The organism is Streptomyces sp. NBC_00631, assembly GCF_045206895.1.
In the GTDB taxonomy this organism is placed as follows: Bacteria; Actinomycetota; Actinomycetes; order Streptomycetales; family Streptomycetaceae; genus Streptomyces.
Genome location: NZ_CP107734.1, coordinates 1832064 through 1889734, shown reverse-complemented (window position 1 = coordinate 1889734; position 57671 = coordinate 1832064). Strand labels below are relative to the sequence as shown.

At 72.3% G+C, this 57671-nt stretch carries 49 protein-coding genes, 2 pseudogenes and 1 riboswitch (2 of these 52 cut by a window edge); of the genes and pseudogenes, 31 read left to right on the top strand and 20 right to left on the bottom strand.

Features of this window, described 5'->3' with window-relative positions; genetic code table 11:
* From OHB00_RS08760 to OHB00_RS08750, 3 genes are all read right to left on the bottom strand, one after another.
* Window positions 1–523, bottom strand: the 5' portion of a protein-coding gene (locus tag OHB00_RS08760; RefSeq protein WP_406432949.1) for an ABC transporter substrate-binding protein. The gene continues 347 nt to the left of window position 1, outside the view; the window shows 523 of its 870 coding nt (coding positions 1–523); its start codon is at window positions 521–523; its stop codon lies off the left edge, out of view.
* A gap of 162 nt (window positions 524–685) precedes the next feature.
* A complete protein-coding gene (locus tag OHB00_RS08755) occupies window positions 686–1441 on the bottom strand; it encodes an SDR family NAD(P)-dependent oxidoreductase (protein WP_406432947.1) in 756 nt (251 codons plus the stop codon).
* Window positions 1438–2121: a TetR/AcrR family transcriptional regulator gene (locus tag OHB00_RS08750; protein ID WP_406432945.1), complete on the bottom strand. Its 684-nt coding sequence runs from the start codon at window positions 2119–2121 to the stop codon at window positions 1438–1440. Before OHB00_RS08750 ends, OHB00_RS08755 begins: the two co-directional genes overlap by 4 nt.
* Before the next feature lie 516 nt (window positions 2122–2637).
* On the opposite strand from OHB00_RS08750, the gene OHB00_RS08745 reads away from it, so the two are divergent.
* The 4 genes from OHB00_RS08745 to OHB00_RS08730 all read left to right on the top strand — a co-directional run bounded on the left by OHB00_RS08745 (window position 2638) and on the right by OHB00_RS08730 (window position 7571).
* Complete coding sequence (locus OHB00_RS08745; protein ID WP_406432943.1) at window positions 2638–3693, top strand: maleylacetate reductase; 1056 nt, start codon at window positions 2638–2640, stop codon at window positions 3691–3693.
* Between the two features lie 78 nt (window positions 3694–3771).
* Window positions 3772–4641, top strand: coding sequence for a dioxygenase (locus OHB00_RS08740; protein ID WP_406432941.1), 870 nt, complete (start codon window positions 3772–3774; stop codon window positions 4639–4641).
* A gap of 101 nt (window positions 4642–4742) precedes the next feature.
* Window positions 4743–5231 carry a flavin reductase family protein gene (locus tag OHB00_RS08735; RefSeq protein WP_406432939.1) on the top strand — a complete coding sequence of 163 codons (489 nt, stop codon included), beginning with the start codon at window positions 4743–4745 and terminating at the stop codon, window positions 5229–5231.
* A gap of 120 nt (window positions 5232–5351) precedes the next feature.
* Window positions 5352–7571, top strand: a complete 2220-nt coding sequence (locus tag OHB00_RS08730; RefSeq protein ID WP_406432937.1) for an AAA family ATPase — start codon at window positions 5352–5354, stop codon at window positions 7569–7571.
* 63 nt (window positions 7572–7634) lie between these two features.
* Here the strand turns inward: OHB00_RS08730 and OHB00_RS08725 are convergent, their stop codons facing one another.
* Entirely contained in the window at window positions 7635–9161 is a 1527-nt protein-coding gene (locus tag OHB00_RS08725; RefSeq protein ID WP_406432935.1) for a 4-hydroxyphenylacetate 3-hydroxylase family protein, read from the bottom strand.
* A gap of 158 nt (window positions 9162–9319) precedes the next feature.
* Here OHB00_RS08725 and OHB00_RS08720 point away from each other — a divergent pair, with 158 nt between their 5' ends.
* The 4 genes from OHB00_RS08720 to OHB00_RS08705 all read left to right on the top strand — a co-directional run bounded on the left by OHB00_RS08720 (window position 9320) and on the right by OHB00_RS08705 (window position 13796).
* Entirely contained in the window at window positions 9320–12163 is a 2844-nt protein-coding gene (locus tag OHB00_RS08720; protein WP_406432933.1) for an AAA family ATPase, read from the top strand.
* Between the two features lie 270 nt (window positions 12164–12433).
* Window positions 12434–12634 (top strand): hypothetical protein, encoded by a 201-nt coding sequence (locus OHB00_RS08715; protein ID WP_406432931.1) that lies wholly within the window; start codon window positions 12434–12436, stop codon window positions 12632–12634.
* Between the two features lie 348 nt (window positions 12635–12982).
* Window positions 12983–13276, top strand: a complete 294-nt coding sequence (locus OHB00_RS08710; RefSeq protein WP_406432929.1) for a hypothetical protein — start codon at window positions 12983–12985, stop codon at window positions 13274–13276.
* 181 nt (window positions 13277–13457) lie between these two features.
* Window positions 13458–13796 carry a DUF2218 domain-containing protein gene (locus OHB00_RS08705; protein WP_406432927.1) on the top strand — a complete coding sequence of 113 codons (339 nt, stop codon included), beginning with the start codon at window positions 13458–13460 and terminating at the stop codon, window positions 13794–13796.
* A gap of 1 nt (window position 13797) precedes the next feature.
* Here OHB00_RS08705 and OHB00_RS08700 read toward each other — a convergent pair whose 3' ends face one another.
* Together OHB00_RS08700 and OHB00_RS08695 are read right to left on the bottom strand one after the other, a co-directional pair.
* Window positions 13798–14607, bottom strand: a complete 810-nt coding sequence (locus tag OHB00_RS08700) for a hypothetical protein (protein WP_406432925.1) — start codon at window positions 14605–14607, stop codon at window positions 13798–13800.
* Between the two features lie 96 nt (window positions 14608–14703).
* Window positions 14704–14955 (bottom strand): hypothetical protein, encoded by a 252-nt coding sequence (locus OHB00_RS08695; RefSeq protein ID WP_406432923.1) that lies wholly within the window; start codon window positions 14953–14955, stop codon window positions 14704–14706.
* Between the two features lie 161 nt (window positions 14956–15116).
* On the opposite strand from OHB00_RS08695, the gene OHB00_RS08690 reads away from it, so the two are divergent.
* The 11 genes and pseudogenes from OHB00_RS08690 to OHB00_RS08640 form a co-directional block, all read left to right on the top strand.
* The gene (locus OHB00_RS08690; RefSeq protein ID WP_406432921.1) at window positions 15117–15248 is read left to right on the top strand and encodes a hypothetical protein; all 132 of its coding nucleotides are present in this window, start codon (window positions 15117–15119) and stop codon (window positions 15246–15248) included.
* 127 nt (window positions 15249–15375) lie between these two features.
* Complete coding sequence (locus OHB00_RS08685; protein ID WP_406432919.1) at window positions 15376–16248, top strand: glutathione S-transferase C-terminal domain-containing protein; 873 nt, start codon at window positions 15376–15378, stop codon at window positions 16246–16248.
* Between the two features lie 77 nt (window positions 16249–16325).
* A riboswitch (SAM riboswitch) is annotated at window positions 16326–16449 on the top strand.
* Between the two features lie 35 nt (window positions 16450–16484).
* Window positions 16485–16643: a hypothetical protein gene (locus OHB00_RS08680; protein ID WP_406432917.1), complete on the top strand. Its 159-nt coding sequence runs from the start codon at window positions 16485–16487 to the stop codon at window positions 16641–16643.
* A 191-nt stretch (window positions 16644–16834) separates the two neighbouring features.
* Complete coding sequence (locus OHB00_RS08675) at window positions 16835–17815, top strand: amino acid ABC transporter permease (protein ID WP_406432915.1); 981 nt, start codon at window positions 16835–16837, stop codon at window positions 17813–17815.
* Window positions 17812–18600 carry an amino acid ABC transporter ATP-binding protein gene (locus OHB00_RS08670; RefSeq protein ID WP_406432913.1) on the top strand — a complete coding sequence of 263 codons (789 nt, stop codon included), beginning with the start codon at window positions 17812–17814 and terminating at the stop codon, window positions 18598–18600. Before OHB00_RS08675 ends, OHB00_RS08670 begins: the two co-directional genes overlap by 4 nt.
* 66 nt (window positions 18601–18666) lie before the next feature.
* The gene (locus tag OHB00_RS08665) at window positions 18667–19692 is read left to right on the top strand and encodes a transporter substrate-binding domain-containing protein (protein ID WP_406432911.1); all 1026 of its coding nucleotides are present in this window, start codon (window positions 18667–18669) and stop codon (window positions 19690–19692) included.
* A complete protein-coding gene (locus OHB00_RS08660) occupies window positions 19689–19928 on the top strand; it encodes a GNAT family N-acetyltransferase (protein WP_406432909.1) in 240 nt (79 codons plus the stop codon). Before OHB00_RS08665 ends, OHB00_RS08660 begins: the two co-directional genes overlap by 4 nt.
* Window positions 19929–19972: 44 nt before the next feature.
* Window positions 19973–20068, top strand: a complete 96-nt coding sequence (locus OHB00_RS08655) for a putative leader peptide (protein ID WP_406432907.1) — start codon at window positions 19973–19975, stop codon at window positions 20066–20068.
* A 61-nt stretch (window positions 20069–20129) separates the two neighbouring features.
* Window positions 20130–21380 (top strand): LLM class flavin-dependent oxidoreductase, encoded by a 1251-nt coding sequence (locus OHB00_RS08650; RefSeq protein WP_406432905.1) that lies wholly within the window; start codon window positions 20130–20132, stop codon window positions 21378–21380.
* A 22-nt stretch (window positions 21381–21402) separates the two neighbouring features.
* Window positions 21403–22776, top strand: coding sequence for an NtaA/DmoA family FMN-dependent monooxygenase (locus OHB00_RS08645; RefSeq protein WP_406432903.1), 1374 nt, complete (start codon window positions 21403–21405; stop codon window positions 22774–22776).
* Between the two features lie 3 nt (window positions 22777–22779).
* Window positions 22780–22970: pseudogene (locus tag OHB00_RS08640) on the top strand (LLM class flavin-dependent oxidoreductase); the annotation flags it as partial.
* 281 nt (window positions 22971–23251) lie between these two features.
* On the opposite strand, the gene OHB00_RS08635 reads toward OHB00_RS08640, so the two are convergent.
* Window positions 23252–24331 (bottom strand): M12 family metallopeptidase, encoded by a 1080-nt coding sequence (locus tag OHB00_RS08635; RefSeq protein ID WP_406432901.1) that lies wholly within the window; start codon window positions 24329–24331, stop codon window positions 23252–23254.
* A 94-nt stretch (window positions 24332–24425) separates the two neighbouring features.
* Here OHB00_RS08635 and OHB00_RS08630 point away from each other — a divergent pair, with 94 nt between their 5' ends.
* The gene (locus OHB00_RS08630) at window positions 24426–26162 is read left to right on the top strand and encodes a LuxR C-terminal-related transcriptional regulator (protein WP_406432899.1); all 1737 of its coding nucleotides are present in this window, start codon (window positions 24426–24428) and stop codon (window positions 26160–26162) included.
* Between the two features lie 121 nt (window positions 26163–26283).
* Here OHB00_RS08630 and OHB00_RS08625 read toward each other — a convergent pair whose 3' ends face one another.
* Window positions 26284–28887 (bottom strand): CHAT domain-containing protein, encoded by a 2604-nt coding sequence (locus OHB00_RS08625; protein ID WP_406432897.1) that lies wholly within the window; start codon window positions 28885–28887, stop codon window positions 26284–26286.
* Window positions 28888–28997: 110 nt separating this feature from the next.
* Between OHB00_RS08625 and OHB00_RS08620 the strand changes: the two genes are divergently transcribed.
* The 3 genes from OHB00_RS08620 to OHB00_RS08610 are packed head-to-tail and all read left to right on the top strand — an operon-like array spanning window position 28998 to window position 31566.
* On the top strand, window positions 28998–30440 hold the full coding sequence (locus OHB00_RS08620; RefSeq protein WP_406432895.1) for a S8/S53 family peptidase: 1443 nt from the start codon (window positions 28998–29000) through the stop codon (window positions 30438–30440).
* A 35-nt stretch (window positions 30441–30475) separates the two neighbouring features.
* Window positions 30476–31075, top strand: a complete 600-nt coding sequence (locus OHB00_RS08615; protein ID WP_406432893.1) for an RNA polymerase sigma factor — start codon at window positions 30476–30478, stop codon at window positions 31073–31075.
* The gene (locus OHB00_RS08610; RefSeq protein WP_406432891.1) at window positions 31072–31566 is read left to right on the top strand and encodes a hypothetical protein; all 495 of its coding nucleotides are present in this window, start codon (window positions 31072–31074) and stop codon (window positions 31564–31566) included. Before OHB00_RS08615 ends, OHB00_RS08610 begins: the two co-directional genes overlap by 4 nt.
* A gap of 11 nt (window positions 31567–31577) precedes the next feature.
* Here OHB00_RS08610 and OHB00_RS08605 read toward each other — a convergent pair whose 3' ends face one another.
* Together OHB00_RS08605 and OHB00_RS08600 are read right to left on the bottom strand one after the other, a co-directional pair.
* On the bottom strand, window positions 31578–32840 hold the full coding sequence (locus OHB00_RS08605) for a cytochrome P450 (RefSeq protein WP_406445679.1): 1263 nt from the start codon (window positions 32838–32840) through the stop codon (window positions 31578–31580).
* 70 nt (window positions 32841–32910) lie between these two features.
* On the bottom strand, window positions 32911–33702 hold the full coding sequence (locus OHB00_RS08600) for an N-formylglutamate amidohydrolase (RefSeq protein ID WP_406432889.1): 792 nt from the start codon (window positions 33700–33702) through the stop codon (window positions 32911–32913).
* A 243-nt stretch (window positions 33703–33945) separates the two neighbouring features.
* On the opposite strand from OHB00_RS08600, the gene OHB00_RS08595 reads away from it, so the two are divergent.
* A complete protein-coding gene (locus OHB00_RS08595) occupies window positions 33946–34470 on the top strand; it encodes a hypothetical protein (RefSeq protein WP_406432887.1) in 525 nt (174 codons plus the stop codon).
* A 164-nt stretch (window positions 34471–34634) separates the two neighbouring features.
* Here OHB00_RS08595 and OHB00_RS08590 read toward each other — a convergent pair whose 3' ends face one another.
* Complete coding sequence (locus OHB00_RS08590; protein ID WP_406432885.1) at window positions 34635–36851, bottom strand: NADP-dependent isocitrate dehydrogenase; 2217 nt, start codon at window positions 36849–36851, stop codon at window positions 34635–34637.
* 334 nt (window positions 36852–37185) lie between these two features.
* On the bottom strand, window positions 37186–38268 hold the full coding sequence (locus OHB00_RS08585; protein ID WP_406432883.1) for a mechanosensitive ion channel family protein: 1083 nt from the start codon (window positions 38266–38268) through the stop codon (window positions 37186–37188).
* Between the two features lie 139 nt (window positions 38269–38407).
* Here OHB00_RS08585 and OHB00_RS08580 point away from each other — a divergent pair, with 139 nt between their 5' ends.
* Window positions 38408–39859: an FGGY family carbohydrate kinase gene (locus OHB00_RS08580; protein WP_406432881.1), complete on the top strand. Its 1452-nt coding sequence runs from the start codon at window positions 38408–38410 to the stop codon at window positions 39857–39859.
* A 48-nt stretch (window positions 39860–39907) separates the two neighbouring features.
* Here the strand turns inward: OHB00_RS08580 and OHB00_RS08575 are convergent.
* Both OHB00_RS08575 and OHB00_RS08570 read right to left on the bottom strand, forming a co-directional pair.
* Window positions 39908–40671 (bottom strand): annotated as a pseudogene (locus OHB00_RS08575) (crotonase/enoyl-CoA hydratase family protein).
* Window positions 40672–40702: 31 nt separating this feature from the next.
* A complete protein-coding gene (locus OHB00_RS08570) occupies window positions 40703–41686 on the bottom strand; it encodes a YbhN family protein (RefSeq protein ID WP_406432879.1) in 984 nt (327 codons plus the stop codon).
* Between the two features lie 165 nt (window positions 41687–41851).
* Here OHB00_RS08570 and OHB00_RS08565 point away from each other — a divergent pair, with 165 nt between their 5' ends.
* The 6 genes from OHB00_RS08565 to OHB00_RS08540 all read left to right on the top strand — a co-directional run bounded on the left by OHB00_RS08565 (window position 41852) and on the right by OHB00_RS08540 (window position 51290).
* Window positions 41852–43717: an ABC transporter ATP-binding protein gene (locus OHB00_RS08565; protein ID WP_406445677.1), complete on the top strand. Its 1866-nt coding sequence runs from the start codon at window positions 41852–41854 to the stop codon at window positions 43715–43717.
* A gap of 243 nt (window positions 43718–43960) precedes the next feature.
* A complete protein-coding gene (locus OHB00_RS08560; protein ID WP_406432877.1) occupies window positions 43961–45322 on the top strand; it encodes a ricin-type beta-trefoil lectin domain protein in 1362 nt (453 codons plus the stop codon).
* Between the two features lie 5 nt (window positions 45323–45327).
* Entirely contained in the window at window positions 45328–47535 is a 2208-nt protein-coding gene (locus tag OHB00_RS08555) for an RICIN domain-containing protein (protein WP_406432875.1), read from the top strand.
* 130 nt (window positions 47536–47665) lie between these two features.
* A complete protein-coding gene (locus OHB00_RS08550) occupies window positions 47666–48196 on the top strand; it encodes a (2Fe-2S)-binding protein (protein WP_406445676.1) in 531 nt (176 codons plus the stop codon).
* Window positions 48193–49188, top strand: a complete 996-nt coding sequence (locus OHB00_RS08545) for an FAD binding domain-containing protein (RefSeq protein ID WP_406432873.1) — start codon at window positions 48193–48195, stop codon at window positions 49186–49188. Before OHB00_RS08550 ends, OHB00_RS08545 begins: the two co-directional genes overlap by 4 nt.
* Window positions 49189–49202: 14 nt before the next feature.
* Window positions 49203–51290 (top strand): xanthine dehydrogenase family protein molybdopterin-binding subunit, encoded by a 2088-nt coding sequence (locus OHB00_RS08540; protein ID WP_406432871.1) that lies wholly within the window; start codon window positions 49203–49205, stop codon window positions 51288–51290.
* Here the strand turns inward: OHB00_RS08540 and OHB00_RS08535 are convergent.
* The 6 genes from OHB00_RS08535 to OHB00_RS08510 form a co-directional block, all read right to left on the bottom strand.
* A complete protein-coding gene (locus OHB00_RS08535) occupies window positions 51268–53028 on the bottom strand; it encodes an MFS transporter (protein ID WP_406432869.1) in 1761 nt (586 codons plus the stop codon). The two genes, OHB00_RS08540 and OHB00_RS08535, sit on opposite strands and share 23 nt — an antisense overlap.
* The gene (locus OHB00_RS08530; protein WP_406432867.1) at window positions 53025–53492 is read right to left on the bottom strand and encodes a MarR family winged helix-turn-helix transcriptional regulator; all 468 of its coding nucleotides are present in this window, start codon (window positions 53490–53492) and stop codon (window positions 53025–53027) included. The genes OHB00_RS08535 and OHB00_RS08530 overlap by 4 nt, the downstream gene beginning before the upstream one ends.
* Before the next feature lie 61 nt (window positions 53493–53553).
* Entirely contained in the window at window positions 53554–53727 is a 174-nt protein-coding gene (locus OHB00_RS08525; protein ID WP_406432865.1) for a hypothetical protein, read from the bottom strand.
* Window positions 53728–53753: 26 nt separating this feature from the next.
* Window positions 53754–54110, bottom strand: coding sequence for a PRC-barrel domain-containing protein (locus OHB00_RS08520; protein WP_406432863.1), 357 nt, complete (start codon window positions 54108–54110; stop codon window positions 53754–53756).
* Window positions 54111–54154: 44 nt separating this feature from the next.
* Entirely contained in the window at window positions 54155–56563 is a 2409-nt protein-coding gene (locus OHB00_RS08515) for a SpoIIE family protein phosphatase (protein ID WP_406445674.1), read from the bottom strand.
* Between the two features lie 340 nt (window positions 56564–56903).
* Window positions 56904–57671, bottom strand: the end of a protein-coding gene (locus tag OHB00_RS08510; protein WP_406432861.1) for a HAMP domain-containing protein. The gene runs 3510 nt beyond the window's last position; 768 of the gene's 4278 nt are visible here — the last part of the coding sequence; the start codon falls outside the window, past its right edge; the stop codon is at window positions 56904–56906.

The window sequence follows — 57671 nt, the reverse complement described above, 5'->3', positions numbered from 1 at the left end:
CCAGCACCCGCCAGCCGTACTCGGCGGCCACCGCCTCCGGCGCCATGGTGCTGCCGACCAGCGCGGCGTCGATCTCGCCGTCCCGCAGCCTGCGCAGGTCCATGCCGTAGTCGCCGGGCGACCGGACGACCGTCCGGATGTCACGGTCCGGGTCCAGACCGGCCCCGCGCAGGACGATCCGGGCGAAGCACCCGGGGGCGGTGTGCGGTGCGTGCACCGCGAGACGCCGGCCGGCCAGGTCGGCCAGCGAGGTCAGGCCGGGGCGGGCGAGGAACCAGAACAGGGGGCGGTGCGTGTTGACGGTGAGTCCGACCCAGGGAGTGCCGTCCGTCAGCCGGGACAGCAGGGCCCGGCCGAGCCCGATGGTGGCGCCGCGGCGCAGCCGCTCGTCGCTCCAGACGCAGCCGTCGCGCAACGCCACATGGACGCCCTCGTCGGCGTAGTAGCCCTCCTGGTCGGCGATGTAGGCGGCCAGTTCCTCGTGCAGGCCCCGCCCGACGTAGGCAAGATCGATCGTGTACATGTATACGTTTCCTTGATCGTGTCACCGGCATCCGCCCGTGACGTCACAGCCGCCGCGACGCCAGATGCTCGGACGACGGTGTGTCCATGTGTCGGTGCCGTCCCGGCAGTCGGCTGGACGCCGGTATCGGGACGGCGTGGCCCCGTGCGCGGGGGCGACGCGTCAGTACATGGCCATTCCGCCGTTGACCGCGGCAGTGGTGCCGGTCATGAACGAGTTGTCCTCGGCGGCGTAGAAGGCGACCGCCTGGGCGACGTCGGCCGGGTGTGCCAGGCGGCCCAAGGGGGTGGCGGCCACCTGACGCTGCTTCGTCGCGTCGTCGAACACGGCGTCGGCGGTCCGGGACTCCACCGGTCCGGGCGAGACGATGTTGACCGTGATGCCCTGCGGGCCCAGTTCCTGCGCGAGGTACCTGGCGAACTGCTCCAGCGCGGCCTTGGACGTGCCCAGCGCGATCATGCCCTCCCGGGGCCGGCGGCTGAGACCGGTGCCGAGATAGACGATGCGTCCCCAGCGCTGTGCGGCCATGGCGGGCAGGACGGCCTTGGTGACCGCGAACGCCGCGTGCATCTCGGCGTCGAGCTTGCCGCCCAGTTCGTCCCACGTCATGTCCTGGAACGACTTGACGGCATACGGGATGAGCGCGTTGTGCACGAGCACGTCCACGCCGCCCCACGCCGCGCGCACCTGCTCGACCATGTTCTCGACGGCCCGTACCTCGCGTACATCGGCCTGTACGGCCATGGCCTGGCCGCCGGCGGCCTCGATGTCGGCCACGACCTCTTCGGCCGCCTTGCCGCTGCTGAGGTAGTTGACCGCCACGCGCATGCCCCGCTCGGCCAGAACGCGCGCGGTGGCCGCGCCGATCCCGCTGCTGGCGCCTGTCACCAGGGCCACTCTGCCTGCCGTCCCGGTCATGGGCTCACCTCCTCGTCGTCGTCACGGGCGGCCGGAATGACCGCTCCGAGTCGTTCGTCGTCGAACCCGGTGCGGCCGCGGCGGATCGCCCCGTAGAGCACGGTGTCGACGGTGGCCCGCAGCAGATCCGCGGCGGTCCACTCCAGTTCGTGCGGCAACCGGGAGGTGAACAGTCGCTCCAGCGCGCCGCGGGTGATCTCGCAGAGCAGTTCGGGGGGAGCCAGGAGCAGCCCCTGCCGGTGTCCGTACCGGAACAGCTCGTCGATCCGCCGGTAGATCACCGCGTCGACCCGGTGTTCCACGTACTGGCGCAGCAACGCGTCGCCGCCGCGTCCGCCGGCGAGCTGAGCCGCGCCGATCCGCCCGAGTTCGGTGCCTGCGGCGATCAGGAACCGCTGGACCCGTACATCGAACGGCTGCCCTTCCGCGCCTTCGGCCGCCGCCGCCAGCGTGGCCTCCACCGCCGCGAACTGCCGGTCCAGCACCGCGGCCAGCAGGCTGCGCTTGTCCGGGAAGTGGCGGTAGATCGTCTTCTTGCTCATCCCGAGCTCACGAGCGAGTTCGTCCATGCTCACGGGCGCGAAGCCCGGTGCGAAGAACAGCCGGCCGGCCGCCTCCACGATCGCGTCGGAGCGCCGCTCGTCACCCTCGGAAACTTTTGAAACTGAATTAGTTTCCATGGTTTCCCATCCTGGGTGCGGGCCTCTGCGCTGTCAAGACGCCGCCGGCAGCAGCTGTCAGGACGCCGCCGGGAGCAGTGGCGACGCCGCATGCGTGGCAGTGCTCAACGACCGGCGCGAGCCCACGCTCGACGGCGATGCGCAGGGGGCCCGCCGGAGCCGTTCGCCGACTCGGCTTCGTGGTGCCCTGTTTTCGAGACGGCCGAGCCATTGATTTTCACGCTGCTTCTCGCCGATCCGGACGCACCGGGAGTTCGCCCAACAGGCAATGCACAAGAATTCAGGTCGGGGGCCCGCACGCGCGGTCACGGTCCAACGCCTCGATCCGGTCCGCCATACCGCGGATGGGGGATATCGCATGGCGGGCCTGGGGTGTTGGGGCCATGCCGGTCGCGCGAACACGGTATTCCCACGCCACTGCCGGTCATCTTCCACGGATTCCGTTGACGCCCGTCATTTGCGTGGCGACGCTTTCTTCCACCCATGAAAAGGCGCGGCAGGACCGAGGGAATAATCATGAAGGAATTCGTGCACCGGGGGCAGATCACCAAGGTGGTCTTCGGCAGCGGGACGCGCGGCCGTGTTCCCGAAGAGGCCGATGCCCTCGGATGCCGGCGGGTGCTCGTGCTCTGTACGCCCGACCAGACGGACCAGGCAGCGCAGATACGCGATCTGCTGGGAGCGGCAGCCGCGGGAACCTTCGCCGAGGCCGCCGCGCACACCCCCGTCGAGGTGACCGAGAAGGCGGTCGTGCAGGCCAGGTCCGTGGGAGCCGACTCGGTGCTCGCCGTCGGTGGCGGATCGACCGTCGGCCTGGGCAAGGCGATCACCGCCCGGACCGGTCTTCCCCAGCTGGCGCTGCCCACCACCTATGCAGGCTCCGAGATGACCCCGATCCTCGGGGAGACCGAGGGCCGCAGGAAGACGACCCGGCGGCTGGCGGAGGTACGGCCCAGGACGGTCGTGTACGACGTCGAGCTGACGCACACACTTCCGGCGCCGGTATCGGTGGTCAGCGGCATCAACGCCATGGCGCACGCCGTGGAGGCCCTCTACGCACGCGACCAGGACCCGATCGCCTTCCTGATGGCCGGTGAGTCGCTCGACGCCCTCGCCCGTTCCCTTCCCCTGGTCGCGCGACGCCCGGACGACGCGGAGGCCCGTGCCGACGCGCTGTACGGCGCGTGGCTGGCCGGCACCTGCCTCGGCACGGTCGGCATGGCCCTGCACCACAAGGTGTGCCATGTGCTGGGCGGCACCTTCGGGCTGCCGCACGCCGAGACCCACACGGTCGTCCTGCCCCACGTCATCGCCTACAACGCCCCGGCCGCCGGCCAAGCCATGGCCCGCCTCGCGCAGGCGCTGCCGGGGGACGACCCGGCGAACGCGCTGTTCGACCTCGCGGAGCGGCTCGGCGCACCCAGGGCCCTGCGTGACCTGGGCATGCCCGAAGCGGGGATCGAGCAGGCCGCCGCACTCGTCGTGCGGGACGGCTACTGGAATCCCCGTCCCGTGGACCGGAGCGCGGTCCGCGCCTTCCTGACCCGCGCCTGGGCCGGCGAGAGGCCGTGAACATCACCGGAGCACCCTCCGCGTCCCCTCCGCAGACCGATTCCGCCAGCGACCACTCGATCACCACAGGAGCGCGCCATGCGTGATCTGACCAGCGACACCATCACCGGGGCAGTGATCTCGACCATGCGGGACACCGAGGACCCCCGCCTCGCGGAGATCCTGAACTCCCTGGTCCGCCACCTCCACGCCTTCGTCCGAGACGTCGAACTGACAGAGGACGAGTGGGCCGCGGGGGTGGACTACCTGACGCGCACCGGACACACGTGCACGCCGACGCGCCAGGAGTTCATCCTGCTCTCCGACGTCCTGGGCGTCACCATGCTCGTCGACGCCCTGAGCAACCGGCGCTCCGTCAGAGCGACCCAGAACAGCGTCCTGGGCCCCTACTTCAGGGAGGATCGGCCGGAGCAGCCCGATGCCGCCGACATCTCCGGCGGCCTGCCCGGCACCCCGCTGTTCTTCGAGGGACAGGTGGTGGACCGCGAGGGAGCACCGGTGGCCGGCGCCGGGGTGGACGTCTGGCACAGCGACGCGGACGGCCACTACGACATGGAGGTGCCCGGCCGGGTCGACCCCGCCATGCGCGCGCTGTTCCGCACCGACGGGACCGGGCACTTCAGCTTCCGCTCCGTCCGCCCGGCCAGCTACCCGATCCCCGGTGACGGCCCGGTCGGCGAACTCATGAGCGCCACCAGCAGGTCGCTGATGCGGCCGGCCCATGTGCACGTGCTGATCGAGGCCGCCGGATTCCAGCGGGTCACCACCATGCTCTTCCCCTCCGACGACCCGTACCTGGACACGGATCCCGTCTTCGGCGTCAAGCAGTCGCTGCTGGAGTCCTACGACACCTACGAGTCCGACGCGGGTCCCTGCCGGGGTCTGACCGACGTGCCGTACACCCTGCTGCGCCGGACTTTCGTCCTCGAACCCCATTCCACGGACTGACCTCGCCGCCGCAGGCGCGCACCGCACACCCACCGGGACCCGGAGCCGTCCGGGGCCCACCCACAACCCCGACGTTGCCCCGATTTTCCCGGAGGTCCACGATGACTGAAACCCTCGACACGACCGTCGATTTCCGAGCCACGATGGCCCGGCTCGTCACGGGCGTCAGCGTGATCACCACCCGCTCCGGAAGCACACCCATCGGGATGACCGCGAGCGCCGTGTCCTCCCTGTCCCTGGCCCCCCTCCAGCTGCTCGTGTGCATCGCCAACCACCTGTACACGCGCACCGCGATCGCGCAGCACGGCCGCTTCGCGGTCAACGTGCTCGGCGAGGACAGCGAGTCCCTGGCGCGGAACTTCGCCATGTCCAAACCGGACAAGTTCGTGGGGGTGAAGACCATCGAGGAGCACGGCGTGCCGGTCCTGAAGGACGCCATCGCGGCCGTCGTCTGCGATGTCGCGGAGGCGCTTCCCGGTGGCGATCACACCATCTTCGTCGGTGACGTCCGCTACTGCGCGCACCGGCTGGACAGCCGGCCGCTGATCCACTTCGCCGGCGGCTTCGGCGCGCTCAGGGCCCTGCAGTAGGGCCGGGTGGGACCGCGGTCCTCGTGACCGGGCCCCGCCGCCCCCGATGTCCGGCTCCCGCGGGCGAGCCATGGCCGCCGGGGGCCGCCGCTCGTTCCGACCCACTTCACGGAAGGTGCCATGACCAGCTCCGTGCCGGCCTTCAAGCTGCGTCCTCCGGCCCAGCCTCCGCATCTGCTGACCCGTCCGCGCCTGCTGCACCGGCTCGACGCGGCGACGGAGCCGGTGGTGGTGGTCTCCGCGCCGGCCGGTGCGGGGAAGACGGTGCTGCTCACCGAGTGGTCGCGGCACCTGGCGGCTCGCGGCGAGTGCGCCTGGCTCAGCCTGGACGCCTACGACAACGCCCCCGACCGGCTCTGGGCGGGCGTCCTGCGTGCGTTGCACCAGGCACGACCCGACCTGCCGGCCCGCCTCGGCGACGGCGCGTGGACGGCCGGCACCTGGCTCGACGAGGCCCTGCCCGCCCTGCTGACCCGGCTGGGCGCGGCGAAACCGCTCACGCTGATCCTCGACGGACTGGAGTCCGTCACGGACGCCGCCGCACAGCGCATGCTGGCGGACCTCCTGACCCGGCTTCCGTACGGGTTCCGCATCGTCCTGTCGACCCGGCACATCCCCGGCAGCCCCCTTCCGGCCCTGCGTGCGCGGGGCCTGGCCGCCGAACTCGACCGGCACGACCTGGCCTTCACCCGTGCGGAAGCACAGGCGGTGCTCACCGGTCTGCTCGGCTCCGCTCCCACCGCGGAGACGTCGCGTGCGCTGCACGAGACCAGCGAGGGGTGGGCTGCCGGGCTGTGCATCATGGGCCGCGTCCTGGCCCGCTCCGGGACCGCGGCCGACGCCGAGGGAACCCTGGCCCGCGGCAGGCGAGCGGTCACCGAGTATCTGGCCACCGAGGTCCTCGACCGGCTCACCACCGAAGAGCGCCGGTTCCTGCTCCGTACCAGTGTGCTCGACGAGCTGAGTGCCGGCCCCTGCCAGGCCCTCGCCGGGGACCGGGCGGGTGTCCTGCTGCGCGAACTCGCGCGCACGGTGCAACTGCTGGTCCCCGCCGCCGCGCAGGGATCGGCGTACCGGCATCACCGGGCGCTCGCCGCACTGCTGTCCGACGTCCTGGAGACCGAGGGATCGGACGCCGTCGCGGCCCTGCACCGGTCGGCGGCTCGGTGGTACGCACGACAGGGGCGGACGACCGAGGCCGTACGGCACTGGATGCTGGCCGGTGACGAGGCGGCGGCCGTCGTGTCGGTCCTCGACGGATGGGAGACGGCGGTCTCGGCAGGCCAGGGTGCGCGGGTCGCGCAGTGGCTGGACATGCTGCCGCATCGCACGGTGGCCGCCGACGCGCGGCTGTGCGTCGTGGTGGCGATGACGGCCCTCGCGAAGGGTGCCCCCGAGACGGCCTGCCGCTGGCTGGACGTGGCACTGCTCAGGCAGACGGGAGCCCAGACCGTCGGCGAGGGCGGCACGGTCTGCGACGCGGCGGCCGTCGCCCAGGCCGTCGCCTGCTGCCTGAAGGGGGAGATCCTGACCGCCGGCCGGCTCGGCGCATCCGCCGTCACCGGAACCCTGCCGCTGACCTCCTGGCGTGCCCTCGCGGGTACGGCCCGCGGTGCCGCGCTGCTGTGGACCGGCCGGTACGAGGAGGCGGAGGCGCTGCTCGCCGAGGCGACCCGCGACGCGCACGCCGCAGGAAACGGCCTGGCACTCGTGCGCGCGCTGGGGCTGCGGACCCTGTGCGCACTCCTGGGCGGCCGCCGCGAACCGGCACACCTCCTGAGCGACGAGGCGCTCCAGGAGATCGCGACGGCGGGCCTGGACGGGCACTTCGTCTCGGTCCCCGCCTACGTCGGCCGGGCCGGCCTCCTCCTCCAGGAGGCACGCCTGGAGGAGGCCGAACAGATGCTGGCCGACGCGGAAGCGGCGCTGGCGGGACCTCTCCGGACGGAGAGCGAACCTCATGTGCGCGCGCTGTGGCACTTCACGCGGTCGCGGCTGGAGAGCGCGCGCCGTGACACGAACGCGGCGCGCAGGGCCCGGGCGGCGGCCGAACGGGCGGCTGCCCGATGCGAGTCGCCCGGGATCCTGACGGTTCTGCTCGGCCGGGCGGACGGGGACACCGCGTTCGCGCCCGCCGCCGCCCGCCCCGAGGACCTGTCGACGGGGGAGCGCCGGGTGCTGCGTGCACTGTGCGGCTCGCTGACACTGCGTGAGATCGCCTCCGAGCTGTACGTGTCCCACAACACCGTCAAGACACAGGTACGCGCGATCTTCCGCAAGCTCGACGCCCACGACAGGAGCGAGGCGGTCGCCAGGGCCCGGGAGTGCGGAGTGCTGTGATCCGGGCCCTGGCACGCTGTGGGCGTCCTAGGCGTCCTAGGCGTCCTAGGCGTCCTAGGCGTCCTAGACGTCCTGGCGTGAGGCGTCCTGGCGCCGGGCGTAGTTCGCCTGGGCCTGGTAGACCGTCTTTTCCTCGTCGCTCACGTTCTCGATGCCACAGACCCTGCGTGCGAGGTCCGCCATGGCGCCGTTCGGGGACATCTCCGCGCGCTTCATGGTGAGCGTGCGGATGGCCAGCAGGGGCGTGCCGTTGAAGTTCTCGAAGACGCCGATGCGGTCGCCCCAGTCGGACAGGAACATGTCGCGGATCACCCGGCTGATCTTCAGCCGGTCGTGCGGTCTGCCGACCGGTCCGGTCTGCAGCGCCTCCAGCCACGGCCTGAGTTCCGGCTGCTGCCACTGCCCCTCGGTGGGGTAGATCAGTGCGGCGCGGCCGGCCAGGTCGATGAGCTCGTGGACCATCTCGGTGATGTGCTCGATGTAGTACGCCCGCCCGAAGTCGAACATCAGGACGTTCGGCTTGAAGATGCCGCCGGGTGTGAAGAACCCCTGGGCCTCCGAGCCGACGACGTGTGCCTTGAGCGACTGGTGGAAGCCGGCGAACCGGGCTATCCGGGCCTGTACCGGGGGCAACTGGTAGGTGCCGATGTGCTCGGTGATCAGCAGGGCCAGCCCGAGCATCAGCTCGGCCTTCACCATCGCGCGTACCAGCGAGTGGTAGTGCAGCCAGTCGAAGACGCGCTGCGGGTACAGCGACGCGTGCTGGGGGTTGCCGATGTGGAAGACGCGGTTCCAGGGGATGAGCACGTCCTCGAACACGATGATGCTGTCCAGTTCGTCACCCTGCGCGGCGAGCGGGTGCTCCACCTCCTCGCCGTCCCGGACGTTGCTCTCGCGGCAGATGATGGTGACCCCGGGTGCGCTGGGCCGTACCGCGCCGTAGACGATCTGCTCCGCGACGATCCCGGGCCGGTAGAACACGCCGATGTGGATCCAGTCGCCGAAGGCCGCGCCGGTGCTGATCGCCTTCACACCCCGCACGGTGATGCCCTCGTCCGAAGTGCCGACCACCCGCAGGGCGGGGGATTCGGCCTGGGCGGAGTCGCGCGAGCGGTCCGCCTGCGGGTCGACGAAAGCCGGCGTCGCGTTGAGGTCGCCGTCCCGCACCACGTTCCAGAAGTCGAGGAGCCCAGGTGTGAGGTCCCTGCCGTCGGTCCCGACGGACTGGCTGCTCCAGGGCTCCGGGTCGTCGACGTAGGTCAGCAGGACGTAGTTGTTCACGTCCGGTGTGCGCGGGACGGCCCCGCCGCCCAGTTCGCGCTGCACCGTCTCCAGGTAGGCCCGCTTGCGCCGCAGTTCGTCCGCGGACCGGTGCTGGAACCAGGTCATGGACCGCCGTACGCCGTCCTCGTCCACGAACGTCATGACGTCCTGGAGGTCCGGGCGGTGGTGGAGGTCGTAGAAGGCCGCGAGGCTCCGGGCGTACGCCCGGGTCTTCGGGTGCGTGGCCACGTTGTCGACGAGTTCGTCACCCACCCACACCTTGCGGCCGTCGTCCAGCGCTGACAGGTATTCCTTGCCTGTGCGCATGTCGTGCTCCTCTCCTGGGGCAAGAGATCCGGATGGCACGGAGCATGCGTCGCAACGGGGTGAGCCGACGGCCCGGCGCGGACGTTCACCCGGGTGAAAGCCGTGGTCACCGGGGATCCGGCATTGAGGCGGATGTGTCCCTGAGCCATGCTGACCCCATGCACAGCACAGATCCCGCCGACGCCGACGGGCGTGGCGGCCGGGCCGTGACCGGGCTGCGCCTGCGGGGACGGGATCGCGAGATCATGACCGCCCGAGGGGCACTGGACGTGGTGCGCGGTGGGCGGGGCGCCTGCGTCGTCGTGGAGGGCGCGGCCGGCGTCGGCAAGAGCAGGTTCCTCGCGGAACTGGACGGGATGGCACAGCGGTCCGGATTCGACGTGGTCTCGGTACGGGCCGACGAACTCGACCAGTACGCGGCCGGAGCCGCGCTGCTCTCCGCCCTCCAGCCCTCCGACGGCTCCCACCGAGCCCTCGCGGCCGCCGACGACCAGCGGCTCTGGCTGCTGGACAGCATCGCCGACGCACTGGAGGAGCGGGCTCAGCGTGCGCCGGTGGCCGTGGTCGTGGACGACGCCCAGTGGGCCGATCCCGCCACGCTCTTCGTACTGCGCACCTTGCCGGGACGGCTGGCCGCCTCGCGCATCCTGTGGGTGCTGGCGGTACGGTCGGACACCGAGCGGCCGATCGTGATCAGGGTCCGGGAGGACCTCGAACGCCTCGGCGCCCGATGGCTCACTCTGGGCCCCCTGCCCCAGCGGGAACTCCGGCACATCGCGGCCGACGTCCTCGGGGCGACGCCGTCACCCGCACTGGCCAGGATGCTGCGCGACGTCGCGGGCAACCCCTTCCTGGCCATCGAACTGGTACGGGGCTTCACCGACACCGACGTCGCCAGGACGGAGACGGGCGAGAGCGGTCTGCTGCGCGACGGCATCCCCCTCGGCTTCCGGCGCAGTGTCGCCGCGCGGGTCAACCGGCTCCCCGAGGACGGCGTGCACCTGCTCCAGATCGGGTCCGTCCTCGGCCGCGAATTCGACCTCGGCACGGCCGCCCGGATGATGGGCAGGCAGGTCGGCAGCCTGCTGTCGGGCGTCGACGCCGCCCTCAACGCCGGTCTGCTCGTCGGTGACGACCCGCGACTGGCCTTCCGTCACGACCTCACCCGGCAGGCGGTCCACGACAACCTGCCGCTGGCCGTCCGGACCGCCCTGCATCGGGAGGCGGCCGACAGCCTCCGCGGCGCCGGAGCGCGCCCCGCGGAGGTGGCCTGGCACGTCGTGATGTCGGGCGGCCCGGTCGACGACCATGCGGTGACCACCCTGACCACCGCCGTACGGGACATGTCGTCGTCGGCGCCCGACGCGGCCGGGGACCTGGCCCAGCGGGTCGCCGGCCTGCTGCCCTCGCAGGACCCGCGCCGTATCGCACTGCTGACCGACGCTGCCGAGTACCTCGGCCGCACCCGTCGGGTCCACGAGGCGCTCGACCTGGTGGACACCATGCTGCCGGAAGGCCTGGAGCCGCTGGAGGAGGCGCGGCTGCGCCTGGCGGCCGCCGAGATCTACCAGGCCGCGGGCGACGACGCCGCCGCGATGACACACCTCCAGAAGGCCCTCGACCTGCCCGGTCTGCCGTCCGACCTGCGGATCCGGCTGCTGAAGACCAAGGCGACGGGCCATGTCTACCTGGGGGACATCGCGGCCGCCGAGCGGACCGGGACCGGGCTGGTCGAGGACTCCTACCGCAGCGACGATCCGGCCGTCGTCGTCAGCGCCATGGTGTTCCAGTCCCAGGCCTTCTTCTACCGCGGGCACCTGGCCCGGGCCCTCGAACTCGCCGAGGAGGCCACCCGGCGCGCCGGCATCGAGACCGCGGCGCTCTACCTGCGGCCGCCCCGGATCCCGGCGCTGTGGCTGGCCACCGTGCTGACCGTCACCGACCGCCTCGCCGACACCGAGCGAACCCTGCGTGCGGGGCAGCGCGAGGCGGAGGCGCTGGGCCTGGGCTGGTCACTGCCCCACTGGCACGCCGTCCGTGCCTGCGCGCTTCTCGAACAGGGAGCGCTGGACGACGCCGCCGTGGAGGCCGAGGCCAGTCTGCTGGTGGCGGACGAGCTTGAGATCACCCTGCCGAATCCGCGGGCCCGCGCCGTCCTGGCTCTGGTGGAGATCAGACGAGGTGACCTCGCCCAGGCCAAGGACCACCTCGGCGCCGCCGACACCCACTCCGGCACCCACACCCAGCGGTACGGCCCCTGGGTGTCCTACGCCCGTGCCTGCCTGGCGGACGCCGAAGGCGAAGCCGGGGCGGCGGCGGTCCTCGCCGAGAGCTTCGCGAGCCAGCAACCGGCGCGCCTGCTGGTACTGCCCCCGTCCCACTGGCCCGAGATCGTGCGCACCGCGCTCCGCGGCGGGGACCCCTCGCTCGCCCAGGCCGTGTCGGGCGCCCTGCTCGGCCTGTCCGCACACGACGAGAGCCGGCAGATCGTCGGGGCGGTCCGCGCCCACGTGGACGGCCTGCTCCACCACGACTCCGGCGCACTGGCGTCCGCTGTCACCGGCTACCGGGAAACCGGCAGACCACTGGCCTTGGCGGCGGCCTGTGAGGACCTGGCCGAGCTGCTGGCGGAAGGGGGTGACACGGCATCGGCGATCCCGTACTTCGAAGAAGCGGCCCGGCTGGTCTCCGCCTCAGGGGCCGGGCACGACCAGGAACGGATCAGGGGGCGCCTACGGCGGCTGGGCGTCCGTACCGCCCCGGTACGGACCCACCCGACCGGCCCGCGGGGTTGGGAGGACCTGACCGAATCCGAGCGGAAACTCATCCCGCTCGTCGTCGAGGGCCTCACCAACCGGGCCATCGCCGACCGGCTCTACGTGTCCGTGCACACCGTCAACACGCACATGAAGCACATCTTCGCCAAGCTCGGCATCAACTCACGGGTCGAGCTGACCCGGCTGGCGATCGGACGGGGCACCGGCGCCGAGGCGGTCGACTGACCGGTACGCCGGCCGCGGATCCCGCGGGGATCCCGTGAATGGGTGACCCCCGGCTCCAGCCGCCCCGGTGACGCCGGACACCCCGGCGCGGCCCCCGGCACAGGCCTCGTCCGGTCCGGCGACCGCGCCGGATCCGAGCGGGACCGGAAACGAGCCGGTGGTAGCGAGACTCACAGGCCACGGGCCAATCACCAGATCGCGCGATGTGCCCGGCGAGGTCCCGTTCAACACTGGGCGTGTCGGCGATTGCCCATGCAAGGAGAGTTGGCAATGGAAAAGCTCGTACGGCGCGTCGCAACCGCAGCAGCTTCTCTCACCGTGGTCGCGGGCGCCCTCCTCACCGCGGGAGGCACCGCGACAGCGGCCACCCTGCCACCGGCGCCGTCCGCCCCCACCAGGGCCGGTGCCGTCGCAGAAGTGCACGATCCATGGATCCGGGGCCAGCTCGTGGCGTTCGGGTACATCGGCTGACCCGCGAACAGGGAGTGTCTTGCACGATGAGCGCCAGGCATACCGCCTCAGGACACCCGCCGGGCCGATCAGAACCCGCCACGTCCTGCCGCACAAGCACCCCGGAACGCGTCACCGCCGATCTCGACTCCTCATCGAATGAGCCGGGTCGGATGGTGGCCCGGGGGCTGGAACCCTGGCTCTCGGCATGGCTGGCGGCCGGTCAGGAGGACGGCGGCGAAACGAGACAGGAATCACCGGGCTCTCCGACGCCGGAGCCGCGGCACCGGCAATCAGTTGCGCCGTCACATGGCTGACCGGATTCTGCCATCCGCCGAGGTGTGGCGTCTCGAAGGTGAAGCTCGCCTCGTGGTGGCTGTCCCTGGGGAGCCCGACATCGAGAGCATGCCGCGCCACGCGTCGGACCGCGGTTCGCCGAGGCCGGCGGCGAGGTCCCGGGCGCTCCTCGCCGGGGCCGAGCAGCCGTCGACGTACCTGAACGTCGGTGAGAACGGCCCACGTTCGCCCGAGGCCAGGGCCGGCGCTGCGCGCACCGGCACCCGCAGATCGCCGAATGGAGGCGTCGACGACGGCGAGCTCACCTGCGACGACCTCGACGGCTTCACGGTCCGCTGCGCTGCCCTCGCCAGACCTCGCCGCTGACCACCGAGGGTGGCCGGGGTGCCGGACCAGATGCCGTTGACCTGCGGCTGGGCCGTGACGGCGTCAGGTGACGCGGCCGGCATGCATAGCTTGCGGCTCCCGGTACGGCGCCGCACCCCCCGCCCCGACGTAGCGTGAGCCAGTCACCGTATGCCCGCCCCCGCAGCACCGGGAGTTCCACATGGCCCGCTCCGAAGCCCGCGTTCCCACCGACCGCCCCGCCCGCTACGCCAAGCAGCTCGCCTCGCACCTCGGCCGCCGCTCGCAGACCAGCTGGGACGAGGAGACCGGCACCGGCGGCATCGTCTTCCAGAACGGCACCGGTACCCTCACCGCGGCCGAGGACGCCCTGCTGCTCACCGTGGAGACCGAGCCCGAGAACCTGGAAGTCCTGGAGAGCGTCGTCGGCCGTCACCTGGTCCGTTTCGGCACCCGCGACGAACTCGTCGTCGTATGGCACCGCGACAACGGCGAACCGGGTACGACGCAGCGCAACTCGGAGGCCCCGACGCCCCACTGACCTAGTCGAACTGGCTCGGCAGCGGTGCCGGGGTCTTGCCGGACAGGACCTCCTGGAGGCGCTGGGCGCCGTTCTGGACGGCCAGGGCGGTGCTGTCGTGGTCGACACCGGACAGCCCGCCGTTGGTGACGGCCGCCCCGGAGGCGCCGACCCGCATCGCCGCGACGTCCAGAGTGGTCGTGGCGGGCTGCCCGTTCGAGGTGCCCTGGACGGTGACCGTCAGCGCCGCCAGCGCGTCGGCCACCTTGGGCGGTTCCTTGTACTCGACGACCTGCACGGTCCGCTTGCTGCCGTCCGAGGCGGTGGCCGTGAACTGGCTGCACTTCTCCGACAGGCCCTTGAGCCAGTTGATGGTGGCGTCCATGGTGGACTGGCCGTAGTCCCCGACCTGGTACAGCAGCCGGGAGTCCTCCGAGGTGAAGCCGCGCAGCCCGGAGGCGCCGGTGGCGCGGCCCAGCAGAGTGTCGGAGTAGAGGCTGTCCACCAGCCGCTGGCAGTCGGCGGCACTGGACTTGGCGCTGAGGAACTGGGCGACGTCGACCTTGCCGACCAGCATCTGGTTGCGCCAGGTGGCGGCGTCGTTGGCCAGTTGCCAGTCGTCCTCGATGTCGGCCGGCGTGATCAGCGCGGCCTGTGCCCCGGCACCGGTGAGGGCGGCGGTGGGCGACGCGTCCGGGGAGCGCTCGGCGGCGGGGGAGACGGCCGCGGCCTCGGGGGAGCCGTTGCCGTCCGAACAGGCCGCCGTGGCGAACAGGGTCCCCGCCGCCAGGGCTGCGGCGAGAACACGCGCGGGTCGGGACGGACGGGTCATCGCGACTGCCTCCTCGGGAGTGCGGTACGTCCCTCCACGCCACCACCGGCCGACAGTGCCGACCACTCGCACGTGCCATTCGGGTGAGCGCCAGGGTCAGGCCGCGGCGATCCGCACCCGCCGGCTGCCGCAGCGTGGGCACACCGCGTCCGTGAGCGGCGACCGCACCGCCCGGCCGGCCTCGTCGACGTACTCCAGGGTGCTCTGCAGGTCCGGGTCGGCGACCGGATCGGTGAAGAACACGGCCTGGAAGACGGCCTCCCAGCCGTGGCCGCACCGCCCGCAGCGGAACACGAAGGTCTCGGGTACGGCGCCCGGCACCGGCCCGGGACCCGGGGGCTCGGTCATCGGCTCCGGCTCCTGTCACTCGGCCCTGAACCACCAGCGCACCGCCCCTCGCGTCCGGCGGCAACTCGGGGCCGGGTGTCCCGGGCGTGGACGCCCTCTTGACGCGGGGCGGAGGCCGATCGACACTCCAGATGAGAATCCTAGTGAAAAGGTAGGGAAAGATGGGTCGCCTGCGCACGCTCACCGGCAGACCGCGCCGCGAGAGCTCCGCGCCCTGGACCGCTCCCCTGCTCACCTCCCGGCGCCATGTCGACCTGCTGCGGATGTGCGGCGCCACCGGCCGCAGAGGCTGAACGCCCGGTCCCGGCCGCCCCGGCCGGGCGCCCACCCGCCAGGACTCACCGAATCGCACCGAGAACCCACCGTCGAAGGCTTCCGCCGCGCGCGCGTCCGCGCGCCCGCCCGCCCCAGGGGAGACGCATGTCCATCACTCCACTCGCCGCCCTCCCGTCCGTCCGCAGCGCGCCCGCCTTCCGGGGCCGCATCGGCCGCGACGCCCGCAGCGGCCACTACGCGGTGCCGCGCCGCTACCGGCTGCACCTGTCCACCGCCTGTCCGGACGGCCTGCGCATCGCCGTCGGCCACAGCCTGCTGGCCCTGGACGACTGTTGTCCGGTCACCTTCCTGCCCGCCGTCCCGGACTGTCCCGACGGCAGCCACACGGCGCTGCGCCCGCTGTACGAGGCCAGCGCCCACCACTACTCGGGGCCGGCGCTCGCACCGGTGTTCAGCGACGACTGGTCCGGCCGGATCGTCAGCACCCACAGCCGGGACATCCTGCGCGACCTGGACCGGCACTTCGGCGACGGTGCCGCCCGGCTCTACCCGTGCGGCGCCGAGGCCGGGATCGAGGCCGTCGAGCGGCTGTGCGCCAAGGACATCGAGCAGGCCGCACAGCGGGCCGGACGCGAGGGCGGCGACCCGGAGGCGCTGGAGGTACTGCTCGCCGCCCTGGACGGGCTGGAGCGCCGGCTGACCGGGGTGGAGTTCCTGGTCGGCGGGCAACTCACGGCCGCCGACATCGAGTTGTGGGTGACCCTGGTGCAACTCGACACCGTGCACCGCAACCACCTGGACGCCGCCGCCGTGCACGCCATCGCCGGCCACCCGGCGCTGTGGGCCTACGCCCGGCGGCTGGCCGCCCGTCCGGCCTTCGGCGCCCACCTCGACCTCGACGGCATCTCCCGCCGCCACCACGGCCGTTGCCAGGGGCTGGAGGCCGCCGGCGCGGCCGTCCAGATCCTGGACTGGGCCGGCCACGCGGCGGACGCTCCAGGCGTTCCGCGCAGGTGAGAGCGGTCCGAGCCGTCCCGTCAGTCGGACGGGCGTTGACATTCGTTCGGGCAACTGCGTTACTTGCGGACCAGAACGGTCAAGAGCGTCAGCGTCAAGCCCTGGCTTGCTGACCGGCAACCCTCGCACCGCGGTGGGGTGCCCCAGGTGACGACCGGACCGACGACGTTTCGGCAAGCGACGATTCGGTAAGCGCGAGGCCCTCCGGGGCCGGAGAACAGTGACAGGTGACGGACATGTACGCAGCTTCCAGGACGGCCGAGCGCCGCGCCGAGGGCTGCGTGCGCCCGTACCCGAGCCCGCTGGTCGCCGACCGCGCCGTCGACCTGCTCCGTGTCAACAGCGCCCTGTGTAGCGCGTGTACCGCACCGGGCCGTGCCCGCTGCCGGGTCTGACCAGGCTTTTCAGCCGGCTTCCCGCAGCCTCGCACCCCAGCGTTCCCGTCGAAACACCGGCCGTCCGGTGTGCCGCCGTCCGCCCAGCCCCGTGCCCCGCGCGCCCCCGCGCTCCGTGCCGTGCCCGAACACGGCCCGGTGCGCGGCCTCCGCCGTGGGGCACGTGGTGTCCGACTCCGCCGGAGCCCGCCATGAGTGAACCCCCAGGCGCCACCATCGCCCCCGAGGTGCCGCCCGCCGCCGACGAGCCGCCAAAGCCCCTTGCCGCCCAGCGAGTTCTGCCGCTGCGTCGGCCGGGCCGCTGGATCGCCACCGCCGTCGTCGTCGTCCTCGTCACCCAGTTCGTGCACGGACTGGTGACCAACCCCTTCTACCAGTGGGACCGTTGGGGCTACTGGTTCCTGCGGCCGACCATTCTCGACGGGCTGGTCATCACCCTCGAAGTCACCGCCTACAGCGCGGTGTCGGGCCTCGTCGGCGGCATCCTGCTGGCCCTGGCCCGGCTCTCGAAGAGCCCGGTGCTGCGCGCGGTGAGCTGGACGTACGTCTGGGCGCTGCGCTCCATCCCGCTCATCGTGGTGCTGCTCTTCCTCTACAACTTCAGCGCCCTGTACAGGACGTTGAGCGTCGGTGTCCCCTTCGGGCCGGCCTTCTTCTCCTTCGACGAGTCGAAGCTCGCCACCGACATGGTCATCGCCGTCATCGGCCTCAGCCTCAACGAGGCGGCCTACGCGGCCGAGGTGGTCCGCGGCGGCATCCTCTCCGTGGACCAGGGCCAGCACGAGGCGGCCGCCGCGCTCGGTCTGCCCAAGCGCTACCAGTTCCGGAAGATCGTCTTCCCGCAGGCGCTCAGGTCGATCATCCCGAACTACGTCAACCAGCTCATCGGACTGATCAAGAGCACCTCGCTGGTCTTCTACGTCTCGCTGCTCGACCTCTTCGGCACCGCGCAGAGCATGGGCTCCACGTACCCCGGGGACATCGTGCCGCTGCTGCTGGTGGTCACCGTCTGGTACCTGATCCTCACCAGCGTCGTCTCCGTGATCCAGTTCTACGTCGAGCGGTACTACGCCCGGGGCGCCACCCGCTCCCTGCCGCCGACCCCCTTGCAGAAACTGCGGGCCGGCCTCACCGACCTGCGCGCCCGCATCCGCCGGGAGGCCGCCGTATGAGCATCACCGACACCCTGGAGACGGCCCCCGCCGCCCTGGAGATCCACGACGTCCACAAGTGGTACGGCGCCCACCGCGTCCTCGACGGCGTCGACCTGACCATCCGACCCGGCGAGGTCACCGTCGTCCTCGGCCCGTCCGGCTCCGGCAAGTCCACTCTTCTCAGGGTCATCAACCACCTGGAGAAGCCCGAGATCGGCTACGTCAGCATCAACGACGAGCTGATCGGGGTGAAGCGGCAGGGCGGGAGACTGAAGGAGCTGAGCGAGCGCGCCATCCTGGCCCAGCGTGGCCGGATCGGCTTCGTCTTCCAGAACTTCAACCTCTTCCCGCACCTGACCGTGCTGGACAACGTGGCCGCCGCCCCCGTGGCCACCGGAAAGCTGACCAAAGGCGAAGCCCAGGCACTGGCCAAGGAACTCCTCGAACGCGTCGGCCTCGGCGAACGCGTAGGCGCCTACCCGCGGCAGCTCTCCGGCGGCCAGCAGCAGCGCGTCGCCATCGCCCGCGCCCTCGCCCTGCGCCCCGGCGTCATCCTCTTCGACGAGCCCACCTCCGCCCTCGACCCCGAACTCGTCGGGGAGGTCCTCTCCGTCATCAAGGACCTGGCCACCAGCGGCACCACGCTCGTCATCGTCACCCACGAGATCGGCTTCGCCCGGGAGATCGCCGACCGGGTGGTCTTCATCGACGGCGGCAGGATCGTCGAACAGGGCCCGCCCTCCGAGGTCCTCGACAGGCCACGGCACGAGCGGACCCGGGACTTCCTCAGCAAGGTCCTCTGAACCGCCGTACCCCAGACCTCCCCCCCGCGCCCTCACCCTCAGCACCGGCACCGACAAGGAACCGCCATGTCTACCCACTTCACCCGACGCAGCCTGATCAGAGGCATCACCGCGGCCACCGCCGTCGCCTCCCTCGCCACCGGGCTCGCCGCCTGCGGGGGCGACAGCGACGCGGCCACCACCACCGACAGCGCCAAGGCCGGAGAGGTCGTCGTCGGACGGGTCTCCAACGGCGCCGCCGGCCAGACCACCATCAAGGTCTCCGAGGTCAAGTCCATCAGCGCGGAACTGCCCGCGGCCCTCCGCAAGAGCGGCAAGCTCGTGATCGGCGAGGGCGCCCTGCCCGCCGGCTTCCCGCCGCTCGCGTACGTCGGCAGCGACCAGAAGACCCTCACCGGCTCCGAACCCGATCTCGGCCGCCTGGTCGCCGCGGTCTTCGGACTCCAGCCGGAGATCAAGAACTTCACCTGGGAGAACATGTTCGTCGGCATCGACAGCGGCAAGGTCGACGTCGCCCTCTCCAACATCACCGACACCGAGGAGCGCAAGAAGAAGTACGAGTTCGCCTCCTACCGGCAGGACAACCTCGCCTTCATCGTGCCGAAGAAGAGCACCTGGAACTTCGACGGCGACTACGAGAACCTCGCCGGCAGGACGATCGCCGTCGGCTCCGGCACCAACCAGGAGAAGATCCTCCTGGAGTGGCAGGCGAAGCTGGCCAAGGAGGGCAAGAAGCTCACCGTCAAGTACTTCCAGGACAGCACCAGCACCTTCCTGGCCCTGAACAGCGGAAAGATCGACGCCTCCTTCGGCCCCAACCCCGGCTTCGCCTACCACGACAAGCAGACCGCGAACACGCCCGACGCCACCCGCACCGCGGGCACCTACTCCGGCGCCGGCGCCGGCCTCCAGGGCCTGATCGCGGCCACCGCGAAGAAGGACAGCGGCCTCGCCAAGCCCCTCGCGGACGCCATCAACTACCTGATCAAGAACGGTCAGTACGCCCAGTGGCTCAAGGCCTACAACCTCTCCGACGAGGCCGTCGCCAAGTCCGAGGTCAACCCGCCCGGACTGCCGCTCGACAACTCGTGACCGCCCGCGCCGGCACGCCCGCCGGCTGCTGGGGGAGGGCCGGCCGGGCCACCCGCCTGGGCCGCGCGGTCGCCGCGGGCATCCGGGAGCGCGGGGCCCCCCCGTTCCTGCCCGCGGCCCCGGACAGCGCCACAGCCGTCCGGCTCCACGAGTCGATCGGCTTCACCGAGCGCCTGCGCGGCCGCACCCCGCTGGTGCGCAGCCCGGGAACATGGGCGAACGCCCGGCTGTTGTGACTCAGGACGAGATGTACGCGGAGCAGGCCGAGGAGGTGCGGGGCATGACACATATCGTCAGTCCCAGTCGCCGTACCGTCCTGCACTCCCGGCCGCACATCGACCTGCTGCGCGTGGCCGGCGCGCTCTGTTGTTCCTGACTTTCCTCCGCCGCGCCCTCCATCCGGCGCGCCCTTGTACGGACCTCAGGAAGGCACCACTGTGTCCTCATCTCCCGCTTCCCACCTGCACCTCGCCGTCGCCCTGGACGGCACCGGCTGGCACCCCGCCTCCTGGCGCGAGCCGGTCGCCCGCCCCCGCGAGCTGTTCACCGCCGGCTACTGGGCCGACCTGGTCGCCGAGGCCGAGCGCGGTCTCCTCGACTTCGTCACCATCGAGGACGGCCTGAGCCTGCAGTCCTCGCTCCCCCAGTCTCGACTTCGCTCGACCGGGGGGACCCCCATCGGCGAGCCGGACGACCGCACCGACCAGGTGCGCGGCCGCCTGGACGCCGTCCTGATCGCGTCCCGGATCGCGCCGCTGTCCCGCCACATCGGCCTGGTGCCGACGGTGATCACCACCCACACCGAGCCGTTCCACATCTCCAAGGCGATCGCCACCCTGGACTACGTCAGCACCGGCCGCGCCGGGCTGCGGGTGCAGATCTCCGCCCACCCGCACGAGGCCGACCACTTCGGCCGCCGTACCTTCCCGCCGATCGACCTGGCGGAGCTGCGGTCCCCGGCCGGTCAGGAGCGGCTCACCGAGCACTTCGACGAGGCCGCCGACTACGTCGAGGTGGTGCGCCGGCTCTGGGACAGCTGGGAGGACGACGCCGAGATCCGGGACGCCGCCACCGGCCGCTTCGTCGACCGGGACAAACTGCACTACATCGACTTCGAGGGCGCCAAGTTCAGCGTCAAGGGCCCCTCCATCACCCCGCGCCCGCCGCAGGGCCAGCCGCTCGTCACCTCCCTCGGCCACCAGACCGTCCCCTACCGGCTGATCGCCCGCCAGGCCGACGTCGGTCACGTCACCCCCCGGGACGGCGCCGACGCCCGCGCGATCGTCGCCGAGATCCGCGCCGAGCAGGAGGCCGCCGGACGGGCCGACGACACCGTGCACGTCTTCGGTGACCTGGTGGTCTTCCTCGACGACGACCAGGCCGCGGCCGCCGCCCGCAAGGAACGCCTCGACGCCCTCGACGGCGGCGCGTACCCCAGCGACGCCCGGACCTTCACCGGTACGGCTGCCGAACTCGCCGATCTGCTTGAGGAGTTCGCCGCCGAAGGCCTCACCGGCTTCCGGCTGCGGCCCGCCGTACTCGGCCACGACCTGCCGCGCGTCACCACGGACCTGGTCCCCGAACTCCAGCGCCGCGGCCGCTTCCGCACCGCCTACGAGGCCGACACCCTGCGCGGTCTGCTCGGGCTCGCCCGCCCCGCCAACCGCTACGCCGCCGCCACCGCCTGAGCCGGAAGGACCGCACCCCCTCATGAGCAAGCCGCTGAAGCAGATCCACCTGGCCGCGCACTTCCCCGGTGTCAACAACACCACGGTGTGGAGCGACCCGGCCGCCGGCAGCCACATCGAGTTCAGCTCCTTCACGCACTTCGCGAAGACCGCGGAACGCGCCAGGTTCGACTTCCTGTTCCTCGCGGAGGGCCTGCGCCTGCGTGAACAGGGCGGCAAGATATACGACCTTGACGTCGTCGGCCGCCCCGACACCTTCACGATCCTCGCCGCGCTGGCCGCCGTCACCGAACACCTCGGCCTGGCCGGCACCATCAACTCCACCTTCAACGAGCCCTACGAGGTGGCCCGTCAGTTCGCCAGCCTCGACCACCTCTCCGGCGGCCGGGCCGCCTGGAACGTGGTCACCTCCTGGGACGCCTTCACCGGCGAGAACTTCCGCCGCGGCGGCTTCCTGCCGCAGGACGAGCGCTACTCCCGCGCCAAGGAGTTCCTCGCCACCACCAACGAGCTCTTCGACTCCTGGCACGGCGACGAGATCCTCGCGGACCAGGCCACCGGCACCTTCCTGAGCGACGCCAAGGCCGGCTCCTTCGTGCACAAGGGCCCGCAGTTCGACATCCACGGCCAGTTCAACGTGCCACGCTCCCCGCAGGGCCGCCCGGTGATCTTCCAGGCCGGCGATTCCGACGAGGGCCGCGAGTTCGCCGCGTCCAGTGCCGACGCGATCTTCAGCCGGTACGCCACTCTCGACGCCGGCCAGGCCTTCTACACCGACGTGAAGTCCCGCCTCGCCAAGTACGGCCGCGGCCCCGAGGACCTGCTGATCCTGCCCGCCGCCAGCTTCGTCCTCGGCGACACCGACGAGGAGGCCGAGGAGCTCGCCCACCAGGTGCGCCGCCAGCAGGTCAGCGGGGCGACGGCCCTCAAGCACCTGGAGTTCGTCTGGAACCGGGACCTGTCGTCGTACGACCCGGAGGGCCCGCTGCCCGACATCGACCCGCTGGTGAGCGAGGAGCACATCTCCCGGGGCCGCGCCCAGGTCCGGATGTACCGCGACCCGCTCGCCATCGCCCGCGAGTGGCGTGAGCTCGCCGAGGCCAACAAGTGGTCCATCCGCGACCTCGTGATCAACACCGGCAACCGGCAGACCTTCGTCGGCTCCCCGGCCACCGTCGCCAGGACCATCAACGACTTCGTGCAGGCGGACGTCTCCGACGGCTTCATCCTGGTCCCGCACATCACCCCCGGCGGTCTCGACACCTTCGCCGACACGGTCGTACCGCTGCTCCAGGAGCAGGGCGTCTACCGCACCGAGTACGAGGGCACCACCCTGCGCGACCACCTCGGCCTCGCCCTCCCCGACGGGAAGCGCGGCGAACGGGCCGCGTCGTGAAGTGACGCGATGTTCGCCGAGGAACTGGGCTTCGAGGGTTTCGGGGTGGGGGAGCGGCACGAGCGGCCGTTCATCTCCTCCTCGCCGACCATGGTGCTCAGCCATGTCGCCGCGCTCACCGGCGCATCCGGCTCTTCACCGCGGTGACCACGCTGAGCCTGCCGGCCCCCGTCCGGGCGTACGAGGACCACGCGGGACGGTTGTCCGCCGCGCAGCCGCTCGCTCGTGCCGAGCAGACAGCTGTGATGGCGGGGCGCGCCCATCTCGTCGACCGGCCGGGTCAGCGGGCGCGTTGTGGCCGGTCGCGCCCACGCGGTGGAGCCGCACACCGATTCAGCCCCGCGCCCCTAGGGGGTGTCCGCGGCCCTTCCGGTGTGGTCGCGGCACGTATCCCTCCCCCGAAGGTTACGTGCCGCGACCGCTTCCCCCGGCGCCGGACAGTGGTCCGACCTCCGCGTCGCGGTGTGTGCCGGTGTCACCAGCACATGACCGCTGTCTCCCCCGACCCCCACGTGGAGTGGAGACGGACGCGGACGAAGTAGCGGCGGTCCTTGACGAGCCGGACCCTGATCGCGGTGTTGTGCGGGGTGCCCCCGTCGTCGTGGCCGGCGAGGTAGCGCGGTTCCCCGTCGCGCTCCTCGAAGACCACGACGACGGAGTCGCTCTCTCCGAAGGTGCCCACGCTGTGGACGCGGGTCTCCGGCGGCTCCACGACGAAGTCGGCCTGTCCGCCCGGACCCAGGCTGAGCGGCGCCGAGCGGAACGGCACCAGCGCGTCCGGCGGATCGGCGGGCGGGTACCAGCGGAGCACGAACTCCTTGTCCGCCGGGGACAGCGACCCCGGCGGGTACAGACCCCTGTGGTACTGCTCCGGCTCCAGGATCAGCCCCGGACCGAAGGGGAACTGCATCACGGACTGCGGATCCCACACCGAGCCGTTGGCCTCGGACGGGTCCAGCCTGCGCAGGACGTTGAAGCGGGTCCGGTCCCGGCTCCAGTGGTTCGGCGGTCCGGCGAGGTCGGCGTAGACCGCCTCGTCGTCCCAGTGGACGCCGGCGAACGGGCTCTGGTGCTCGTGCCGCATCCCGAGCACGTGCCCGATCTCGTGCAGGGCCGTCCAGCGCCCGTCCTGCCCGGTCAGGTCCCAGCCGAGGTTCATGGTGCGCTCGCCGGCACCGACCGAGAGGGCGTCCCGGCCCACCGCGGACCAGGATCCGTCACCCTGCTGGAAGCCGATCCGGAGCTCCGCCTCGCACCGGTCGAAGACCTCGGTGAACCTCACCCCGATGCCGAGGTCCTGCCACTCCCGGAAACACTCGCGCACCACGTCCCGCTGTTCCTTGGCACCGGCCCACGGCACCCGGCGCAGTTCCCCGGTCCCCGGGACCGGGATCACCGAGGCGTCGGTGTCGGCGTCGAGGAAGCAGTAGTGCAGAACCGTGCCGTTGACCCACATCCGCCGCCCGCCGACCAGCGCGCTGAGCCGCTCGGCGGCCAGTCCCGGCGCGAACGCCGGGGCCGACTCCCGCGGAAGCGAGCAGTAGCGTCGGGTCATGCGCCCAGACTGCCGTCCGCCCCGGCCGGGCGCCTGAGTCGGAAGCTACTCAAGTCCCCCTGTATCAGAGCTGAGTAACGCGACTCATACTCACGTGACGAGTTTCGAACAGGATGCGCGGACCCTCCGGCCGCCCTGGCCGTTCACCGGCCGGGAGGGCGAACTGGAGCTGGTCAGGCGGTCGTCGGTGGCCGGACGCCAGGGTGTGGTGGTGACCGGCCCGGCCGGCATCGGCAAGACCCGGCTGATCACGGAGGCCGTGCGGGGCACCGACTGTGCCCGGGTGACCGGCACCCCCGAGACCAGCGCCCTCCCGTTCGCCGCGTTCGCGCACCTGTTCTCCGACCGCGTCTCGCTGCCCGGCGCGGTCCGGCACCTGTCCGGGGTACGTCTCCTGGTCGTCGACGACGCCCATCTCCTCGACGAGGCCTCGGCCGCCCTGGTCCACCAGCTCGCCGTGCACGGCCGTACCCGGCTCGTGGTGGCCGCCGTCGACGCGGTACCCGTCCCCGGCGCGATCGCCCGGCTGTGGACCGGTGAACTCCTCACCCACCTGGCCCTGGGACCGCTGCCGTACGACGAGACGGCCGCGCTGCTCGCCGCCGGCGGTCTGGAACCGCTCACCGTGCGCCGGCTGCACCGGGTGTGCCAGGGTGACCTGCGGCTGCTGCGCGAGCTGCTCGGCGCGCTGCGCGAGTCCGGCCCGCTGACCCGGGTCCCGGACACCGGTGAGTGGGCCTGGCGCGGCCCGCTGCCGCTCACCGCGACCGTACGGGACCGCATCGCACGCCTGCTGGACCGGCGCGGACTCACGGAGCGCGACATCCTCGAACGCCTCGCCTTCGCCGAGCCGTCGCCGCTCCACCTCGACGACGGCCTCGACCTGACCGTCCTCGAACCGCTGGAGAGCGAGGGCCTGATCCACGTCGACGACCGGGGCGGGGTCCGCCTCGCCCACCCCCTGCACGGCCCCGCGCTGCGCGCCTCGGCGGGCCGGCTGCGGGCCCGCCGGCTGGCCCGCACCCCGGACCAGTGCGAGCCCGCGCTCAAGGACGAACAGGAACAACTGGAAGAACGCATCGAGCAGTTGGACGTACGGGAGGTGTCCGCCCCGGTGGGGGAGTGGCTGGCGGCAGGAGGCCTGCCCGTACCGGCCGGGTACGCGGCCGTGCGTGCCCGGTACTCGTGGCTTCGGGGGGAGCTGCGAGAGGCGGCGGCGTGGGCGAGGGAGGGACTGCGGGCGGCGCCGGGCGACGCCTCCTGCCGTACCGAACTCGCCCGCACCGCCGTCGAGTCGGGGGAGGATGCCGTAGTGCGCGGGGACGGGGGTCTCGCGCACTACGGCGCCGTACGACGCGGGGAGCCCGCGGGGGCCGCGGGCGCCGTGCGGCGGCTGGACGGCGTGCTCGCACGGCACGCGCGGGCTCTCGCCCGCGGCGACGGACCCGCCCTGGACCACGCGGCCGAGGCGCTGGCGGAGCGCGGGCTGCTGCTGTTCGCGGCGGAGGCCCACGCCCAGGCGGGCCGGTTCCACCGCGACCCGCGCGCCGCCCGGATGTCGCGCACCCGCGCGGTCGCCCTCGCCCGCCGCTGCCAGGGTGCCCGCACCCCGGCCCTGTCCGCCCTGGTGCTCGGCGAACTCACCGCCCGTCAGCGCCAGATCGTCACGCTCGCCGCGACCGGTCTCAGCAACCGGCAGATCGCCGAGCAACTGACCCTGTCCGTACGGACGGTGGGCAACCACCTCTACAGCGCCTACACCCGCCTCGGCGCGAGCGACCGCGCGGCGCTGCCGTGGCTGGTGGAGCAGCCGGACCGGCGGTCGGCGTAGCGCTCCGCCCGAACGCCGGAGGTGCCGCGTCATGTCATCGATCGTCTGCGGCGCCGTCGTGGCCGGCCGAACAGCTCCCCGCGCCCCTTCGGGGCGCTGCCGAGCGGGAACGGATGCCTGCTCACGCCGCCCCGAACGCGGCGAACGCCCATCCCGTCGCCTGGTGGAGCGCGTCGCCCGGCAGGGCGGCCCGGGCATCGCGGAGCGCCTCCGCGAGTGACAGTCCGGCGCCCAGCCCCTTGTGCAGGGCCAGCATCAGCGGGACCACCGCCGCGTCGTTGACGGGGGCGCTGCTCGCCACCACCCCGGCGGTGCCCAGCGGCAGCAACGCCGTGACCAGGCCGAGGAGTTCATCGGCGCCCACCGAGGCGAGCCGAGCCGTGTCACAGCTGGAGAGGATGATCCGGTAGGGGCTGCCGGCGAGGCGTTCGAAGTCGTGCACGATCAGCGGGCCGTCGGCCATCCGCAGCGAGGAGAAGAGCGGGCTGTCGGCGCGGAAGGTGCCGTGCGCCGCGATGTGGGCCAAGGCGGCACCGTCCAACTCCTCCAGAACACGGGGGACCTGGGCGTCGTCGTGCTCCAGGACCCGCGCCGCCGCGTACCGGCCCGCCACCTCGGGCACCTCCGCGCCCCCGGTCGCCAGCCCCGGCCCCCGGACCAGCACATGGCGGCCGCCCGGCGGCGGCTCGGTCTCCCGCGCCCGCAGCCAGCTCGACGCCGACGGCGACACACTGAGCACCCGCTCCCGCAGGGCGGGCAGCAGCGCCCAGGGCACCCGGTGCAGCGCGCCCGGCGGGACGATCACCACCGGCCCGGAGCCGAGCTGGTCCGCCGCCGGGCCCAGCAGCAGCTCCTCCAGCCGCCGACCTGCGGCCTCCACCACCGGCAGCCGCGCCTCCGCCCCCGGATGCGCGAGCCGTCGCAGCCCCGCCTGGACGTGCTCCGCCTCGGCGACCGCCTCCGCCAGCGGGCCGCCCGCGAACCGCCGCACCCGGCCGTCACCGCACAGCAGGATGTGCACCCGGCCGTCCACGACGGCGAGTTCCACCAGCCGGGCCGCACCGAGCCGGTCCAGGAGCCGGGCCGGGTCGAAGCGGTCGCCGCCGCCGGGGGCGGCACCGCGGGTGTGGTGGGTGCGGGCCCGGATCTCCCGTTCCAGACGTCGCTGTTCACGCTCCAGGGCGGGTACCGGACGGCTCTGCCGGCGGGCCTCCTCCGCGCGCGAGGCGATCTCCCGGAACGCGGTGAGGGAGGCGAGCAGGGCCGGGTCCGCGGGCGGCCGGGTCGGGGGAGTGGACAGGACCGTGGCCCGCCAGCGCTCGCTCCATTCCAGGAGGCGGCGCGGACCGCCGTGCGCGAGGCTCGCCTGCTGGGCCAGCGCGGCCAGTTCGGCGCCCTGCGCGGTGGCCCGGGCCCGCAGCTCCGAGGCGCCCAGCGTCATCCGGTGGTCGTCGAGGACGTCGAGGCCGCGCCGGCAGGCCTCCAGGACGCCCCGGCCCGAACCGGCCGCCCGCGCGCGGAGCGCCTGCGCGGCCCAGCCCGTCATCCGGGCCAGCGGCGGCCCGACATGCCTGCTGCGCGCGGCCACCGCGAGGTGCCGTTCCGCGTCCGCCGTCCAGCCCAGCGCCAGCGCGATCCGCCCTGCCAGCAGCGAGGCCTCCGGTGCGGCCGGCGCACCGAAGGACGCCAGCTGGTCGGCGACCGCCGCCGCGTCCTGCACCAACCGCCCGGACGCGGCCCCGCCCGCCACCCGCGCCTCGATCAGCACCAGCCGGGCATGCGTCTCCCACCAGCTGCGCCGCTGCCCCGAGAACAGCCGTACGGCGACTGCGGCCCGGGCTGTCGCGGTCTGCGCGTCCCCGGTCGACAGCGCGCACCGGGCGGCGGTCAGCAGCAGTTCGGCCTTGCGGGTGGACTGCCCGCCGATCCGGTCCAGGGTCGCGATGGCCGCGTCCGCCTCGGCCAACGCCTCCGGGGCCAGCCCGGCCGCCATCAGCACGTCGCAGCGCGCGATGTACAGCATGAACGAGGGCGTGCCCAGCTCGTCGTACCGCTCTTTGGCCTCGGCCAGCAGCCGCAGCGCCGCCGGGATGTCGCCGGACCGGTACGCGGCCAGGCCCCGGTTCTCCACGGCGACCGCCTTGTCGTGCTCCTGGCCCGTCGTCTCCCACAGCAGCTCCGCCGCGGTGAAGTCCGCGTCCGCCCGCTCCACCGCGCCCACCGCCAGATGCACGGTGGCCCGCACACTGAGCGCCCGCGCGGTCCAGATGACGTCACCGGCCTGCCGCAGCACCGGTATCGCCCGCCGCAGGTCCTCCAGGGCCTCCTTGTGCCGGCCCAGCACCCACCCGGCGAACGCCCGCCGGTACAGCACCCGCGCGCGGGTGTGCCCGTTGCCGCGTGCCACCCCGCGATCCAGCGCGGCCAGTCCCTGCCGCGTGCGACCCGCATGCACCAGGGCGACTCCGAGGGTGGCGAGCACATCCGCCTCCCGATCCGCCGAGTCCGCCCGGGCCGCGAAGTCCCGGGCGCGCCGCAGATGGTCGAGGGCCACCGCCAGGTCCCCGAAGTCCCGCTGCCAGATGCCGATGACCTGGTGGGCGACGGACGCGTCCAGCGGCGACGGATCGGACCGAAGGACGCGCTCCGCCCGCGCCAGGGCCTCGCCGGGAGCGGCGAACACCATCGGCAGCAGTTCCGTCACCGAATCGCTTCGCGCAGTCACCCCTCGGATGGTAGTGGCCTGGGCATACATGCCCACAGGTTTGACGCTGTATCAAGCGGCGACCACGCGACTCTGACTGAAGAACGCCGTTTTCGGGGGAGGGACAGGCCATGGCACCTCAGCGATTCCATGAGCAGTTCGATCAGATCCAGCGCTCCATGCCGGACGTACCACTGGCGATGGGGCCTGACGACGCAGCCGAGTTCCTGTACGAGAAGGGTGTCGTTCTCGCCCGCGACGGCGAGGAGGCCCGGGTCGTCGAGGACGCCGTGCGCGCCCACTTCACCGCCACCACCGGCCTGGTGGCCGACCATGTGCGCAGGGCGGGCCCCGAGACCAACCGCACCGGCGTCACCCGTATCCAGGTCGGGGACCCGAACCACGGCGACCGCAGCGGCGACCGCGCCGTCGGGCACGCGCTGCGCGCCCTGCGGGAGGCGGAGGGCCGCGCCGGCCGCCGCCTGGTCAGCCGCAACCACGTCGTGTCCACCACGGGGAACGCCAACTCCTGCAACCCCTGCGAACCGCTCCCCGCGCTGCTCACCCAGACCCCCAACCCGCGGCCCGTTCCGGGTAGTTACGACCCGGAGACCGCAGTCAGCGTCCTGGTGATGGACACCGGTCTGGTGCACGACTACCGCTCCTACCCGCTCCTGGACCGCGTCCAGGGCGACCTGCAGGTCACCGAGACGGACGCCGACGGGATCCTCCAGCAGTACGTCGGCCACGGCACGTTCATCGCCGGACTCATCGCCGCCCTCGCCCCGAACACGGACATCACCGTCACCAACACCCTCAACGACGCGGGCGCCATCCTGGAGTCCGAGTTCGGCGGCAAGCTCTTCGAGGCGGTCGACCAGCACGGCTGGCCGGACATCATCAGCCTCTCCGCCGGCACCTCCAACGGCAGCGCCGACGGACTGCTCGCCGTCGAGGCCTTCATGGACGCCCTGCGCGACCAGCACACCCTGCTCGTCGCCGCCGCCGGCAACAACGGCAGCGCCACCCGCTTCTGGCCCGCCGCCTGCGCCGACCTGACCGGCTACGAGGACACGGTCCTCTCGGTCGGCGCGCTGCGCAGCGACGGCGAGTACGGCGCCTGCTTCACCAACCACGGCAGCTGGGTCAAGGTCTACGCCCCCGGCGAGCAGCTCATCGGTGCCATGGCCGGCTTCGACGCACCCGTGCCGTACGTCTACCAGCACACCACCTACGACGCCTGCCGGTTCGGCTTCACCTACGCCTGCACCTGCCAGTACCCGCGCCACACCGGCGTGTTGACCGACACCGGGACGACCGGCCCCGGCAAGCCCGACCAAGTGATGTTCGAAGGGTTCGCACAGTGGAGCGGAACATCGTTCGCCACCCCCATCGCCGCCGGCCTGGTCGCCGACCGGATGACCACGCACAAGGAGACCGACCCGCGCACGGCACGCAGTCAACTCCTGCAGAACATCACGGAGTACGCCGAGGTGCGCGGCACCCCGGTACCCATGCTCCGCCCGGCGAGCTGGCAGCCGGTCCCGGTCGTGCGGCTGGCCACGACGGCCTGAGGTCCGGAACACTCCCCTCCACGGCGTACGATGACTTGCCGTACACGAGGGGTGGGACCGTGGACCGAGCAGAGGTCGGCGCGCTGGTCCAGGCAGCCGTCGACGGTGACGCGGCGGCCTGGAAGGCGCTCGTGGAAGGGCTGAGCCCGCTGGTGTGGTCCGTGGTGCGCGCCCACCGGCTCTCCGACGCCGACGGGCACGAGGTCTACCAGACCGTGTGGTTCCGGTTCGCCCAGCACCTGGGCCGCATCCGGGAGCCCGACAAGGCGGGCTCCTGGCTGGCCAGCACGGCACGCAACGAGTGCCTGAAGGTGATCCGGAGCCTGACCCGACTGCTGCCGACCGACGATCCGCAGGTCCTCGACCGGGTCAGCGAGGACCGTACGCCCGAGCAGTCCCTGATCGACGCGGAGGACCAGGCGGACGAGGCCCGGCTGATCCGTCTGCTCTGGCAGGAGTTCGAGGAACTCGGCGACCGGTGCCGGCAGTTGCTGCGCGTGCTGATGGCCTCGCCGCCGCCCAGCTATGTCGAGGTGTCCGTCGCGCTGGGCATCGCCGTGGGCAGCATCGGCCCGCTGCGCCAGCGCTGTCTGCGCCGGCTGCGGGCCCGGCTCGACGCGAGGGGTGCGATGTGAGCGACGACGACTTCCCGCCCGGCGAGGGCCTCGACGACTCCGCCGACAGCGCCGCCGACCTCGACGCGGACCTCCTGGAGGAGGAACTGCGCCGCGCGGCCGCCGTGCTCGACCCGCTCCCGGCCGGGCTGCTCCAACTGGCCATGGACGCCTACATGCTGCACGACCTGGACGCCCGGATCGCCGAGCTGACCTTCGACTCCCTGACCGACGCGATCCCCGTCCGAGGAGTGGAGGACCCGCCCCGGATGCTGACCTTCCAGGCGGGCGAGCTGACCGTGGACGTCGAGGTCACCGGCGACGGACTGCTCGGCCAGCTGCTGCCCCCGCAGTCCGCCCGCATCGAGGTGCTCGACGGCCCGGCTTCGGCCCGCACGCTCACCGTGGACGCCATGGGCCGCTTCGCCGGCGCCGCCCCGCCCACCGGGCCCTTCGCGCTCCGCCTGCGCACAGGCGCCGACGTGATCGTGACGGAGTGGCTGCGGGCCTGAGGCGGGGCGTGTCACCAAGTGACCGGCAGCGTCCGGGGCCCCCGGATCATGGTCCTGCGGCGCCATTCCACCTCCTCGGCGGGGACCGCGAGCCGTAGTTCCGGCAGCCGGTCGAGGAGGGTGTCGATCAGGAGGTCGGTCTGCAGGCGGGCCAGGATCGCGCCCGTGCAGTAGTGCGGGCCGTTGCCGAAGGTGAGGTGCGGGTTGGGGGCGCGGTCCGGGACGATGCGGTCCGGATCGGGGAAGACGGCGGGGTCGCGGTTGGCGGCGAGGTAGGAGACGTAGACCGGATCGCCGGCCGGGATCCGGGTGCCGTCGCTCAGCTCGACGTCCTCCAGGGCGATCCGGGCGAGCCCGACCGTGCTGCGGTGCGGGATCCAGCGCAGCAGCTCGTCGAGGGCCGGGCCGCGCTCCAGCGGCCGTTCCCGCAGCCGCGCCATGAGCTCCGGCCGGGTGAGCATCAGGAACAGCATCTGGCCGCAGTTGTGGGTGACCGCCTCGCCGCCGATCTGCAGCGGACCGGCCAGCCCCACGGCCTCCTCCTCGCCGATCTCGCCACGGGCCACGGCACTCCCGAGCAGTGAGTACACGTCCTCGCCCGGGCTGTCGGCACGTGCGCGAACCGCCTCGGTGATCCACCCGTACAGCCCCTGCTTGGCCGCTTCGGCCGCCTCGACACCACCCGAGGTGGAGATGATCTGCCGGGTCCAGGCGTGCACCCGTTCCCGGTCCGCCTCCGGCACCCCCATCACCTCGCTGACCACGGTGATCGGGAACGGCTCCAGCACCCGCTCGATGAGATCGGCGGGCGGCCCGTCCCGTAGGACCCCGGCCACCAGTCCGTCGAGGATCTCCTGCGCCCGCGGCCGCAGCCGCTTCATCGCGCCGACCGTGAAGGCACCGGCCAGCGGCTTGCGCAGCCGGTTGTGGTCGGGTTGGTCGGCCCAGGCCAGCGAGCCCGGACGGGGCTTGAAGTGCGGGGCCAGCCGGGTCACCTGGCGCCGGGTCACCTCGGCGCGGCTGAACCGGGGGTCGTTGGTGATGGTCCTGACGTCCTCGTACCGGGTGGCGAGCCACGCCCAGCCCTCGCCGTACGGCAGCCGGATCCGGGTCACCGGCCCTTCCGTCATCAGGGCGGCGAGGACCGGGTCGAAGTCCGTGCCCTCCAGTTCGAGCGCGGGCCAGTCGCGCACCGGCGGCGCGGCCCCGCAGACCGGCGGCAGCGGCTCCGCCGTCGCGGGCGCGGCCGTCTGCGTGGTCGTGGGCGCGGTCATCTCCGTGGTCATGCCTCCACGGTCGTACGGCCCTCACCCCGTGTCCTGCCGGAATGCTCCAGCCGGAGGGTCAGCGGCCGGCGGCGTCCACGAGCGCGGCGAGGGCGGCGGCGAGCCGGTCCGCCCCCGGGCCCGCCGGACCGCCGGGCTCGGTCATGTACAGGTCCCGCCGGATCTCCACCATCAGCGCGCCGACCCGCGCGTCGGTCCCGTAGTACTCCAGCGGCACGTAGGTTCCGCCGAACGGGCTGTCCAGCCCCGTCCGCCCGCACCCCGCGAAGGCCTCGCGGGCCGCCCGGGTCAGCCCGGCCGGCGTGTGGAAGGCGTCCGTGCCCAGACACACCGGCGGCCGTGGCCCCGCCCCGTGCAGCTCGTAGGGCAGCGCCCGGCTCGGATAGGAGTGCACGTCGATCACCACGGCCCGCCCGGTCGCGGCCAGCCGCCCGGCGACGGCCTCCGTCATCGCCCGCGCGTACGGCCGGAAGTACCGCTCGACCAACGGCCCGGGATCGAACGGCTCGGCCCGCAGCACACTCCGGTGCGTGGTCCGCGTGTACACGGCCCCCATCCCGACGGCGAGCATCTCCTCCCGCTCGTCCGGGAACCGTTCCGGATCCACCACCAGCCGTGACAGCCGGTTGACGAACCGCCAGGGGGGCACCCCGGCGAGCTTCGCCGCCGCCTCCGCGAGCTCGGCCGTGTGCGCGTCCGTGATGTGGTCCAACTCCCGCTCCAGCGCGGCATCGTCGAGCACGATGCCGGCGCGTACGGCGGCCGGGATCGTCCGCGCCGAGTGCGGCACATGCAGGATCACCGGCGACTCGGCGGCGCCGGGCAGGAGGTCGTACGACGGCTGGGGCACGGGCGGCTCCCGGGGAGTCGGCAGGGGCTGATGCGGGATCAGGGTTCGACGTAGTCTGCGGCGCGCGACGCCGACAACCAAGCGCGGGCCATGACTTGCTCTGCGTCAGTCGCGTCCTGCTCAAACATTCAACAAAAGGATCTCCGTGACCGGCAAAGGGGTCTACCCGCATAGATGACTCCGGTGCTGTCATGCTCACGACCGCCCGGAATTCCTGCCGGGCACCGCTCCGGGAGATCCCCCATGGCCCGAATATCCCGCTCCCTGGTCACCGCCCTCTCCTCCCTCGCCCTCGCCGCCGCCGGCCTCACGGTGGCCGCCGGCACCGCGCACGCGCAGAGCTGCAGTCAGGACTACCTCCCCCTCCCCGACCCCAGCTGCCAGCCCGGCGCCTTCAACCCGGACGTCACCCAGTCCACCATCGACTCCACCATCTGCGTCTCCGGGTGGACCGCGACCGTCCGGCCGTCCAGCTCCTACACGACCGCGCTGAAGAAGGAGCAGATCGTCGAGTACGGCTACTCGGACACCAGCACCTCGGACTACGAGGAGGACCACTTCGTCCCCCTCGAACTCGGCGGTGCCCCCAAGAGCGCCCTCAACCTCTGGCCCGAGCCGGAGTACGGCACCAAGACCGCCGCCAACAAGGACACCGTCGAGAACAAGCTCAAGAAGGCCGTCTGCGCCGGCACCGTCACCCTCGCCGAGGCCCGGGACGCGATCGTCACGGACTGGACGACCGCGCTGTCGGACCTCGGCCTGAGCTGATCCCGTCCGCTCGACGCAAGGGGCCGGCCTTCTCCTCCGGGAGCAGCCGGCCCCTCTCGCGCTGCCGGGGTGGCGGGGCTTGGCACGGCTCCGCCCCGGCAGGCGGGGTGCCTGCCGGGGCGGAGGAGACCGCACCGGGCGGCCCGGCGGGGGCCCGGGGGTGCCTAGAGGGCCGCGAGCGCCGCGTTCCAGGTGGCCGACGGGCGCATGACCGCGTCCGCCTTGGCCTTCTCGGGCTGGTAGTAGCCGCCGATGTCGGCCGGGGAGCCCTGGACGGCGAGCAGCTCGTCGACGATCGTCTGCTCGTTGGCGGTGAGCGTCTCGGCGAACGACGCGAACGCCTTGGCGAGTTCGGCGTCGTCGGTCTGCTTGGCCAGCTCCTGCGCCCAGTACAGGGACAGGTAGAAGTGGCTGCCGCGGTTGTCGATGCCGCCGACGCGACGGGTCGGGGACTTGTCCTCGTTGAGGAAGGTCGCCGTGGCCCGGTCGAGGGTGTCGGCGAGGACCTTGGCGCGGGCGTTGCCGGTGAAGTCGGCGTACTGCTCGAAGGAGGGGACGAGCGCGAAGAACTCGCCGAGGGAGTCCCAGCGCAGGTAGTTCTCCTTGACCAGCTGCTGGACGTGCTTGGGCGCGGAGCCGCCGGCGCCCGTCTCGAACAGACCGCCGCCCGCCATCAGCGGGACGACCGACAGCATCTTGGCGCTGGTCCCCAGCTCCAGGATCGGGAACAGGTCGGTCAGGTAGTCGCGCAGCACGTTGCCGGTGACGGAGATGGTGTTCTCGCCACGGCGGATGCGCTCCACCGACAGCTTGGTGGCCTCGACGGGGGACAGGATCCGGATGTCCAGGCCCTCGGTGTCGTGCTCCGGCAGGTACTGGTTGACCTTGGCGATCAGCTGCGCGTCGTGGGCACGGCCCTCGTCCAGCCAGAAGACGGCCGGGTCGCCGGTGGCGCGGGCACGGGCGACGGCCAGCTTCACCCAGTCCTTGATCGGCGCGTCCTTGGTCTGGCAGGCGCGGAAGATGTCACCCGCGGCGACCGGCTGCTCGATCACGACGTTGCCGGCCGCGTCGACCAGGCGGACCGTGCCGGCGGTGGCGATCTCGAAGGTCTTGTCGTGGGAGCCGTACTCCTCGGCCTTCTGCGCCATCAGGCCCACGTTCGGGACCGAGCCCATGGTGGACGGGTCGAAGGCGCCGTTGGCCCGGCAGTCCTCGATCACGGCCTGGTAGACCCCGGCGTAGGAGGAGTCCGGGATCACCGCGAGGGTGTCGGCCTCCTGGCCGTCCGGGCCCCACATGTGGCCGGAGGTACGGATCATGGCCGGCATCGAGGCGTCGATGATGACGTCCGAGGGCACGTGCAGGTTGGTGATGCCCTTGTCGGAGTCGACCATCGCCAGGGCCGGGCCCTCGGCGATCTCGGCGTCGAAGGAGGCCTTGATCTCCGCGCCCTCGGGCAGGTTCTCCAGGCCCTTGAGGATGCCGCCCAGACCGTCGTTCGGGGACAGGCCGGCCGCCTTGAGCGTCTCGCCGTACTTCGCGAACGTCTTCGGGAAGAAGACGCGCACCACGTGACCGAAGATGATCGGGTCGGAGACCTTCATCATCGTGGCCTTCAGGTGCACGGAGAACAGGACGCCGTCCTGCTTGGCACGGGCGATCTGCGCGGCCAGGAAGTCGTTGAGCTGCGCGACGTGCAGCACGGAGGCGTCGACGACCTCGCCCGCGAGGACCGGTACGGACTCCTTGAGGACCGTGGTGGTGCCGTCCTCGGCGACCAGCTCGATCCTGAGCTTGCCGGCCTCGGAGATCACCGCGGACTTCTCGGTGGAGCGGAAGTCGTTCTCGCCCATGGTCGCCACCTCGGTCCTGGACTCGGAGGTCCAGGCGCCCATGCGGTGCGGGTGGGTCTTGGCGTAGTTCTTCACCGAGGCGGGGGCGCGGCGGTCCGAGTTGCCCTCACGCAGGACCGGGTTCACGGCGGAACCCTTCACCTTGTCGTAGCGGGCGCGGATGTCGCGCTCCTCGTCGGTCTTCGGGTCGTCCGGGTAGTCCGGAAGCGCGTAGCCCTTGCCCTGGAGCTCGGCGACGGCGGCCTTCAGCTGCGGGATCGACGCCGAGATGTTCGGCAGCTTGACGATGTTGGCCTCGGGCGTCTTCGCCAGGTCGCCCAGCTCGGCCAGCGCGTCCGGGATGCGCTGGTCCTCGTTCAGGTACTCCGGGAAGTGGGCGATGATGCGTCCGGCCAGCGAGATGTCGCGGGTGCCCACGGCGACACCGGCCTGCGAGGCGTACGCCTGGACCACCGGCAGGAACGAATGCGTCGCCAGGGCCGGGGCCTCGTCTGTGTAGGTGTAGATGATGGTCGAGTCAGTCACCGGGTGCTCCGCTCCACGTCTGCAACATTGCTCGACATCAAGATATCTCCTGATCGACCCAGGCTCGACAGGGGTCCGCGACTCGGAAGATCCGGTTGTCCGGTTTGCCGTACCACCTGCAAGCGGATCGGGCGGCGTGGTGGCCATGACAAGGGAGCGACCGCCGGACGACGGCCGGACCGGCCAACCGGCCGCCCGAGCGACAGCGGACCAGGAGATATCGCACCAGACTGACTGCTCCCCACCCTGAAGGGTGGGGATTCCTGGCTCAGGCCGCCTCCTGGAGCGCCGTTCCAGGAGGTCTTGCTCAGACTGCGGAGCCACTGGCGCCGGACTAGTCCGGTTTGGCCATCGCGTCTTCGGGACTCCGCTGCTGCGGGATCACCACGGCCCCCTGCTGGAGCGCCACCGTGCGGGCCGGGGCCGGGATGCGGATGCCCTCCTCGCGGTAGCGGCGGTGCAGGCGCTTGATGAACTCGTGCTTGATCCGGAACTGGTCGCTGAACTCGCCGACGCCCAGGATCACCGTGAAGCCGATCCGGGAGTCCCCGAAGGTGTGGAAGCGGATGGCGGGCTCGTGGTCCGGGACCGCGCCGGTGATCCCGGTCATGGTCTCGGCGATGACCTCGTGCGTGACCCGCTCGACATGGTCCAGGTCGCTGTCGTAGCCCACGCCCACCTGCACCAGGACCGTCAACTGCTCCTCGGGACGCGTGTAGTTGGTCATGTTGGTCTTCGCCAGCTGGCCGTTGGGGATGACCACCAGGTTGTTGGCGAGCTGCCGGACGGTCGTCTGACGCCAGTTGATGTCCACGACATAGCCCTCCTCGCCGCTGCTCAGCTGGATGTAGTCGCCCGGCTGGACGGTCTTGGAGGCGAGGATGTGGATGCCCGCGAAGAGGTTGGCCAGGGTGTCCTGGAGGGCGAGCGCGACCGCCAGACCGCCCACGCCCAGGGCGGTGAGCAGGGGCGCTATGGAGATGCCCAGCGTCTGGAGCATCACCAGGAAGCCGATCGCCAGGACCAGCACCCTGGTGATGTTCACGAAGATCGTGGCCGAACCGGCGACCCCGGAGCGGGACTGGGTGACCGACTGCACGAGCCCGGCGACCACCCGCGCCGCCGACACCGTCACCGCGAAGATGAGCAGCACCTTCAGGCACTGGTCGGTGTGGTGCTGGACCGTCCTGGTCAGCGGCAGCACCGCCGCCGCGGCCGCCGCGCCCCCCGCGAGCGCCGCCCACGGCAACACCGTGCGCAGCGCGTCCACGATGACGTCGTCACCGCTCCAGCGCGTCCGCTTCGCGTGTCTGGCCAGCCAGCGCAGCATCCCGCGCGACAGAAAGGCCACCAACAGGCCCGCCGCGAGGGCGATTCCGGCCAGGACCAGGTCATCGACGGTGAGCACTCGGTTCACCGGTCACCTCCCATTCGGTTGTGCAACCGCTCATCCTGCCGCATCCGCACGGAGGTTCGTGCCGGCCCCACCCGTGTGCGCTTGTGCTGCCCCTCGCCCCTGGGGCAGGCTGTCGCGCAGTGATCGTCAGGGAGGCTCGATGACAGGTCCGGTGCTCGCGGTCGACCAGGGCACGTCCGGCACGAAGGCCCTGGTGATCTGTCCCGAACGGGGCGTCATCGGCACCGGATTCGCCGCCTTACGGACCCGGCACCTGCCCGGCGGCCGGGTGGAGACCGACCCCCTGGAGCTCTGTGACTCGGTGCTCGTCGCCGGCCGCCGGGCGCTGGCCGAGGCCGGCGAACCGGTGACCGCGCTGGGCCTGGCCAACCAGGGCGAGACCGTCCTCGCCTGGGACCCCGGCACCGGGCGTCCGCTCACCGACGCCATCGTCCGGCAGGACCGCCGAACCGAACAGGTCTGCACCGAACTCGCCCCGCAGGCGGAGGAGTTACGCGCTCTCACCGGCCTTCCGCTCGACCCCTGCCTCGCCGCGCCCAAGATGGCCTGGATCCGCCGCCACCTCACCACCGAGGGCGTCGTCACCACCATCGACGCCTGGCTGGTGCACCGGCTCACCGGCGCCTATGTCACCGACGCCGCCACCGCCGGACGCACCCACCTCCTGGACCTGGACCGGGTGCAGTGGTCGGCCCGCGCCCTCGACCTCTACGGGCTGTCCGCCGGACACCTCCCCGAGATCGTCGACAACGCCCGACTCGTCGGTGTCACAAAGGAGTTCGGGGCCAAGATCCCGCTCACCGGCCTCGCCGTGGACCAGCAGGCCGCCCTCCTCGCCGAGCGCATCACCGGACCCGGCGGCGCCAAGTGCACCTACGGCACCGGGGCCTTCCTGCTCGCACACACCGGTGACACACCCCGGCGCAGCACCTCCGGACTGGCCGGCTGTGTCGCCTGGCGCTTCGCCGGAGAGCCCGGTTACTGTCTGGACGGCCAGGTGTACACCGCCGCCTCCGCCGTGCGCTGGCTCACCGACCTCGGCGTGATCTCGGGCGCCGCCGACCTGGACCGGGTGGGCGGCGCCGTCCCCGACACCGGCGGGGTCACCTTCGTCCCCGCGCTGGCCGGGCTCGCCGCCCCCTGGCGGCGCGGCGAGCTGCGCGGCTCCCTCACCGGGCTCGGCCTCGACACCGGCCCAGGGCACCTGGTGCGGGCCCTGTGCGAGGGCCTCGCCGCCCAGGTGGTGGAGCTCGCCGAAGCCGCCGGGAGCGATCTCGGCACCCCGCTGACCGCCCTGCGCGTCGACGGCGGCCTGACCCGCTCGGCCCTCCTCATGCAGACCCAGGCCGACCTGCTGCAACGCCCCGTCGAGGTGTCCGCACTGCCCGACGCCACCGCGCTCGGCGTGGGCGCGCTGGCCCACCTCGGCAGCGATCCCCTCGACTTCCTGCCGGACGGCCGTCCCTCCGCCGTCTACGAACCGCGTGTCTCCGCCGCCGAGGCCGCCGACCGCCTGGGCGTCTTCCGGGCCGCCGTCGCCACCCTCCTCGAAGGGCCGGTGGCCGGAGCCGGTTCGGGAGTGCCCCGGTGACGGTCACCGCCGCGGGCGAGCCGGCGAGGGCGGTGCTGGAACGGCTGGTCAGTCGCCCGTGAAGGAGCCGTGCCGGCCCGCCCCGCCGCGAACCGTGCCGCGCCTTCCAGGCCTTGTGCCAGCACGCCCATGCCGTGACGGATCTCGGTGGCCATCGCGGCCGGTTCGGCCAGCCCCTCCTGGTCCAGCACCGAGGCGCGGTCGCTGCGCAGGCAGGCCTGCGGGAAACCCGCGATGGACGCGGCCAGTTCCTCGGCCGCCTCGCGGGAGCGGCCGGCGGGGACGATCCGGTTGGCCAGGCCCATCTCGTAGGCCTCCGGGGCCGGGACCGGGCGGCCGGTGAGGATCAGGTCCAACGCCCGGCCGGTACCGATCAGCCGGGGGAGCCGTACCGTGCCGCCGTCGATCAGCGGCACGCCCCAGCGGCGGCAGAAGACACCGAACACCGCGTCCTCCTCGGCGACCCGCAGATCGCACCACAGGGCCAGCTCCAGGCCTCCCGCCACGGCGTGCCCGGCGACCGCCGCGATCACCGGCTTGGAGAGGCGCAGCCGGGTCGGGCCCATCGGGCCGTCGCCGTCCGCCGCCACCCGGTTGCCGCGCTCGCCGCCCATCGCCTTGAGGTCCGCGCCCGCGCAGAACGTGCCGCCCGCGCCCCACAGCACCGCCACCCGTGCCTCGTCGTCCGCCTCGAACTCCCGGAAGGCAGCGACCAGTTCGTCCGCCGTCGGCCCGTCCACCGCGTTGCGCGCCTCGGGGCGGGAGAGGACGACCGTGGTGACAGGTCCCTTGCGTTCCAGGCGGACCGGCATGTGTTTCCCTCCGTCGGAAGGTCACCCGGCGTCAGATGACCTTGAGTCGCACCAGCGCTCCCAGTGTCAGCGCTCCCGGCAGCAACGGCACCCACACGGTGATGATCCGGTACGCCAGGACCACGGCCGTGGCCACCGCCACCGGACCCCCGGCCGCCACCAGCGCCACGATCAGCGCCGCCTCCACCGAGCCCAGGCCGCCCGGCGTGGGGATCAGCGCGACGGCGACCGTGGCCGCCAGGTACGCCAGCGCCATGTGCGCGGGCGGCACGTCGAGGCCGAGTGCCTGCCCCACCGCCACCAGACCGGCCGCCTGGAGGGCGGGGAAGGCGAGCGAGCCGCCCCACAGCGCCAGCGCCCGGGACGGACGCATGTGCACCGACCGGGCCTCGCCCAGGGCGGCGCGCACGAAGCGGAACACCGGCTCGCGCACCCGCCGGACCAGGAACAGCGCGGCCAGCGCCACTGTCACCACCGCACCGGCGACGGCCAGGACCGGACCCACGTCCCCGGCGGGAAGCAGTCCGTCCAGCCGCAGCGCGTCCGGGAAGGCGACGAAGAACACGGCCATCAGGCCCACACGGGTGATCGACTCGGCGAGCAGATACAGGGCCAGCGCGGCGGAGGAGGTGGCGAGCGGCACCCCGCACACGGTCATGAACCGGAGGTTGACCGCGCCCGAGCCGAGACCCGTGGGCAGCAGATGGTTGGCCGAGCCGGCCGCGAGCTGGGTGGCCAGCAGCCGCCAGCGGGGCAGCGGCTGGACGACGGCACCCTGCCGGGTGAAGGCGGCGGCCACCCAGGTCAGGCAGGTGGCACCGCCGGCCGCCAGCAGCCAGGGCCAGGAGGCGTCGCGCAGATGGCCGAAGCCCTCGACGAGGACCGGCCAGTGCTGCACCGCGATGACCGCGACCAGCACGAGCGGGATCAAAGTGAGGATGTGCCGCACGGGGATGCGGCGGACGAGCCGGGGGAGACGGCTCTCACGGAAGTCGGGGATTCTTACCGCTGTCACACCGGGAGAGGTTTTCCGCGCCGCCCCAACTGCGGGTGGCGGCAGAGGAGACGCCGGATGACGGCCGGGAAGCGGGTGAGAGCGCATCGGGTCCTTCGTGCGAGGGGACGGCGAGCCGACATTGACCTCAACGAAGCTTGAGGTCCTACGGTCTCCCTCATGAGTATGGAGACCACTGCCTGGATGCAGTTGCACAGCGTGATGACCGCCCAGCAGGAGCGGCGCCCGTTCGAACGGGCCACGCTGCGCCGTATCGCCGCCTTCGCCCGCCCGCACCGGGCCGGCATAGTCCGTTTCGTTCTGCTCGGGGTGGTGACCGCCCTGCTCGCCGTCGCCACCCCGGTGCTCGCCGGCCATGTCGTCGACGCGATCGTGTCGGGGCACGACACCGGCGCTGTCGTCCGGCTGTCCCTGCTGATCGCGCTGGTCGCGGTCGTGGAGGCGGCGCTCGGGGTGCTCGGGCGGCGGCTCTCGGCGACGCTCGGGGAGGGACTCATCCTCGACCTGCGCACGGCTGTGTTCGATCATGTGCAGCGCATGCCCGTCGCGTTCTTCACACGTACTCGTACGGGAGCGCTGGTCAGCCGTCTCAACAACGACGTGATCGGCGCCCAGCGGGCCTTCGCCGGCACCCTCTCCGGTGTGGTCAGCAACCTGGTCACGCTGCTGCTCACGCTCGCGGTGATGCTCACCCTGTCCTGGCAGATCACCCTGCTCGCGCTGGTGCTGCTGCCGCTGTTCGTGGTGCCCGCCCGCCGGATGGGCGGCCGGATGGCCCGCATGCAGCGCGAGGCGGCCGCCCTCAACGCGGACATGGGAACCCGCATGACCGAACGGTTCTCCGCCCCCGGCGCCACCCTGATCAAGCTCTTCGGCCGTCCGGAGGAGGAGTCCGCCGAGTTCACCGCCCGCGCCGCCCGGGTCCGGGACATCGGCGTGCGCACCGCGACCTCCCAGTCGGTGTTCATGACCGCGCTGACCCTGGTCTCCTCCCTGGCGCTCGCCCTGGTGTACGGCCTCGGCGGCTGGTTCGCGCTGCGCGGCACCCTGGAGCCGGGCGCGGTGGTCTCCCTCGCCCTGCTGCTGACCCGCCTCTACGCCCCGCTCACCGCGCTCGCCGGCGCCCGCGTCGAGGTGATGAGCGCGCTGGTCAGCTTCGAGCGGGTCTTCGAAGTGCTCGACCTGCCGCCCCTGATCGTGGAGAAACCGGACGCCCGCGAGGTCCCCGAGGGCCCGGTGGCCGTCGAGTTCGAGGACGTCCGCTTCGCCTACCCGGCCGCCGACCAGGTCTCCCTCGCCTCGCTCGAAGAGGTCGCGGTCCTCGACTCGCGTGGTGGCAGCGACGTCCTGCACGGCATCTCCTTCCGTGCCGACCCCGGCCAGACCGTCGCCCTCGTCGGCTCTTCCGGTGCCGGCAAGTCGACCATCGCCCAGTTGCTGCCGCGCCTGTACGACGTCGACGAGGGCGCCGTCCGCATCGGCGGCGTCGACGTCCGCGACCTGACCGCGAGCTCCGTGCGCGCCACCCTCGGCATGGTCACCCAGGACGGCCACCTCTTCCACGACACCGTCCGCGCCAACCTGCTGCTCGCCCGGCCCGCCGCCACCGACGAGGAGTTGTGGGACGCGCTCGGCCGCGCCCGCCTGGACGAGGTCGTACGGTCGCTGCCCGACGGCCTGGACACGGTGGTCGGCGAACGCGGCTACCGGTTCTCCGGCGGCGAGCGGCAGCGGATGACCATCGCCCGGCTGCTGTTGGCCCGCCAGCGCGTGGTGATCCTCGACGAGGCCACCGCCCATCTCGACAACACCTCGGAGGCGGCCGTCCAGGAGGCGCTCACGGAAGCCCTGGCGGGCCGTACGGCCGTCGTCATCGCCCACCGGCTGTCCACGATCCGGGCCGCCGACCAGATCCTGGTGGTGGAGGCCGGGCGGATCGTGGAGCGCGGTACTCATGAGTCGCTGCTGGCGGCGGAGGGCCGGTATGCGGAGCTGTACCGGACGCAGTTCGCGGAGGCGCCGTCGGTCTGAGAGGGCGGGGGCTCGCCGTTTCCGGGCGCACGTGCGATGTGGCTGGTCGCGCCCACGCGGCGGCAGCCGCAATGTGACACAGTCCCGCGCCCCTTCGGGGGCGCACCCCTTGACGCCGGTGGTCCGGACCTTTAGTTTCACGCCTTAAACAAAGCCTCGCGGATGTGCTCGACGCTCAGCGACAACAAGGGCGTTGGGTGCACACCGTGCTGCATCCCCCCGCGTGAAAGGCCACCCCCCGCAATGGCCAGACCTCTCCCCACGGCTGTCTCCATAGCCGCTCTGACCCTGTCCGCAGGCCTGCTCACCGCCGCTCCGGCGCAGGCCGCCACCGGCACCGTCACCGGCCTCGCCGGCAAGTGCCTGGACGTCGCCGGTGCCAACTCCGCCGACGGCACGGCCGTCCAGCTCTACGACTGCAACGGCACCGCCGCCCAGCAGTGGACCGTCGGCAGCGACGGCACCATCCGCGCTCTCGGCAAGTGCCTGGACGTGACCGGCAACTCGACCGCCGACGGCGCCCAGGCCCAGCTGTGGACCTGTACCGGCGGCGCCAACCAGCAGTGGACGGTCACCGCCGCCCACGACATCGTCAACCCGCAGGCGAACAAGTGCCTGGACGCGACCGGCAATTCGTCGGCCAACGGCACCCGCGCCCAGATCTGGACCTGTACGGGCGGCGCCAACCAGAAGTGGACCGCGCCCGCGGCCGGTGGCGGCACCACCCCGTCCGCTCCGATGGCCGTGGCGCCCTACCTCTACAACGGCTGGGGCGACCCGCCGAGCCCGGCCACGATCACCGACGCGACCGGCGTGAAGTACTACACGCTCGCCTTCGTCCTCAGCAACGGCTACTGCAACCCGCAGTGGGACGGCAGCCGGGCGCTGACCGGCGGTGTCGACCAGCAGACGGTCAACACCGTGCGGGCCAACGGCGGTGACGTCATCCCCTCCTTCGGCGGTTACAGCGGCAACAAGCTGGAGAGCTCCTGCTCCAGTGCGAGCGAGCTGGCGGCGGCCTACCAGAAGGTCATCAACGCCTATGGCGGGCTCAGAGCCATAGACATCGACCTGGAGGCCGACGCCTACAGCAACGGGACCGTGCAGCAGCGGGTCGTGGACGCGCTGAAGACGGTCAAGGCCGACAACTCCGGTCTGAAGGTGTACATCACCATCGGCACCGGCCAGAGCGGCCCGGACACCAGCCTGATCAACCGGGCCGCGTCCTCCGGGCTGACCGTCGACGCCTGGGCCGTCATGCCGTTCGACTTCGGCGGCGCGGGGCAGAACATGGGGAACCTGACGGTGCAGGCGGCCGAGGGGCTCAAGAACGCGCTGAAGTCCGCGTACGGCTACAGCGACGACACCGCCTACCGGGACATGGGCATCTCGTCCATGAACGGCGTGACCGACAACGACGAGACCGTCACGGTGGCCGACTTCCGGACCATCCTCGCCTACGCCCAGCAGCACCACCTGGCCCGGCTCACCTTCTGGTCCGCCAACCGCGACCGGCCCTGCACCGGCGGCTCCGCGGACAGCTGCTCCGGCGTGAGCCAGTCCAACTGGGACTACACGCGCGTCTTCGCGGGATACACCGGCTGACCCCCATGCTTCGAAGAGGAGAACCCGTGCTTCGCCCTCCCCGGCGCCGCAGATCAACCGCCGCCGCGACGCTGGCCGTCGTCGCCGCCTCCCTGCTGACCGCGACCGGCGCCGCCACCCCCGCGTCCGCCGCCACGCTGCCCACCGGCAACACCACCCTGCTCGACGCGGCCAGCGGCAAGTGCGTGGACGCCAAGGCGGCGGCCACCGCCGACGGTACCGTCGTCCAGCAGTACACCTGCAACAACACCACCGCCCAGCAGTGGAGTCTCACCTCCACCGGCGACGGCTACGTCCGCATCAACAACGCCAACAACACCAACGAGGTCCTGGACGTCACGGGCGTCTCGACGGCCGACAACGCGGCCGTCCAGATGTGGACCTACGGCGGCGGCACCAACCAGCAGTGGCTGCCCGTCGACGACGGCGGCGGCGCCTACCACTTCGTCAACCGCAACAGTGGCAAGTGCCTCGACGACCCCTCCGCCTCGACCGCCGACAGCGTGCAGTTCGTGCAGTACACCTGCAACGGCACCAACGCCCAGCGCTTCCAGGTCGTCCCGGTGACCCAGTCGAGCAACCCCGACCTCGGGTCCAACGTCGTCATCTTCGACCCGTCGATGTCGGCCTCGACCATCCAGAGCAAGCTGGACGCGATCTTCCAGCAGCAGCAGACCAACCAGTTCGGCTCGCAGCGCTACGCCGTGCTGTTCAAGCCCGGCGCCTACAGCGCGGACGTCAACGTCGGCTTCTACACGCAGGTCCTCGGCCTGGGCCTGTCGCCCGACGCGGTCTCGATCAACGGCGCGGTGCACGCCGAGGCCGACTGGTTCCAGGGCAACGCCACCCAGAACTTCTGGCGCGGCGCCGAGAACCTCTCGGTCAACCCGGCCGGCGGCAGCGACCGCTGGGCGGTCTCGCAGGCGTCCGCCTACCGGCGGATGCACCTGCGCGGCAACCTCGCCCTGGACGACGGCGGCTGGTCCAGCGGCGGACTGATCGCCGACAGCCAGATCAACGGGCAGGTCGACTCCGGCAGCCAGCAGCAGTGGCTGACCCGCAACTCGAAGCTCGGCAGCTGGACCGGCGCCAACTGGAACATGGTCTTCGTCGGCAGCACGGGCGTGCCGTCCACCACCTTCCCCAGCCCGCCGGACACCACGGTCGCGCAGAGCCCGGTGACCCGTGAGAAGCCGTTCCTGTACGTCGACGGCTCGGGCGACTACCAGGTGTTCGTACCGTCCACGCGCTCCAACACCAGCGGCACCAGCTGGAGTTCGGGTTCCGCGGCCGGTACGTCACTCTCGCTGGACAGCTTCTACGTCGTGAAGCCGGGCGCCACCGCCTCCCAGATCAACGCGGCCCTGACGGCGGGCAAGAACCTCCTGGTCACCCCGGGTGTCTACCACCTCGACCAGACCCTGCAGATCAACCGCGCGGACACCGTCGTCCTCGGCCTCGGGCTCGCCACCTTCGTCCCGGACAACGGCATCACCGCCATGAAGGTCGCCGACGTCGACGGCGTCGACATCGCGGGCCTGCTCTTCGACGCCGGCACCACCAACTCCTCCACCCTGGTGGAGGTCGGCCCCAGCGGCTCGTCCGCCTCGCACGCGAGCGACCCGACCTCGCTGCACGACGTGTACTTCCGCGTCGGGGGCGCCGGCGTCGGCAAGGCGACCACGAGCCTGGTCGTCAACAGCGACAACGTCATCGGCGACCACATGTGGATCTGGCGCGCCGACCACGGCAGCGGAGTCGGCTGGACCAGCAACACCGCAGACACCGGACTGGTCGTCAACGGCGACAACGTGACCATGTACGGGCTGTTCGTCGAGCACTTCCAGAAGTACCAGACCATCTGGAACGGCAACGGCGGCCGGACGTACTTCTACCAGAACGAGATGCCGTACGACCCGCCGAACCAGTCGTCGTGGATGAACGGCTCGGCCAAGGGCTACGCGGCCTACAAGGTCGCCGACTCGGTCACCAGCCACCAGGCGTACGGCCTCGGCAGCTACTGCTACTTCAGCGCCGATCCGAGCGTCGTCGCCGATCACGCCATCGAGGCACCGGCCGACCCGGGCGTCAGGTTCACCAGCATGGTGACGGTCTCCCTCGGCGGCACCGGCACCATCAGCCACGTCATCGACAACAGCGGAGGACCCTCGAACTCGTCGGCCAACGTGGCGAACCTCGCCTCGTATCCGTGACGGTACGCGGGTGACCCGGCGGACACGCCGGGTCACCCACCGCGGTCCTCGCCGCGGGCACGTGTGGGACGGCGTGACCTGGATACCCGGACCCAACGGCAGCACGGCCCGTCCGGAAGTCAGGCACGCCATGGGCAGTGAGATCCAGCGCTCCGAAACCACTCTGCGGGTCAACGGCAAACCCCACACCCTGCTCCTCGACCACCGGCGGGTCCTCCTGGACGTACTCCGCGAGGACCTCGACCTGACCGGCGCGAAGAAGGGCTGCGACCACGGCCAGTGCGGTGCCTGCACCGTGCTGGCCGACGGCCGCCGGGTGAACAGCTGTCTGCTGCTCGCCGTCGCCCTCGACGGCAGCGAGATCACCACGATCGAGGGCCTGGCCGCCGACGGCGCGGGCCCTCACCCGCTGCAACGGGCCTTCCTCGACCGGGACGCCTTCCAGTGCGGCTACTGCACCCCCGGCCAGATCTGCTCCGCCGTCGGCGCGCTCGCCGAGGCCGCCGCCGGGCACCCCTCGCAGGTCACCGACCCCGCCGCACCCTCCGGCCGGCCCGTCCCGCTGGACCGGACCGAGATCCGCGAGCGGCTGAGCGGCAACCTGTGCCGATGCGGGGCCTACCCCCGTATCGTCGAGGCGGTCGAGGACGTGATCCCGTGAGGTCCTTCGACTACGTCCGCGCCCGCACCCCCGAGGAGGCCGTCGAGGCCTTCGCCGCCCGCCCCGGCGCCCACTACCTGGCCGGCGGCACCAACCTCGTCGACCTCATGAAACTCGGCGTCGAACGGCCCACCGCGCTGATCGACGTCAGCCGCCTCCCACTGGACCGGCTGGAAGAGCTGCCCGACGGCGCCCTGCGCATCGGTGCCACCGTCCGCAACAGCGACCTCGCCGCCCACCCCCTGGTCCGCGACCGCTACCCCGTACTGTCCCAGGCCCTGCTCGCCGGGGCATCCGGCCAGCTCCGCAACGTCGCCACCACCGGCGGCAACCTCCTCCAGCGCACCCGCTGCGGCTACTTCCAGGACCCCGGCAAGCCCTGCAACAAACGGGAGCCGGGCAGCGGCTGCGGCGCCCTGGAGGGCGTCCACCGCGACCACGCGGTCCTCGGCCACTCCGCGCACTGCGTCGCCACCAACCCCTCCGACATGGCCGTGGCCCTCGCCGCACTCGACGCCCGCGTCGAGCTGTACGGTCCCGAGGGCGCCCGGACCATGGACCTGACCGACTTCCACCGGCTGCCCGAGAACCATCCCGAGCGGGACACCGAACTCCGCCCCGGCGAGCTGATCACCGGGGTGCTGCTGCCCGCCGCCACGGCCGGCGCGCCCTCCGCCTACCGCAAGGCCCGCGACCGGGCGTCGTACGCCTTCGCGCTCGCCTCCGCCGCCGTCGTCCTGCGGGTCGCCGAGGGGCTGGTCACCCAGGTGGGCCTGGCCTTCGGCGGGCTCGCCCACCGCCCCTGGCGGGCCCGGGTCGCGGAGGCGGCCCTGCTCGGCGAGGCGGCCACCCCGCCGGTCCTCGCCGGCGCCGTCGACCTGGAACTCGCCGCCGCCCGCCCGCTGCCGGACAACGCCTACAAGGTGCCCCTCGCCCGCAACCTCGCCCTCGACGTGCTGACCCGGCTCGCCCCCGCCCCCGCCCCGCTCTGACCCGGGAGGTCCCCATGGCCCGCACCGCCGCCCTCGGCGCCCCGGCCGCGCGCCGGGAAGGGCTCGCGAAGGTCACCGGCACCGCCCGCTACGCCGCCGAGCACCCGCTGCCCGGCCGCGTCCACGCCCGCGCCGTCCCCGCCACCGTGGCCCGCGGCCGCATCACCGGCATCGACACCGGCCCGGCCCGCGAGGTTCCCGGCGTCCTCACCGTCCTCACCCACGAGAACGCCCCCCGCCTCGGCGAACCCGAGGACGCCACCCTCGCCCTGCTCCAGGACTCCGACGTACCGCACCGGGGCTGGTGCGTCGCCCTGGTCGTCGCGAAGACCCCGGAGGCGGCCCGCGCAGGAGCCGCCGCCGTCCGCATCACCTACGACACCGTCGACCACGACGCCGTCCTCACCCCGGGGCACCCCGGCGCCCACGAGCCCGAGGAGGTCAACGGCGGCCAGGCCGCCCGCTGCCGCCGCGGCGCCCCGGAGTCCGCCTTCGCCGCGGCCCCCGTCCGCGTGGACGTCACCTACCGCACCCCGCCGCTGCACAACCACCCGATGGAACCCCATGCCAGCACCGCGTACTGGGACCGCGGCCGGCTCACCGTGCACACCTCCAGCCAGGGCACCAGCGACGTCCGCGGTGTGCTCGCCGGGCTGTTCGCCGTGCCCGTCGACCGGATCACCGTGCGCGCCGAACACGTCGGCGGCGGCTTCGGGTCCAAGGGTTCCCCGCGCCCGGACGTGGTCCTCGCGGCCATGGCGGCCCGGTACACCGGCCGGCCGGTCACCCTCGCCTACCCGCGCCGCCACCTGCCGACGGTCGTCGGCCACCGCGCCCCCACCCTCAACCGGCTGCGGCTCGGCGCGACCTCGGACGGCCGGCTCACCGCCCTCCTGCACGACGTGACCACCCACACCTCGCCGGTCCGGTCGTTCGTGGAGGCGGCGGGCGCGATCTCCGGAGTCATGTACGCCACCCCCAACCTGTGCTTCGTACACCATGTCGTCCCGCTCGACGTGCCCAGCCCCTCGTGGATGCGCGCACCCGGAGAGGCGACCGGCATGTACGCCCTGGAGTCGGCGATGGACGAGCTGGCCGACGAACTCGGCACGGACCCGGTCGAGTTGCGGATCCGCAACGAACCCGACCGGGAGCCGGCCGGCGGCCTGCCCTTCAGCAGCAGGCACCTCGTCGAGTGCCTGCGCGAGGGCGCCCACCGGTTCGGCTGGACCCGCAGGGTGCGGCGCGCCGACGGTCCGCTGCTGATCGGCACCGGGGTGGCCGCCGCGACCTACCCGGTGATGGCCTTCCCGTGCACGGCCGCCGCCGAGGCACGGCCCGACGGCACCTTCCTGATCCGGGTGAACGCCTCCGACATCGGCACCGGCGCCCGTACCGTGCTCGCCCAGATCGCCGCCGACGCGCTCGGCGCACCCCTGGACCGGGTCCGCACCGAGATCGGCGACAGCGACCTGCCCCCGGCACCGGTGGCGGGCGGCTCCTCCGGGACCGCCTCCTGGGGCTGGGCGGTGTACGAGGCCTGCGCCCGGCTGCTGAACCGGCTGGCCGACCACACCGGTCCGCTGCCCGAGCGGGGGATCGGTGTCCGCGCGGACACCAGTGGGCGCGCCGACGCCGACAGCCCCTACGCGCGCCACGCGTTCGGCGCCCACTTCGCCGAGGTGGCCGTCGACACCGTCACCGGAGAGGTCCGGGTGCGCCGGCTGCTCGGCGTCTACGCGGCCGGGCACATCCTCAACCCCCGTACCGCGCGCTCCCAGTTCGTCGGCGGCATGACGATGGGCCTGGGCATGGCCCTGACCGAGGGGAGCACGGTGGACGCGGCGTTCGGCGACTTCGCGGAGACCGACCTGGCGTCGTACCACGTCCCCGCGCACGCCGACGTCCCCGACATCGAGGCGCACTGGATCGACGAGGACGACCCGCACCTGAACCCCATGGGCAGCAAGGGCATCGGCGAGATCGGCGTGGTGGGCACCCCCGCCGCCATCGGCAACGCCGTCCATCACGCCACGGGCATCCGCTTCCGCACCCTGCCGCTGACCCCGGACCGGATCCTCACCGCTCTGAACGCACGGTGATCGTCGCGGTGGACGTCCGGCGCCCTTCGTCGAGGGGACGGTGGCTGCCGCGCAGGGCCGAGGCCACGGCGGAGACCAGGGCCATGCCGGCGGCCACGCCGAAGACGACGGCCAGGCCGTGGTGGAAGGGACCGGAGACCAGCTGCGGGAAGAAGGTGTGGCCGGTCAGGGCGGACCGCTGGGCCTCGGTGACATGGTCCAGGACGCCCTCGGAGGCGAGCAGGTGCTCGATGGGGTTGTTGCCGAGGAACGTCGCGAACAGCGTGCTGACGGGCGGCAGCGACGCGGCGTGCGCGGCGGAGGCGGCCGGCACGCCGTGCGCCATGAGGCCGTTCTTCAGCGTCGCCGGGAGCGAGGAGGCGAGCCCGGAGACCATCAGGGAGAAGAAGACGCCGATGGACAGCGCCGTACCGGAGTTCTGGAAGGTCGAGCGCATGCCCGAGGCGACACCCCGGTACTCGGCCGGCACGCTGCCCATGATCGAGGAGGTGTTGGGCGCCGAGAACATGCCCTGGCCGAGGCCGTTGAGCAGCAGCAGGGCCGCGAACAGCCCGTAGTCGAAGTCCACGGGCAGCGCGAGCAGCCCCAGGAAGGACGCGGTGACGACGACCAGTCCCGCGGTGGAGAAGAACCGGGCGCCGAACCGGTCCGAGAGGTAGCCGGACACCGGTCCCGCGATCAGGAAGCCCAGGGTCAGCGGGAGCATGAAGATGCCGGCCCACAACGGGGTGTCCTCGAAGTCGTAGCCGTGCAGCGGCAGCCAGATGCCCTGCAGCCAGATGATGAGCATGAACTGCAGCCCGCCGCGCGCGATCGCGGTCAGCAGGGCGGCCACGTTCCCCGCGGCGAACGCCCTGTTCTTGAAGAGGGCGAGGTCGAACATGGGCTCGGCGACCCGCGTCTCGATGACACAGAAGGCCAGCAGCAGGGCGGCGCCACCGATCAGGCCGGTGAGCACCCACGGGTTCCCCCAGCCGGTGGCGCTGTCGCCGTAGGGCTGGATGCCGTAGGTGATCCCGGCCAGCAGGATGCCGGCGCCGGCCGCGAAGGTGAGGTTGCCCAGCCAGTCGATCCGGCCGGGGCGGCCCGCCGAGGTCTCCCGCAGGCTCAGGTACGACCAGATCGTACCGGTGATGCTCACCGGGACGCTCACCCAGAACACGGCACGCCAGTCGACGGCGGCGAGCAGCCCGCCGGCCAGCAGGCCGAGGAACTGCCCTGCCAGCGCGGTGATCTGGTTGATGCCGAGGGCCGTGCCGCGCTGCCGGGCCGGGAAGGCGTCGGTGAGGATGGCGGCCGAGTTGGCGGTGAGCATGGACCCGCCGAAGGCCTGCACGATCCGCCACAGGATCAGCCACAGGGCGCCGGTCCCCGCCCGGAACGGGTCGAGTGACAGTGCGACCGAGGCGCACGCGAAGATCAGGAAGCCCAGGTTGTAGATCTTCACCCGCCCGAACATGTCACCGAGCCGCCCGAGCACGACGACCAGCACGGCGGAGACCAGCAGATAGCCCAGGATCATCCAGAGCAGATAGCCGATGTTGCCCGGCGCGAGCGGATCGAGCCCGATGCCGCGGAAGATCGCGGGCAGCGAGATGATCACGATCGACGCGTCCATCGTGGCGATCAGCACGCCGAGAGTGGTGTTCGACAGCGCGACCCACTTGTAGCCCGGCCCGGCGGGGGTGTCCTTGTGGCGGGCCGAGCTCAGGGCGGCGGACCACCCGCGCCCGCTCACAGCCGCTCCGCCAGCCGGCCGAGGAGCGGCAGGGCCGCCCCGAGCGTCGCGCGCTCCTGGTCGGAGAACGTGTCGAGGACGGCCGCCAGCCGCTGGACCGACTCGGAGCGCCGCTCGGCGAGCACCGCCCGCCCCTCCTCGGTGACGGCCACGATGCTCCGCCGCCCGTCCGCGGCGTCGGGAGTGCGGCGGACCAGTCCGCGCTGTTCGAGCTGGGCGAGGGTGCTGGCCATGGCCTGCGGCCGTACCCGCTCCAGCTCGGCGAGGGAGGTGGGGGAGGTGGGGCCCTCGCCCGCGAGCCGCGCAAGGACGGACACGCCCGACAGCGACAGATCCCCCACCGCGTGTGCCTGCCGCAGCCGCCGCGTCAACCGGCCCACCGCGAGCCGTAGATCGGACGCGAGCCGGGTGGCGTCGCTCTGGTCGCGTGTACCGCCGCCGTCGGCGGTCATGTCTGCCTTCACATGTACTAACACTAGGTTTATCAGTCTGAACTGCTCAACCATTCGTCAGTAAATATGAGGGTCAGCGGGCGATGCGGTGATGCCGGCCGCCGCGCCGCAGCCGGACCCCGGCGAGGACGAGGTCGGCCAGGAGCACGACGGCGCCGATGACCAGCAGGTAGAACAGGCCGTGGACGGCGAATCCGACGATGCCCAGAACGACGGCCACAAGGATCAGGAGCAGGAACAGACTCATCGGCTCTCCCGGACGGACTCGGTGGGTCAGCGGCGGGCCAGGCGGCGCGCGCCGCCCGCACCCGGGACGTAGTCGAGTTCGTAGTGCGCGAAGACCGCGGGCTCCCGGGCGGCGGGCAGCTCGCCGTCGGTGTCGATCGACGGAACCTTCTTGACCACGTCCTTGCGGTACGCGACCTTCAGATAGGCGGGACCGACGGTCGCCTCGGCGAGCGGGACGAACACCAGACGGCGCCGGGTGGGCAGCCCGACCGTCACGGTGACGAAGCGGGGCTTGTCGGTCGTGGTGTCCACGTAGACCGACTCCAGAACGCCGATCTTGTGCCCGGCGGCGTCGACGACCTCGTGACCGCGCCACTCTCGGATGTCGGTTGCTTCGAACATCGGGCACCTCCCGTCGAGCGGGTACCCGGTGCGGCCACTCGCAGTCATGGAGTCACACGGATGCCCACGATGCAGGTGTCGTCGTCGGTGTCGGACCGGCTGTGCGTCAGCAAGCGGTCCACCTGCTGGTCCAGGGCCGGCGGCACCGCGCGCGCGGCCTTCAGCAACTGCGCGAGGGACTCCTCAACGGACCGGTCACGGCGTTCGATCAGACCGTCCGTGTACATCAGCAGGGTGTCGCCGACCGCGAGTTGCACCTCGTGCTCCTGGAACGCGGCCTCCGGCAGGGCGCCCAGCAGCATGCCCTGCACCAGGGGCAGCGGCTCCGCCCCCGCGCCGCGCACCAGGACCGGCGGCAGATGGCCGGCCCGGGCCCAGCGCAGGGTGCGGTGGTCCGGGTCGTAGAGCCCGCACACCGCGGTGGCGGTGACGGAGCCGGTCAGGCGGTGCGTCACCATGTTGAGCCAGGACAGCAACTGCCCCGGGCCGGCGCCGGTCACGGCGAGCCCGCGCAGCGCGTTGCGCAGGACGACCATGCTGGTGGCCGCGTCGATGCCGTGCCCGGCGACATCCCCCACGCACAGCAGCACCAGCCGGGACGGCAGCAGGACCGCGTCGTACCAGTCGCCGCCGATCAGATGCTGGGTCTCCGCGGGCCGGTAGCGCACGGCGAGATCCAGCCCGGGAACCGCCAGCGGGGTGTGCGTGGGCGGCATGATGGCGTGCTGGAGCTGGAGGGCGAGACGGTTGCGTTCGCTGGCCTGCTGCTCGGTGTGGGCGAGCTGGTCGCGGGTGGCGGCGAGGGCGACCTCGGTCCAGTGATGCGCCGAGATGTCCTGGTAGGCGCCGCGTACGACATACAGCTGGCCGTCGGAGTCGAGGACCGGCTCGGCCACCACCCGGATGTGCCGGGTTACCCCGTCGGGCCGCTTGAGGCGGAACGCGGTGGACGCGGCCCGGCGATGGTGCAGCAGGGTGCGCAGGAACCGTCCGATGGCCACGGCGTCGTCCGGATGGGCATGCGCGGGCAGGTCCTCCAGTGCCACCGGGGTGGCGGAGGCGGGTCTGCCGTAGAGCTGGTACAGCTGACCGTTCCAGGTGATCTCGCCGGTGAGCAGGTTCTCCTCGAAGCCGCCGATCCGGCCCAGGCGCTGGGCGTGCTGGAGCAGGCTGGCCAGGCGGGCCGTCTCGTCCTCGATGCGCCAGACGAGCAGGACGCAGTTCCCGTGCCGGCTGATGTTGATGTCGGCGACCGCCGCCAGCGGGACGTCGCCGACCAGGGCGGTCAGCCGCATGCGGTGGGCGCGGTAGGGCTCGCCGGTGGCGTGGACCCGCTCTATCCGCTCGAAGAGCTCGCTGTGACCGGCGGCCATCGGGTACGTCTCCAGCAGCAGGGCGCCGTTGACGACGCCCCGGGGGCGGCCGGCCGGGTCCAGAAAGTGGCCGTTCACGTGATGGATCCGGAAGTCGGCGAGTTCCCCGTCGGCGTCCAGCACCGGCACGAGCACCAGGGCGGGGTCGTGGAGTCCGTCGGCCAGGTCCATCAGCTCCGTGACGTCGGGCAGGAGACGCGGCCCCTCGGCACCGTCCGGGGCGTGCGGGTTGTACGCCTCCAGGGTGTGGGCGCACAGCTCGGCCAGCGCCTCGATCTGGCGGACCACGGGCGGGGGAGGGGGGTCCAGCGGGGTGGGCCAGGCGATCTCCAGGACACCGTGGATCCGTCCGCCGGTCCCGGCCGGTACGGCGACCCGGCCGCCCTCCGGGTGGTGGTGCTGGCCGATCGAGGGCATGCCCGTCTCGGCCAGGCTGCGGATCCAGTGACCCGCGCGCTCGGCCAGCCCCCGGCGGGCCACGGTCGTCACGCCCGGCGGCACATGCCGCCAGCGCCCGGCCTCGGCGGCGGAGAATCCCGCGGTGCCGGCCAGCGCGAGCGAACCGTCGGAGCCCAGCGCCCAGATGGCCACCGCCTGCGCACCCAGCGGCGTCAAGGCGTGTTCCAGCAGGGAGTCGGCGACGGCCTGGGTGTCGTGGGCGGCCAGCACGCCGCTCTCGGCCTCCCGCAGCCGGACGGCCGAGGAACGGCCGTCGGCCGGCTCCCCGGCCGTGGCCCCGGCCCCGGCGGCGGTGTCGGCCGCGGTGGCCGCGAGGAAAGCCGCGGTCACCTCCGAGAGCCGGTCGCGGGCCGCCTGGTTGATGACGTCCACCGCGAATTCGAGTGGCGTCACCCCGGCCTGTCCGGCCAGCTCGGCCAACTGCCGAGCGGCCTGTGCGGGGCCGCAGCGCAGCCGTTCGACCAGGATGCCCTTCGCCAGTTCGATCAGGGCACGTCCGTCGGCCTCCGCCTGCGCCGCCTGTACCTCCCGCCGCAGCCGCTCCACGGTCGCGGTGAGCCTGCCGACGGGGGACGGCTTCCCGGACTCGGCCGCGCCGCCGCCGTCGGCGGGGACGGGCATGCCGGCGGTCGAGCCGGCGGCGACGGCCGCGCCGGGAGCGGTGTCGACGGCGGCCCGGCCCTCGGTGGGGTCGGAGGGGACGGCCCGGTGCCCGGCGGAGTCGGCGGTGGAGGCTCGGCCCGCCGTGGCGTCGGCGGCGGTGGCCCCGGCTCCGGTGTCGTCGGCCGGTCCGGCGCTCGTCGGGTCGGTCCGGGCCGGTGTGGGGCGGCCGTCCGCCGGGAAGCGCGCGCCCTGTGGTTCGGGCGGTTGACGGAGATCACTCACGGTCAGTCTGTTCCTCGGCTGGGACGCCCGGGGCGTCACGCGGTCGGCTGGTGGCGGATGCGGCCGTGACGCGTGGTCACTCGGGCAGCCAGCGCCGGACCCGGCCGATGAGGTCGCCCGTGTCGACGGGTTTGGTGACGTAGTCGTTGGCACCCGAGGCGAGGCTCTTCTCCTGGTCGCCCGGCATGGCCTTCGCGGTGACGGCGATGATGGGCAGCTTGGCGTACTGCGGCATGGCACGGATCTCCGTGGTGGCGGCGTAGCCGTCCATCTCCGGCATCATCACGTCCATCAGGACCATGCAGATGTCCGGGTGCGCGAGCAGCATCTCGATGCCCTTGCGGCCGTTGTCGGCGTGCAGGACCTGGAAGCCGTGCAGTTCCAGCACCCCGCTGAGGGCGAAGAGGTTGCGGGCGTCGTCGTCGACCACCAGGATCGTCCGGCCCAGGAAGGCGTCGTCCACGACCTGCGCGGCCGGGTGGTGCGACTCCTCGGCGCGCACCAGTGACAGCACGTCGCCGGGCTGCTCGGCCGACAGGTGCAGCGTGATGCGCTCGCGCAGCTCGTCCAGGCTGGCAAGGAAGTCCAGCGGGCGGTCACCGGCGAGGGCACGCAGTCCCTGCTCCTGGGCGAGGTCCACCCGATGCCCGGTGTGCACCAGGACGGGCACGCTGGCCAGCGCCGAATCACCGCGCATGGCCTCAAGGAAGCCCGCGCCCTCCTGGCCGGGCATGCCCAGTTCCAGGACGACACAGTGGCAGGCCTGCGCCGCCAGGGTGCTCGCCGCTTCCTGCGCCCCGACCGCGGTGATGATGTCGATCGCCCCGTGGGGATCGTCGGGGCG

Excerpts from the sequence above, each read along its gene's own strand:
- OHB00_RS08565 (WP_406445677.1), top strand. The coding sequence starts at position 41,852 with ATGGAGACCACTGCCTGGATGCAGTTGCACAGCGTGATGACCGCCCAG.
- OHB00_RS08700 (WP_406432925.1), bottom strand. The coding sequence starts at position 14,607 with ATGACCCGTCCGTCCCGACCCGCGCGTGTTCTCGCCGCAGCCCTGGCG.
- OHB00_RS08730 (WP_406432937.1), top strand. The coding sequence starts at position 5,352 with ATGACCAGCTCCGTGCCGGCCTTCAAGCTGCGTCCTCCGGCCCAGCCT.
- OHB00_RS08560 (WP_406432877.1), top strand. The coding sequence starts at position 43,961 with ATGGCCAGACCTCTCCCCACGGCTGTCTCCATAGCCGCTCTGACCCTG.
- OHB00_RS08720 (WP_406432933.1), top strand. The coding sequence starts at position 9,320 with ATGCACAGCACAGATCCCGCCGACGCCGACGGGCGTGGCGGCCGGGCC.
- OHB00_RS08695 (WP_406432923.1), bottom strand. The coding sequence starts at position 14,955 with ATGACCGAGCCCCCGGGTCCCGGGCCGGTGCCGGGCGCCGTACCCGAG.
- OHB00_RS08515 (WP_406445674.1), bottom strand. The coding sequence starts at position 56,563 with ATGCCCGTCCCCGCCGACGGCGGCGGCGCGGCCGAGTCCGGGAAGCCG.
- OHB00_RS08540 (WP_406432871.1), top strand. The coding sequence starts at position 49,203 with ATGGCCCGCACCGCCGCCCTCGGCGCCCCGGCCGCGCGCCGGGAAGGG.
- OHB00_RS08595 (WP_406432887.1), top strand. The coding sequence starts at position 33,946 with ATGGCCCGAATATCCCGCTCCCTGGTCACCGCCCTCTCCTCCCTCGCC.
- OHB00_RS08550 (WP_406445676.1), top strand. The coding sequence starts at position 47,666 with ATGGGCAGTGAGATCCAGCGCTCCGAAACCACTCTGCGGGTCAACGGC.
- OHB00_RS08680 (WP_406432917.1), top strand. The coding sequence starts at position 16,485 with ATGTACGCAGCTTCCAGGACGGCCGAGCGCCGCGCCGAGGGCTGCGTG.
- OHB00_RS08580 (WP_406432881.1), top strand. The coding sequence starts at position 38,408 with ATGACAGGTCCGGTGCTCGCGGTCGACCAGGGCACGTCCGGCACGAAG.
- OHB00_RS08675 (WP_406432915.1), top strand. The coding sequence starts at position 16,835 with ATGAGTGAACCCCCAGGCGCCACCATCGCCCCCGAGGTGCCGCCCGCC.
- OHB00_RS08645 (WP_406432903.1), top strand. The coding sequence starts at position 21,403 with ATGAGCAAGCCGCTGAAGCAGATCCACCTGGCCGCGCACTTCCCCGGT.
- OHB00_RS08690 (WP_406432921.1), top strand. The coding sequence starts at position 15,117 with ATGGGTCGCCTGCGCACGCTCACCGGCAGACCGCGCCGCGAGAGCTCC.
- OHB00_RS08745 (WP_406432943.1), top strand. The coding sequence starts at position 2,638 with ATGAAGGAATTCGTGCACCGGGGGCAGATCACCAAGGTGGTCTTCGGC.
- OHB00_RS08705 (WP_406432927.1), top strand. The coding sequence starts at position 13,458 with ATGGCCCGCTCCGAAGCCCGCGTTCCCACCGACCGCCCCGCCCGCTAC.
- OHB00_RS08555 (WP_406432875.1), top strand. The coding sequence starts at position 45,328 with ATGCTTCGAAGAGGAGAACCCGTGCTTCGCCCTCCCCGGCGCCGCAGA.
- OHB00_RS08670 (WP_406432913.1), top strand. The coding sequence starts at position 17,812 with ATGAGCATCACCGACACCCTGGAGACGGCCCCCGCCGCCCTGGAGATC.
- OHB00_RS08750 (WP_406432945.1), bottom strand. The coding sequence starts at position 2,121 with ATGGAAACTAATTCAGTTTCAAAAGTTTCCGAGGGTGACGAGCGGCGC.
- OHB00_RS08755 (WP_406432947.1), bottom strand. The coding sequence starts at position 1,441 with ATGACCGGGACGGCAGGCAGAGTGGCCCTGGTGACAGGCGCCAGCAGC.
- OHB00_RS08635 (WP_406432901.1), bottom strand. The coding sequence starts at position 24,331 with ATGACCCGACGCTACTGCTCGCTTCCGCGGGAGTCGGCCCCGGCGTTC.
- OHB00_RS08665 (WP_406432911.1), top strand. The coding sequence starts at position 18,667 with ATGTCTACCCACTTCACCCGACGCAGCCTGATCAGAGGCATCACCGCG.
- OHB00_RS08715 (WP_406432931.1), top strand. The coding sequence starts at position 12,434 with ATGGAAAAGCTCGTACGGCGCGTCGCAACCGCAGCAGCTTCTCTCACC.
- OHB00_RS08655 (WP_406432907.1), top strand. The coding sequence starts at position 19,973 with ATGACACATATCGTCAGTCCCAGTCGCCGTACCGTCCTGCACTCCCGG.
- OHB00_RS08735 (WP_406432939.1), top strand. The coding sequence starts at position 4,743 with ATGACTGAAACCCTCGACACGACCGTCGATTTCCGAGCCACGATGGCC.
- OHB00_RS08525 (WP_406432865.1), bottom strand. The coding sequence starts at position 53,727 with ATGAGTCTGTTCCTGCTCCTGATCCTTGTGGCCGTCGTTCTGGGCATC.
- OHB00_RS08520 (WP_406432863.1), bottom strand. The coding sequence starts at position 54,110 with ATGTTCGAAGCAACCGACATCCGAGAGTGGCGCGGTCACGAGGTCGTC.
- OHB00_RS08605 (WP_406445679.1), bottom strand. The coding sequence starts at position 32,840 with ATGACCGCGCCCACGACCACGCAGACGGCCGCGCCCGCGACGGCGGAG.
- OHB00_RS08725 (WP_406432935.1), bottom strand. The coding sequence starts at position 9,161 with ATGCGCACAGGCAAGGAATACCTGTCAGCGCTGGACGACGGCCGCAAG.
- OHB00_RS08620 (WP_406432895.1), top strand. The coding sequence starts at position 28,998 with ATGGCACCTCAGCGATTCCATGAGCAGTTCGATCAGATCCAGCGCTCC.
- OHB00_RS08740 (WP_406432941.1), top strand. The coding sequence starts at position 3,772 with ATGCGTGATCTGACCAGCGACACCATCACCGGGGCAGTGATCTCGACC.
- OHB00_RS08685 (WP_406432919.1), top strand. The coding sequence starts at position 15,376 with ATGTCCATCACTCCACTCGCCGCCCTCCCGTCCGTCCGCAGCGCGCCC.